General features: G+C 52.4%; 56 protein-coding genes and 3 tRNA genes (2 of these 59 only partly in view). 24 read left to right on the top strand and 35 right to left on the bottom strand.

From position 1 onward, the window contains the following. A protein-coding gene (locus tag AURUGA1_RS07040; protein WP_114129488.1) for an acyl-CoA dehydrogenase family protein crosses the window boundary here: on the bottom strand, positions 1 to 5 show its 5' portion. The gene continues 1,150 nt to the left of window position 1, outside the view; only the first 5 of its 1,155 coding nucleotides appear in the window; the start codon lies at positions 3 to 5; its stop codon lies beyond the left edge, outside the window. Between the two features lie 119 nt (positions 6 to 124). On the opposite strand from AURUGA1_RS07040, the gene AURUGA1_RS07045 reads away from it, so the two are divergent. The 4 genes from AURUGA1_RS07045 to AURUGA1_RS07060 all read left to right on the top strand — a co-directional run bounded on the left by AURUGA1_RS07045 (position 125) and on the right by AURUGA1_RS07060 (position 3,565). Next, a complete protein-coding gene (locus AURUGA1_RS07045) occupies positions 125 to 799 on the top strand; it encodes a GntR family transcriptional regulator (protein ID WP_205214642.1) in 675 nt (224 codons plus the stop codon). A gap of 107 nt (positions 800 to 906) precedes the next feature. After that, the gene (locus AURUGA1_RS07050; RefSeq protein WP_371412355.1) at positions 907 to 1,653 is read left to right on the top strand and encodes an electron transfer flavoprotein subunit beta; all 747 of its coding nucleotides are present in this window, start codon (positions 907 to 909) and stop codon (positions 1,651 to 1,653) included. A gap of 14 nt (positions 1,654 to 1,667) precedes the next feature. Then, positions 1,668 to 2,636 carry an electron transfer flavoprotein subunit alpha/FixB family protein gene (locus tag AURUGA1_RS07055; protein ID WP_114129491.1) on the top strand — a complete coding sequence of 323 codons (969 nt, stop codon included), beginning with the start codon at positions 1,668 to 1,670 and terminating at the stop codon, positions 2,634 to 2,636. After that, positions 2,633 to 3,565: a cytochrome b/b6 domain-containing protein gene (locus tag AURUGA1_RS07060; RefSeq protein ID WP_114129492.1), complete on the top strand. Its 933-nt coding sequence runs from the start codon at positions 2,633 to 2,635 to the stop codon at positions 3,563 to 3,565. The genes AURUGA1_RS07055 and AURUGA1_RS07060 overlap by 4 nt, the downstream gene beginning before the upstream one ends. Before the next feature lie 5 nt (positions 3,566 to 3,570). Here AURUGA1_RS07060 and AURUGA1_RS07065 read toward each other — a convergent pair whose 3' ends face one another. The 3 genes from AURUGA1_RS07065 to AURUGA1_RS07075 are packed head-to-tail and all read right to left on the bottom strand — an operon-like array spanning position 3,571 to position 6,106. Beyond that, positions 3,571 to 4,710 (bottom strand): CaiB/BaiF CoA-transferase family protein, encoded by a 1,140-nt coding sequence (locus tag AURUGA1_RS07065; protein ID WP_114129493.1) that lies wholly within the window; start codon positions 4,708 to 4,710, stop codon positions 3,571 to 3,573. Positions 4,711 to 4,715: 5 nt separating this feature from the next. Next, entirely contained in the window at positions 4,716 to 5,564 is an 849-nt protein-coding gene (locus tag AURUGA1_RS07070; protein ID WP_114129494.1) for a CoA ester lyase, read from the bottom strand. Further along, on the bottom strand, positions 5,564 to 6,106 hold the full coding sequence (locus AURUGA1_RS07075) for a MaoC family dehydratase (protein WP_114129495.1): 543 nt from the start codon (positions 6,104 to 6,106) through the stop codon (positions 5,564 to 5,566). The genes AURUGA1_RS07070 and AURUGA1_RS07075 overlap by 1 nt, the downstream gene beginning before the upstream one ends. A 487-nt stretch (positions 6,107 to 6,593) precedes the next feature. Between AURUGA1_RS07075 and AURUGA1_RS07080 the strand changes: the two genes are divergently transcribed. Then, positions 6,594 to 7,046 (top strand): GNAT family N-acetyltransferase, encoded by a 453-nt coding sequence (locus tag AURUGA1_RS07080; RefSeq protein ID WP_114129496.1) that lies wholly within the window; start codon positions 6,594 to 6,596, stop codon positions 7,044 to 7,046. 51 nt (positions 7,047 to 7,097) lie between these two features. On the opposite strand, the gene ddaH is transcribed toward AURUGA1_RS07080, so the two are convergent. The 7 genes from ddaH to sucC all read right to left on the bottom strand — a co-directional run bounded on the left by ddaH (position 7,098) and on the right by sucC (position 15,433). Continuing rightward, on the bottom strand, positions 7,098 to 8,297 hold the full coding sequence (gene ddaH / locus AURUGA1_RS07085; protein WP_114129497.1) for a dimethylargininase: 1,200 nt from the start codon (positions 8,295 to 8,297) through the stop codon (positions 7,098 to 7,100). Positions 8,298 to 8,311: 14 nt separating this feature from the next. Continuing rightward, complete coding sequence (gene purH / locus AURUGA1_RS07090; protein ID WP_114129498.1) at positions 8,312 to 9,910, bottom strand: bifunctional phosphoribosylaminoimidazolecarboxamide formyltransferase/IMP cyclohydrolase; 1,599 nt, start codon at positions 9,908 to 9,910, stop codon at positions 8,312 to 8,314. After that, positions 9,910 to 10,500 (bottom strand): phosphoribosylglycinamide formyltransferase, encoded by a 591-nt coding sequence (gene purN / locus AURUGA1_RS07095; protein WP_114129499.1) that lies wholly within the window; start codon positions 10,498 to 10,500, stop codon positions 9,910 to 9,912. Before purN ends, purH begins: the two co-directional genes overlap by 1 nt. A gap of 43 nt (positions 10,501 to 10,543) precedes the next feature. Next, positions 10,544 to 11,773 carry a DUF6350 family protein gene (locus AURUGA1_RS07100; protein ID WP_114129500.1) on the bottom strand — a complete coding sequence of 410 codons (1,230 nt, stop codon included), beginning with the start codon at positions 11,771 to 11,773 and terminating at the stop codon, positions 10,544 to 10,546. Positions 11,774 to 11,782: 9 nt separating this feature from the next. Continuing rightward, positions 11,783 to 13,216: a hypothetical protein gene (locus tag AURUGA1_RS07105; protein WP_114129501.1), complete on the bottom strand. Its 1,434-nt coding sequence runs from the start codon at positions 13,214 to 13,216 to the stop codon at positions 11,783 to 11,785. Positions 13,217 to 13,354: 138 nt separating this feature from the next. Further along, positions 13,355 to 14,242 (bottom strand): succinate--CoA ligase subunit alpha, encoded by an 888-nt coding sequence (sucD, locus tag AURUGA1_RS07110; RefSeq protein ID WP_096383279.1) that lies wholly within the window; start codon positions 14,240 to 14,242, stop codon positions 13,355 to 13,357. Between the two features lie 27 nt (positions 14,243 to 14,269). Beyond that, positions 14,270 to 15,433 carry an ADP-forming succinate--CoA ligase subunit beta gene (sucC, locus tag AURUGA1_RS07115; protein WP_114129502.1) on the bottom strand — a complete coding sequence of 388 codons (1,164 nt, stop codon included), beginning with the start codon at positions 15,431 to 15,433 and terminating at the stop codon, positions 14,270 to 14,272. A gap of 193 nt (positions 15,434 to 15,626) precedes the next feature. Here sucC and AURUGA1_RS07120 point away from each other — a divergent pair, with 193 nt between their 5' ends. Next, positions 15,627 to 16,349 carry a VIT1/CCC1 transporter family protein gene (locus AURUGA1_RS07120; protein ID WP_114129503.1) on the top strand — a complete coding sequence of 241 codons (723 nt, stop codon included), beginning with the start codon at positions 15,627 to 15,629 and terminating at the stop codon, positions 16,347 to 16,349. Between the two features lie 13 nt (positions 16,350 to 16,362). Here the strand turns inward: AURUGA1_RS07120 and AURUGA1_RS07125 are convergent, their stop codons facing one another. Together AURUGA1_RS07125 and AURUGA1_RS07130 are read right to left on the bottom strand one after the other, a co-directional pair. Continuing rightward, on the bottom strand, positions 16,363 to 18,690 hold the full coding sequence (locus tag AURUGA1_RS07125; protein ID WP_114129504.1) for an ATP-dependent helicase: 2,328 nt from the start codon (positions 18,688 to 18,690) through the stop codon (positions 16,363 to 16,365). Between the two features lie 12 nt (positions 18,691 to 18,702). After that, positions 18,703 to 19,701, bottom strand: coding sequence for a glycerophosphodiester phosphodiesterase family protein (locus tag AURUGA1_RS07130; protein ID WP_114129505.1), 999 nt, complete (start codon positions 19,699 to 19,701; stop codon positions 18,703 to 18,705). A 208-nt stretch (positions 19,702 to 19,909) separates the two neighbouring features. On the opposite strand from AURUGA1_RS07130, the gene AURUGA1_RS07135 reads away from it, so the two are divergent. After that, positions 19,910 to 20,704, top strand: a complete 795-nt coding sequence (locus tag AURUGA1_RS07135; RefSeq protein WP_114129506.1) for a Bax inhibitor-1/YccA family protein — start codon at positions 19,910 to 19,912, stop codon at positions 20,702 to 20,704. Between the two features lie 124 nt (positions 20,705 to 20,828). On the opposite strand, the gene AURUGA1_RS07140 is transcribed toward AURUGA1_RS07135, so the two are convergent. After that, a complete protein-coding gene (locus tag AURUGA1_RS07140) occupies positions 20,829 to 21,107 on the bottom strand; it encodes a helix-turn-helix domain-containing protein (protein ID WP_114129507.1) in 279 nt (92 codons plus the stop codon). A 2-nt stretch (positions 21,108 to 21,109) separates the two neighbouring features. After that, positions 21,110 to 22,123 (bottom strand): TerC family protein, encoded by a 1,014-nt coding sequence (locus AURUGA1_RS07145; protein WP_114129508.1) that lies wholly within the window; start codon positions 22,121 to 22,123, stop codon positions 21,110 to 21,112. A gap of 77 nt (positions 22,124 to 22,200) precedes the next feature. On the opposite strand from AURUGA1_RS07145, the gene AURUGA1_RS07150 reads away from it, so the two are divergent. Next, a complete protein-coding gene (locus AURUGA1_RS07150; RefSeq protein ID WP_114129509.1) occupies positions 22,201 to 23,163 on the top strand; it encodes a sodium-dependent bicarbonate transport family permease in 963 nt (320 codons plus the stop codon). Between the two features lie 26 nt (positions 23,164 to 23,189). Here AURUGA1_RS07150 and AURUGA1_RS07155 read toward each other — a convergent pair whose 3' ends face one another. Beyond that, positions 23,190 to 24,290 carry a calcium:proton antiporter gene (locus AURUGA1_RS07155; RefSeq protein WP_114129510.1) on the bottom strand — a complete coding sequence of 367 codons (1,101 nt, stop codon included), beginning with the start codon at positions 24,288 to 24,290 and terminating at the stop codon, positions 23,190 to 23,192. Positions 24,291 to 24,468: 178 nt separating this feature from the next. Here AURUGA1_RS07155 and AURUGA1_RS08080 point away from each other — a divergent pair, with 178 nt between their 5' ends. Next, positions 24,469 to 24,606, top strand: a complete 138-nt coding sequence (locus AURUGA1_RS08080; RefSeq protein WP_162784092.1) for a hypothetical protein — start codon at positions 24,469 to 24,471, stop codon at positions 24,604 to 24,606. Between the two features lie 36 nt (positions 24,607 to 24,642). Here AURUGA1_RS08080 and AURUGA1_RS07160 read toward each other — a convergent pair. Both AURUGA1_RS07160 and AURUGA1_RS07165 read right to left on the bottom strand, forming a co-directional pair. Further along, positions 24,643 to 24,716, bottom strand: a tRNA-Met gene (locus tag AURUGA1_RS07160). A gap of 52 nt (positions 24,717 to 24,768) precedes the next feature. After that, a tRNA-Thr gene (locus AURUGA1_RS07165) sits at positions 24,769 to 24,840 on the bottom strand. Positions 24,841 to 24,982: 142 nt separating this feature from the next. Between AURUGA1_RS07165 and AURUGA1_RS07170 the strand changes: the two genes are divergently transcribed. After that, positions 24,983 to 26,626: a glycoside hydrolase family 13 protein gene (locus tag AURUGA1_RS07170; protein ID WP_114129511.1), complete on the top strand. Its 1,644-nt coding sequence runs from the start codon at positions 24,983 to 24,985 to the stop codon at positions 26,624 to 26,626. Positions 26,627 to 26,628: 2 nt separating this feature from the next. Here the strand turns inward: AURUGA1_RS07170 and AURUGA1_RS07175 are convergent, their stop codons facing one another. The 6 genes from AURUGA1_RS07175 to AURUGA1_RS07200 form a co-directional block, all read right to left on the bottom strand. Beyond that, a complete protein-coding gene (locus AURUGA1_RS07175) occupies positions 26,629 to 28,086 on the bottom strand; it encodes a M23 family metallopeptidase (protein ID WP_114129512.1) in 1,458 nt (485 codons plus the stop codon). A gap of 119 nt (positions 28,087 to 28,205) precedes the next feature. Continuing rightward, positions 28,206 to 29,015, bottom strand: coding sequence for an inositol monophosphatase family protein (locus tag AURUGA1_RS07180; RefSeq protein WP_114129513.1), 810 nt, complete (start codon positions 29,013 to 29,015; stop codon positions 28,206 to 28,208). Positions 29,016 to 29,036: 21 nt separating this feature from the next. Further along, positions 29,037 to 29,969 carry a BadF/BadG/BcrA/BcrD ATPase family protein gene (locus AURUGA1_RS07185; protein ID WP_114129514.1) on the bottom strand — a complete coding sequence of 311 codons (933 nt, stop codon included), beginning with the start codon at positions 29,967 to 29,969 and terminating at the stop codon, positions 29,037 to 29,039. A 15-nt stretch (positions 29,970 to 29,984) separates the two neighbouring features. Next, positions 29,985 to 30,266 (bottom strand): hypothetical protein, encoded by a 282-nt coding sequence (locus tag AURUGA1_RS07190; protein ID WP_205214643.1) that lies wholly within the window; start codon positions 30,264 to 30,266, stop codon positions 29,985 to 29,987. Between the two features lie 253 nt (positions 30,267 to 30,519). After that, positions 30,520 to 32,739, bottom strand: coding sequence for an NADP-dependent isocitrate dehydrogenase (locus AURUGA1_RS07195; protein WP_114129756.1), 2,220 nt, complete (start codon positions 32,737 to 32,739; stop codon positions 30,520 to 30,522). Between the two features lie 154 nt (positions 32,740 to 32,893). Further along, positions 32,894 to 34,996, bottom strand: a complete 2,103-nt coding sequence (locus AURUGA1_RS07200; RefSeq protein ID WP_114129516.1) for an MMPL family transporter — start codon at positions 34,994 to 34,996, stop codon at positions 32,894 to 32,896. 95 nt (positions 34,997 to 35,091) lie between these two features. Between AURUGA1_RS07200 and AURUGA1_RS07205 the strand changes: the two genes are divergently transcribed. Beyond that, positions 35,092 to 35,553: a MarR family winged helix-turn-helix transcriptional regulator gene (locus tag AURUGA1_RS07205; protein ID WP_114129517.1), complete on the top strand. Its 462-nt coding sequence runs from the start codon at positions 35,092 to 35,094 to the stop codon at positions 35,551 to 35,553. A 41-nt stretch (positions 35,554 to 35,594) separates the two neighbouring features. Here the strand turns inward: AURUGA1_RS07205 and AURUGA1_RS07210 are convergent. Further along, a tRNA-Tyr gene (locus AURUGA1_RS07210) sits at positions 35,595 to 35,676 on the bottom strand. Positions 35,677 to 35,752: 76 nt separating this feature from the next. Next, the gene (locus AURUGA1_RS07215; protein WP_114129518.1) at positions 35,753 to 36,562 is read right to left on the bottom strand and encodes a lytic transglycosylase domain-containing protein; all 810 of its coding nucleotides are present in this window, start codon (positions 36,560 to 36,562) and stop codon (positions 35,753 to 35,755) included. A gap of 65 nt (positions 36,563 to 36,627) precedes the next feature. Here AURUGA1_RS07215 and AURUGA1_RS07220 point away from each other — a divergent pair, with 65 nt between their 5' ends. Then, entirely contained in the window at positions 36,628 to 37,116 is a 489-nt protein-coding gene (locus tag AURUGA1_RS07220) for a YajQ family cyclic di-GMP-binding protein (RefSeq protein ID WP_114129519.1), read from the top strand. 10 nt (positions 37,117 to 37,126) lie between these two features. Here AURUGA1_RS07220 and AURUGA1_RS07225 read toward each other — a convergent pair whose 3' ends face one another. Continuing rightward, positions 37,127 to 38,692 (bottom strand): carboxylesterase/lipase family protein, encoded by a 1,566-nt coding sequence (locus AURUGA1_RS07225; protein ID WP_114129520.1) that lies wholly within the window; start codon positions 38,690 to 38,692, stop codon positions 37,127 to 37,129. Between the two features lie 3 nt (positions 38,693 to 38,695). Beyond that, positions 38,696 to 39,724, bottom strand: a complete 1,029-nt coding sequence (locus AURUGA1_RS07230; RefSeq protein ID WP_114129521.1) for an alpha/beta hydrolase — start codon at positions 39,722 to 39,724, stop codon at positions 38,696 to 38,698. A 152-nt stretch (positions 39,725 to 39,876) separates the two neighbouring features. On the opposite strand from AURUGA1_RS07230, the gene AURUGA1_RS07235 reads away from it, so the two are divergent. After that, positions 39,877 to 41,235 (top strand): transaminase, encoded by a 1,359-nt coding sequence (locus AURUGA1_RS07235; protein WP_114129522.1) that lies wholly within the window; start codon positions 39,877 to 39,879, stop codon positions 41,233 to 41,235. A 4-nt stretch (positions 41,236 to 41,239) separates the two neighbouring features. Continuing rightward, on the top strand, positions 41,240 to 42,565 hold the full coding sequence (locus AURUGA1_RS07240; RefSeq protein WP_240187357.1) for an aspartate aminotransferase family protein: 1,326 nt from the start codon (positions 41,240 to 41,242) through the stop codon (positions 42,563 to 42,565). Between the two features lie 61 nt (positions 42,566 to 42,626). Here the strand turns inward: AURUGA1_RS07240 and pstB are convergent, their stop codons facing one another. The 4 genes from pstB to pstS form a co-directional block, all read right to left on the bottom strand. Next, positions 42,627 to 43,406, bottom strand: coding sequence for a phosphate ABC transporter ATP-binding protein PstB (gene pstB, locus AURUGA1_RS07245; protein ID WP_114129524.1), 780 nt, complete (start codon positions 43,404 to 43,406; stop codon positions 42,627 to 42,629). Positions 43,407 to 43,432: 26 nt separating this feature from the next. Then, the gene (gene pstA, locus AURUGA1_RS07250; protein WP_114129525.1) at positions 43,433 to 44,503 is read right to left on the bottom strand and encodes a phosphate ABC transporter permease PstA; all 1,071 of its coding nucleotides are present in this window, start codon (positions 44,501 to 44,503) and stop codon (positions 43,433 to 43,435) included. Beyond that, on the bottom strand, positions 44,503 to 45,447 hold the full coding sequence (gene pstC / locus AURUGA1_RS07255) for a phosphate ABC transporter permease subunit PstC (protein WP_240187358.1): 945 nt from the start codon (positions 45,445 to 45,447) through the stop codon (positions 44,503 to 44,505). The genes pstA and pstC overlap by 1 nt, the downstream gene beginning before the upstream one ends. A gap of 87 nt (positions 45,448 to 45,534) precedes the next feature. After that, positions 45,535 to 46,590 carry a phosphate ABC transporter substrate-binding protein PstS gene (gene pstS / locus AURUGA1_RS07260; protein ID WP_371412372.1) on the bottom strand — a complete coding sequence of 352 codons (1,056 nt, stop codon included), beginning with the start codon at positions 46,588 to 46,590 and terminating at the stop codon, positions 45,535 to 45,537. Between pstS and AURUGA1_RS08135 the strand changes: the two genes are divergently transcribed. Beyond that, positions 46,556 to 46,630 (top strand): hypothetical protein, encoded by a 75-nt coding sequence (locus AURUGA1_RS08135; protein ID WP_371412373.1) that lies wholly within the window; start codon positions 46,556 to 46,558, stop codon positions 46,628 to 46,630. The two genes, pstS and AURUGA1_RS08135, sit on opposite strands and share 35 nt — an antisense overlap. Before the next feature lie 172 nt (positions 46,631 to 46,802). Here AURUGA1_RS08135 and phoU read toward each other — a convergent pair whose 3' ends face one another. Then, positions 46,803 to 47,477 (bottom strand): phosphate signaling complex protein PhoU, encoded by a 675-nt coding sequence (gene phoU / locus AURUGA1_RS07265; RefSeq protein ID WP_114129526.1) that lies wholly within the window; start codon positions 47,475 to 47,477, stop codon positions 46,803 to 46,805. Between the two features lie 179 nt (positions 47,478 to 47,656). Between phoU and AURUGA1_RS07270 the strand changes: the two genes are divergently transcribed. Then, positions 47,657 to 48,778, top strand: a complete 1,122-nt coding sequence (locus tag AURUGA1_RS07270) for a cell wall metabolism sensor histidine kinase WalK (protein ID WP_114129527.1) — start codon at positions 47,657 to 47,659, stop codon at positions 48,776 to 48,778. A 13-nt stretch (positions 48,779 to 48,791) separates the two neighbouring features. After that, positions 48,792 to 49,475 (top strand): response regulator, encoded by a 684-nt coding sequence (locus AURUGA1_RS07275; protein WP_114129528.1) that lies wholly within the window; start codon positions 48,792 to 48,794, stop codon positions 49,473 to 49,475. A 10-nt stretch (positions 49,476 to 49,485) separates the two neighbouring features. On the opposite strand, the gene AURUGA1_RS07280 is transcribed toward AURUGA1_RS07275, so the two are convergent. Beyond that, positions 49,486 to 49,818 (bottom strand): metalloregulator ArsR/SmtB family transcription factor, encoded by a 333-nt coding sequence (locus AURUGA1_RS07280; protein ID WP_114129529.1) that lies wholly within the window; start codon positions 49,816 to 49,818, stop codon positions 49,486 to 49,488. A gap of 266 nt (positions 49,819 to 50,084) precedes the next feature. Between AURUGA1_RS07280 and AURUGA1_RS07285 the strand changes: the two genes are divergently transcribed. Both AURUGA1_RS07285 and AURUGA1_RS07290 read left to right on the top strand, forming a co-directional pair. Continuing rightward, a complete protein-coding gene (locus AURUGA1_RS07285) occupies positions 50,085 to 50,762 on the top strand; it encodes an MIP/aquaporin family protein (protein ID WP_114129530.1) in 678 nt (225 codons plus the stop codon). Further along, positions 50,755 to 51,165, top strand: a complete 411-nt coding sequence (locus AURUGA1_RS07290; protein ID WP_114129531.1) for an arsenate reductase ArsC — start codon at positions 50,755 to 50,757, stop codon at positions 51,163 to 51,165. The genes AURUGA1_RS07285 and AURUGA1_RS07290 overlap by 8 nt, the downstream gene beginning before the upstream one ends. Before the next feature lie 64 nt (positions 51,166 to 51,229). Here the strand turns inward: AURUGA1_RS07290 and AURUGA1_RS07295 are convergent, their stop codons facing one another. Continuing rightward, on the bottom strand, positions 51,230 to 52,585 hold the full coding sequence (locus AURUGA1_RS07295) for an FAD-dependent oxidoreductase (protein WP_114129532.1): 1,356 nt from the start codon (positions 52,583 to 52,585) through the stop codon (positions 51,230 to 51,232). 70 nt (positions 52,586 to 52,655) lie between these two features. Between AURUGA1_RS07295 and purD the strand changes: the two genes are divergently transcribed. The 5 genes from purD to AURUGA1_RS07320 all read left to right on the top strand — a co-directional run. After that, the gene (purD, locus tag AURUGA1_RS07300; RefSeq protein WP_114129533.1) at positions 52,656 to 53,924 is read left to right on the top strand and encodes a phosphoribosylamine--glycine ligase; all 1,269 of its coding nucleotides are present in this window, start codon (positions 52,656 to 52,658) and stop codon (positions 53,922 to 53,924) included. Then, positions 53,924 to 54,811 (top strand): phosphoribosylaminoimidazolesuccinocarboxamide synthase, encoded by an 888-nt coding sequence (locus tag AURUGA1_RS07305; protein WP_114129534.1) that lies wholly within the window; start codon positions 53,924 to 53,926, stop codon positions 54,809 to 54,811. The genes purD and AURUGA1_RS07305 overlap by 1 nt, the downstream gene beginning before the upstream one ends. Positions 54,812 to 54,870: 59 nt before the next feature. Then, positions 54,871 to 55,527 carry a YitT family protein gene (locus tag AURUGA1_RS07310; RefSeq protein ID WP_240187359.1) on the top strand — a complete coding sequence of 219 codons (657 nt, stop codon included), beginning with the start codon at positions 54,871 to 54,873 and terminating at the stop codon, positions 55,525 to 55,527. 50 nt (positions 55,528 to 55,577) lie between these two features. After that, complete coding sequence (locus AURUGA1_RS07315; RefSeq protein ID WP_162784093.1) at positions 55,578 to 56,036, top strand: hypothetical protein; 459 nt, start codon at positions 55,578 to 55,580, stop codon at positions 56,034 to 56,036. Between the two features lie 85 nt (positions 56,037 to 56,121). After that, positions 56,122 to 56,253 carry the start of a DUF305 domain-containing protein gene (locus AURUGA1_RS07320; RefSeq protein ID WP_162784094.1) on the top strand. 465 nt of this gene lie beyond the right edge of the window, so the window shows 132 of its 597 coding nt (coding positions 1-132); its start codon is at positions 56,122 to 56,124; its stop codon lies beyond the right edge, outside the window.

A 56,253-nucleotide genomic window follows, 5' to 3' on the forward strand; every position in this document is an offset into this window, starting at 1 on the left:
GTCATAAAAACAAAATATATCATATTGACCGTATCCAACAGAGGTATACGGAATATTATGTAAGGAGCACTTTTGCCCGATTTTTCGGGAATTCCAGATGCATCAATCTCTAGGAGCACTGCTGATGATCCCTCCCCGCCAGCACCAGGTTCGCCCACAACTCGGCGATGAGGCAGCCTCTTTCCTGCGTGACCAAATCACTTCGGGAACCCTGCCAGCTGGCGCACCAGTTCGCCCTGAAACTGTCGCGGACGAACTGGGAATTTCTACTACTCCTGCACGTGAAGCACTCCAAGCACTTCGTGCTGAAGGATTCCTTGACCTAGCACCCCGTCGTGGATTTACGGTTGCCAAGGTTGATGGTAACGATGTTCGGGACATGTTCTTGGTGCAATCCATGGTTGCAGGCGAACTCGCAGCTCGTGCTGCAGTCAATGCCACTCCTGAGACAATTGCCAGTCTGGAGCACATCCACAACGAACTCGTTGCTGCCGCTAACCGCGAGGATTTGGGAGCACTTGAAGAACTCAATCATGCGTTCCACCGTGAAATAAATCTCACCGCTGATGCCCCTCGCCTGGCGTGGGTTATCAAGCTGGTTTCCCGCTATGCACCCCGTCGTTTTTACGCTTCTATCAAGGGATGGCCAGAAACAACCGTGCATGATCACACTGGATTGCTTGAGGCCATCCGTGAGGGAAATGCCGAGCGCGCCCGCCACGAAATGGTTGAGCACGTTCGTCATGCCGGTGAGCAGCTAGCTAGCCACATCGACGCACGTATCGCTGCCCAGAACTAGCTTTCAAGACACTGGATATCCTGTCATTGCTTTGCCCTGAGTGCTTTGGTATATAATATTTTCTGTGACTCGATGAGAGGAAAACAGCTGTGAAAATCGTTGTCCTAATGAAGCAAGTGCCTGATACATGGGGTGAGCGCACACTCGATCTAGCGACCGGGTGGGTTGACCGTGGCGGCGACAACGTTATTGATGAAATCAACGAACGCGCTCTCGAGGTCGCACTGTCTTACAAAGACTCTGATAAATCAGCTGAAGTCATCGTCATGACAATGGCGCCTGGGGATGTCAGTGAGTCTCTTAAGAAAGCCCTGGCAATGGGCTGTGATTCAGCCGTACACATCACCGATGTTGCTCTCGCTGGAGCCGATGCGGCCTACACCGCAGCTGCGCTCTCCGCAGCACTGAAGGACTTGGGGCCAGATCTCGTGATCGCAGGAAACGAGTCCACCGACGGACGCGGGGGAATAGTTCCTTCAATGATTGCCGAACATCTCGAAATTGCACATCTGGGAATGTTGGGAAACATCACTATTAACGAAACAACTGTTGCCGGTGTTCGCTTACTGGAGGATTGCACCCAGGAAGTTCACGCAGCACTTCCTGCCATCATTTCGGTTAACGAAAGTAACCCTGACGCTCGCTTCCCCAGCTTCAAAGGAATCATGGGCGCAAAGAAAAAGCCAGTCACCTCAAAGTCATTGGCTGAACTTTCTCTCACCAAACCTGCAGGTTCAACAACAATTCTGAGCACTGCTGCGCGCCCTGCCCGCACTGCGGGAACCAAAATCACCGATGATGGCACAGCTGGTGAACAGCTTGCTGAATTCCTCGCCTCAAACCGTTTGATCTAAGGGAAGAACAAGTCATGTCGAACATTCTCACCCTCGTTGAACTCAACAGCTCAGGCAAGCTCAGTTCTACAACACCATCGCTCCTTGCCAGCGCAACAAAATTGGGCACTCCTGTTGCCGTTGTAGTGACAAGTCCTGGTTCTGGGCCCGAACTGGCAACAGAGCTGGGAGCGCTAGGGGCAGCCCAGGTTATTCTGGCTGAAAGTAGCGATGCTGCAAACTCACTGGTCACCCCGGCCGTTGCTGCGTTACAGGAATCAATTAGTTCTTGCTCTCCCGCCGCTGTCTTGATCCCTAACACCGTTAATGGACGTGAAATTGCAGGCCGTCTGGCCGTGCGCACAGACTCCTCTGTATTGGTGGATGCGGTTGATTTCACCCTGTCAGGTGGACATGTTGTTGCTACCCACTCCGTTTTCGGTGGCGGTTACACCGTAGAATCTCAGAACACCGGAGGTCTCGTCATCGCAACAGTTCGTCAAGGTTCTTCAGACGGACGCACACCAGTTGCCACCCCCATAGTGTCGACTATCTCGATCTCGATTGACGCGTCGAAAACCGGAGTTATTGACAGCACTCACTCGGAGACAACTAGTTCCTCACGGCCTGAACTTCGTGGAGCAGAAAAGGTTGTCTCTGGTGGTCGAGGTCTTGGCTCTGCCGAAAAGTTTGTTCTGGTTGAACAACTTGCAGATTCTTTAGGGGCTGCCGTAGGTGCCTCGCGCGCGGCAGTTGATGCCGGATTTATTACTCAATCCCACCAGGTTGGCCAAACCGGCGTCACTGTTTCGCCACAACTGTATGTTGCCCTCGGTATTTCCGGTGCGATTCAGCATCGTGCCGGAATGCAAACCGCAGACACCATCATTGCTATCAACAAAGATGCTGATGCACCTATCTTCGACGTTGCTGACTTTGGTGTCGTAGGTGATGTCTTCACCGTCGTGCCACAACTTATTTCCGCCATTGAGGCTCGTCGATGAGTAATCTTGCCGCTGCACTCAAGACTCCAGAAGTGAGAAAAAAGCTTACTTGGGGAGTTCCTCTCGCGGTAGTGGCATTGGCCGGAGTTGTGCTTCTTGCTCAGTGGTTTCGAGCCAGTGAAGCGGGAGAATCTTTTCTAGCTCAGTACCCTGGTGAAACTGTACTTCCTCAGGGTGCACCCGAAGGATTCCCTGCCTGGTTGAACTTTCAACACTTCCTGAATGCTTTCTTTATTGTTCTCATTATTCGCACTGGCTGGCTCGTGAGAACAACGCAGCGTCCAGCTGCCTATTGGACCAGAAACAACAAAGGCCTTCTTCGAACAAAAGGTGAACCCCAAAAAATCAGCCTTGATTTGTGGCTTCACTTGAGCCTTGATTTCTTGTGGGCACTCAATGGAGTGATCTTTATCATCCTGCTTTTCTTAACAGGTCAGTGGATGCGGATTGTTCCAACGACGTGGGAAGTTTTTCCCAACGCCCTATCCGCTGCCGTGCAGTATGCCTCCCTCAACTGGCCGACAGAAAATGGCTGGGTCAATTACAACAGCCTTCAGCAATTGGCCTACTTCCTCATCGTCTTTATTGCTGCTCCGCTCGCGATAGTGACCGGTATTCGCATGTCTAATGCCTGGCCTGGACCGTCTGCTCGAATCAGCAAGATATATCCACTGCCCGTTGCACGCGCAATCCACTACCCCGTCATGATTTTTTTCGTCTTGTTTGTGATTGCTCACGTGACATTGGTACTCACAACGGGTGCACTTCGAAACCTTAACCACATGTATGCTGCCAACAATGGCGATAGCTGGCTGGGATTTGGGCTTTTCGCCAGTTCACTTGTGTTGACTGTTGCGGCGTGGATTGTGGCGAAGCCAGCTTTCTTACAACCTGTCGCAACGCTTACTGGCAAAGTGACACGTCAGTAAAGGGCTTAGTTCAAACCAAACTCGCGAAGCACAGACTCTGTGTCTGCACCGAGTCCAGGAATCGCACCCATCACAGGGTCATATGATTGCGCGGTCACAGGCGGAATGAGGCTTCGAGCGGTTTCACCGCTGGGAAGCATCACGTTCCGCCAGCGATTTCGCGCGGCAAGTTGTGGGTGAGCAGAAAACTCACGCATGTCTCGCAGCTTTGCGTTCGCAATCCCTGCTTGATCAAGCCGAGCAACCGCTTGTTCACTTGTCAAGTGAGAAAAGACCGCATTGATAATCTCATGAAGAGCATCACGGTGTTGCACACGAAGTGACCCCGCATTGAATCGAGGATCTGTAGACAGCGATTCATCGTGCAGAACAACTTCGCAGAACGTGGCCCATTCACGCTCATTCTGTATTCCAAAAAATACCGTTCCATTGGCGGTATGGAACGGGCCATACGGAGCGATGGTTGCGTGTTGCGCTCCCGATCGAGGTTGTTGCTGACCACCATATTCCGCATAAAGATATGGTTGGCTCATCCATTCGCCGAGTGCTTCCAGCATAGAAATTTCTAAAACGTCACCCTTGCCTGTCTTTCCTCGGAGGAGCAAGGCACTCAGCACTCCCGAGTAGGCATACATTCCCGCAGCAATATCGGCTACTGAAATACCCACCTTGGCAGGTTCGGATTCGGTTCCAGTGACAGAGAGCAAACCCGTTTCGCACTGAACGAGAAGATCGTATGCTTTTTTGTTCTCGTATTCTCCGCCCCGGCCGTATCCGGAAATGGAAACATAAATCAGCTGAGGATTAATCTCACACGCAACATCTGGACCTAGACCGAGACGCTCAATTGCACCTGGGGCAAGGTTTTGAATGAAGACATCTGCCTTGCTAATTAAGACTTTGAGGGCAGCGTTCCCTTTGTCGCTTTTGAGATCGAGGACAACACTTTCTTTATTGCGATTAATCCAAACAAAGTAGCTTGCCTCACCATGAACCTTCGTGTCATAAGCACGAGCAAAATCTCCAGCATCTCTTTCGATTTTGATCACTCGAGCACCCAAATCGGAGAGCTGACGTGAGGCAAACGGTGCGGCAACCGCTTGCTCGAGAGAAATGACAGTGATTCCGTCAAGGGGGAGAACCATGCTGCTTATTCTCCTCTTCGTGCAAGTATTCGTTGAGCTCGATCTACTACTGGCTTATCTACCATGAGACCGTTGTGTTGTGATGCGCCACCTTCTAGGCCGATTATTTCTTCAGCCCAGGTAATTTCTTCTGAGCTTGGCTTAAAACTTGACCTCACAGCAGGAACCTGAGCGGGGTGAATGCATAATTTCCCTGCAAAACCGAATTGCCGAGCGCGCGTTGCTTCAGCCTCGACAAGCGCAAGGTCTGTGATACTCAAACTCGGTGAATCTACAGGTGCAACAAGTCCTGCCGAACGAGAAGTGACAACAATCTGAGCACGCGCATAATCTGTCACCCGCTCATGAGTTGCGTCCACGTCTAATCCAAAATCAACTGCCCCAAATCCGAGACGTGTCACACCAGGAGCTTGAGCAATATGTTCAATGTTTACTAATCCTTTGGCTGATTCAATCAAAGGAACAATTGCCAACCCCCGAGGCAGCGCGTTAATCGTTTCAGAAATTTGGCTGGCTGATTCTGCCTTTGGAACCATGACACCCAGAAGGCCATTGTTGTGTATGGCCGCAACATCACGCAATGCCGCTAAATGAACTGAACTCAGATTTCCATCGATTCGCACCAAGGCGGTCAATCTACCACCTGGAATATCTTCGTGATTTGCTGTCAATGCTGTAACGACAGCCTCCAAAGCTGTTGGTTTATTCTCTACAGCAACCGCGTCTTCAAGATCAATGATGATGACATCGGCCCCAGATTGATGGGCTTTCGTGAACCGATCAGGCCTGTCCCCTGGGACAAATAAAAACGTTGTGGCCGACGCCACAACATCATGTTGTGCACTTGTCGACATTAGTTACCGCTGACCTGGGGCAGCGACGACTCATCTGGGCGAGCTCCGGCGACACTGGGTAGATGGCCCTTTTTATAAATCATGAAAGAGCGTTTGAAGCTCACAACAATAGTTCCGTCTTGGTTGAACCCTTCAGTTGCGACAGTAACAACACCCATAGATGGTCGTGATGCTGATTCACGGAGTTCAAGAACTTTGGAACGGGAATAAATTGTGTCGCCTTCAAATACTGGTGCAGGCATTCGCACTTCGTCCCAACCAAGATTTGCAAAAACATTCATGGAAAGATCCATGGTGGATTGGCCGGTAACCAAAGCAAGAGTAAATGTGGAGTTCACCAAAGGGAGTTTGTAGCTGGTTCCAGAAGCATAGTTCCGGTCCACATGTGTCTTGGAGACGTTTTGCGTCATCAAGGTGAACATCTGGTTATCTGCTTCGGTGACGGTTTTTCCGAATGGGTGGTAGTAAATATCCCCCACGCTGAAATCTTCGTAAAGGCGTCCAGTCCAGCCTTCCACCACGCGAGAATGTGGGTCGCTCATTGTTTCAGTCCTTAGTTATGCCAGCAATTCGTCTAAAATATATTATACAGAAATAGCAGATGCGGGCGATAGCATTGTGTCGAATTAGCCCGCGACAGCAGCCGAGGGGAAGCGAAAGATTTCTCGGTTAAACACATTATGGGCTCAGCGAGCCCATAATGTTCAGCGATGCGAAACCTAGTTACAGGTGCAGCGGTCAGCCTGTGGTACGCCTTGAAGCGCTTCCTCAATGTGCTCGCCGCAACCGGTCCAGGTGGTCTTGCCGCATGAACCGCATTTGGCTGGACTACACATGTTTACCTCCGGATTAACAGTGACCTAACGGTCACACTTTGTATACCCCCTAGGGTATCTGTATATGAGCTTTTTTGCCAGCCCAAGAATACTCCTCGGTGAAGAAAACATCTTCTGAATCTTCAATGAATTTGTTACACATGTTTTACTTTCCGTCTAGGAAGAATTGGCAAAACAGGTTTACCCTAAAGCTATGGGGACATACACATTAGAAGAACTCAACGCCAGCAACATCGTTGCTGCCAACACCTTGACCCTCAAGCGAGGTCAGGAACAGTTTCTAGCTCCCCCGTCGTATTCCATCTCTGAGTCGTATGTGAATCCCACCACAGCCTGGCCACGCGTCATTAAAGACGGTGACACCGTTGTTGGTTTTGTGCGCGGAAACTTTGATCCAGAGAATGCCCAACCAGAACTACGCAGTTGTTTGTGGCGCATCCACGTTGCTGCCGACTACCAGGGCAAGGGCGTAGGAAAGTTTGCTGTCGCGGCGCTGGTTGAAGAAGCCAAAGCTCGCGGAGAAAAAAGTCTGACGGTTTTGTGGGAGCGCGGTGTCGACAGTCCTGAAGAATTCTTCCACCGTGTTGGGTTCACTGACGTGGGCACCACTCAATACGGTGAGACCATTGGTGAAATTAAGTTCTAAGCCCACACGAAAGAACCCCCGGCTTTGCCGGGGGTTCTTTGATTCTGTGTTTTAGCGCATGCGCACAGACAAGCAGGTGACACAGCCTTCGAGCTTTTCAAATTCTGAAATATCGACCGTAATCACACGGTAACCAAGTTCACGGAAGAGCTCGGCTGACTTAGGTGCCGAGGATGACATCAACACGGTGTCGGGTGCCAAGACCACAACTGCAGTGCCATGTGCTTCGGGCACGGGCAGGAAGCGGTCAAAGACACGAGGGTCATCTACGAGTGGAGGGTAACCGATGACGGTGCCATCAGGCAACGCAGTCACAGCAGTCTTGAGGTGCAGCGCCTTGGTGACAGGAACAGCGACAACGGTGTAACCCTGCTGCGCAGCAATGGCACGAAGTTGGCGAATACCTTCTCCGTTAGTACGACCACCACGACCCACATAAATAGTCTTGCCAACCTTGAGAACATCGCCCCCATCAAGAGCGCCTGGGCTTACGATGCGTTCAATTTTGACACCCAGCTCATTCAGAGTTGCTTCTGTACCAATAATTTCTGGCTTGCGGCTATCAGCACCGGGGTTGGTAAGAACGGCAATCTTGCCCAGCATCACCACTGTGTCTTCGATGAAGACGCTGTCGGCCAGATCATCGCGAGGTTCAACTTCAATGGTGAGCCAGCCTGCAGCGTTAAGCGCTGCAACATAGCCATCCCACTGGTCATTCGCCAGATCAACATCAACCTTTTTACGCTTGATGTGAGTAATGAGCCCCTCGGCAAGATTTGCGGCTGGAGCGCGAACCAATGCAACTTTCGTAGGCTGGTCGCTCTTAGTGCGAGCAAGAACCGCACGCCAAATAGCGGTACCTGCTGTTACTGAGGCGACTGTGCCTGCAATGAGAAAAATGAGGTTGTCGTTGAACAATGAACCGAAGACAACAGCAACCACTTCAGGGCTCATGCCCACACCCTGCACACCAACCTGAATGAACATGCCAGTAATTGCAGCAATGGCTGACGCAATCAAACCGGCAATCCAGGAATAGCGGCGTTTAGCTAGAAAACCCAGCACACCAGCCAGCGCGATGAGGAAGAAGAGGATGGTGCTAGCAGTGAAGAAGAAAGCACCTGCCTGCCACATGATGTTTTCATCAAGGCCCTTCCCGATGAAAAATGCCAAGACGGTGACGTCTTGAGCAATGACTGCTACTGCGAGCGCGGATAAACCGGCGGCAAGAAGGCGACGTGGAGTGAACATAGGTGTTGTGTCCTTTAGTGAAAGAAGTGGCGTTCGCCGGTGAAGTACATCGTAACCCCTGCCTTCTGGGCAGCAGCGATGACTTCTTCATCACGGACTGACCCACCTGGCTGAACTACTGCTTTGATGCCGGCAGCCAACAGAACCTGAAGGCCATCAGCAAAGGGGAAGAATGCGTCGGAGGCAGCGACTGAGCCTGCTGCACGGTCACCTGCGCGATTGACCGCGAGGTGGCATGAATCAACCCGATTGACCTGCCCCATACCCACGCCGACAGATGCACCGTTGTGTGCAAGCAGGATGGCATTGGACTTAACCGAACGACAGGCTTTCCACGCAAACTCCAGATCGACCAAGGTGTCGGGGTCTGCGGGTTCGCCAGAAACAAGTTCCCAATCAGTCAAGAGTGCACCAAGCTTGGCATCAGCGTCGAAAAGGTCGGCATCCTGCACGAGGTAGCCTCCGGATATTTGGCGGACCTCTTGTGGTTCTCGGCCAAAGTTTTCTGGCAACTGCAATAGGCGCAGGTTTTTCTTAGTCTTGAGAAGAGTGAGCGCGTCAGGTTCAAAACCGGGAGCGACAAGTACCTCCGTGAATACTTCACTGACCTGTTCAGCCATCTTGAGAGTGACCGGACGGTTTGCCGCGATAACACCGCCAAAAGCTGAGACGGGATCACACTCGTGTGCCAAGCGGTGAGCTGAAGCAATCTGATCCACTGCCTTGTCACGACCGACCGCAATGCCGCAGGGGTTGGCGTGCTTGATGATCGCCACTGCAGGGTTGATGAAGTCGTAAGCAGCTCGAACCGCAGCGTCGGCATCTACGAAGTTGTTGTAGGACATTTCTTTGCCGCCAAGCAGTGTGGACTGTGCAATACCGTGACCACCCTGCTCAAGGTAGAGAGCTGCTTCTTGATGTGAATTCTCGCCATAACGAAGAATTGATCCGCGGTGTGCCGAGACGGTGAATGTCTCGGGGAACTTCTCATCGCGAACAAACCAGGCAGATACCGCAGCGTCATATGCAGCGGTGTGTGCAAAAGCTTCAGCAGCCAGTGACCGACGCTGCTCCAGGGTGGTTCCCCCTGTTACTAACGCTTCGATAATTTCTGCGTAACGGGTAGGTGAAACCACGATTGCTACGTTGGGGTGGTTTTTCGCAGATGCGCGAACCATTGCAGGTCCGCCAATATCAATCTGCTCAATTACATCAGCGTCTTCAGCGCCAGATGCAACAGTCTCGCGGAAGGGGTAGAGGTTGACCACTACGAGATCGAAAGCGGCGATACCGAGTTCGTCGAGTTGCTCAGCATGAGACTCGAGGCGAAGATCAGCAAGAATGCCGGCGTGGACTGAAGGGTGCAATGTTTTAACGCGGCCATCGAGCGATTCTGGGAAGCCGGTTACTTCGCTCACGTCCTTGACGGCGTGACCTGCATCACGAATTGTTTGTGCTGTGGACCCGGTAGAGACAAGTTCGACACCCGCTGCACTGAGTGCACTGGCAAGTTCAAGCAGCCCCGTTTTGTCACTGACCGAGATGAGGGCGCGACGAACGGGCACAACATCGCGGTGTGTGTACAAGTTGGGATCGTGTGAAGGACCGCTCATCAGCGTGCTAACTCCTGAAGGTTGATGTTCTCAGTGGCAATGTTTTTCACGGTGCGAACAATAAGTTCTCGTTCCACCGCTTTGATACGTTCATGTAAAGACTCTTCCGTGTCATCAGCGTTGATGGCCACATGAACTTGCTCAATAACTGGACCTGTGTCGACACCCTCATCCACGATGTGCACTGAAGCACCTGTAACAGTCGCGCCATCTGCCAGAGCATCACGCACTGCATGTGCTCCGGGATACAAAGGCAGGAGCGCTGGGTGCATATTGATCAGCTGAGGCGAGAACAGCCCCACGAAATCTGCGGGGAGGATTCGCATAAATCCAGCGCACACGACCAAGTCAGGTTGATACTCAGAAATGGCTGCGGCCAAGGCTTGTCCCCACGCTTCACGATTACCGTATTCCTGAGGAGCAACAACAAATGTGGGCACACCAAATTCAACAGCATGAGCTAAACCACTAGCAGCATTATCTGCACCCACGGCCACAATCTCAGCAGGGTATGAGTCGTCGCTTGCTGCCTCAAGAAGTGCACGCAAATTAGAACCTGACCCCGAGATCAGGACGACGAGATTCAGCACAGGTTAAGCCTACCTGCTAGAAACATGGCGAAATTCGGGGCTGTTACTTTTGCTTCGTTGTCGTCACGCCCGAACGGGCATACATTCCCAGTGATGCCGCAATAAGGAATTCGAGTGCAGCAATACCGCCAGTGCGTAACGCATTCGGTCCCACTTCAGCCAATCGACCAGGTCCCGCAGCCCCACCACTGGCCCATGCCAGTAAACCGATGAGGATACCGGCAACAAGAGCGATGCCCAGCACGGTCAGTGAAATCCAGCGAAAGGAGACGTCAGGACCGAGGGTTCGAAGTAATGCTGGCCGAATAAACCACGCTGCCAAAAATGCAGCCAGCAATGGAACCAAAAGCCCGAGGAATCCAAACGCTAGATCGTTCGTGGGCATTGCTCCCAGAATAGGCAGAGCAGGAACAAGACCCAAGTCTGTGCCTACAGGGGAAACTGAAGAACCGGCGCCGAGTGCGAAACCGGTCCCGATAAACCACGACACAACCCACATCACAAAGTTGGGCATAAACATCAGCTGTGCAGCCGTCAGGATAAGGCTTCCGCCTCCACCTCCTTGCAGGCCTTCATAAATGCCCAAAATGCTGGCGAAGTTCGCGATGATCAATATAGATAATGCAATGGCTGAGGCACCGATGACGAGTGCGGCAGTAATCAGGCCTCCGCGCAATGAAGCAGAGAGCACGGCTTTTACCTGTGAAGAAAGTCCGGTTGCCCAACCCACAACTTTTTTCTGTACCCGCTCTGCGCGGCCTCCAGAGTGGCCGACTTCACCTCGAGCGCCAATGAAAACTCCCAGAGCAAAGATAGCCGTTGGGAAGGAAACTGCCATCCACATCACTGGAGTGGCATTGACGTGAACAGCAGAGAGAGCAATCAGGATCGTGAAGAAGCCGAATGTTGCCACTGCAGACAACGGTCCCACAAACCGTGCACCTGATTCAAAGGACTTTCGTCCCAGTCGAACACCAAGCAGGATGGTGAGCAAGGAAAAGCTCAGCGGCGCAATCGAGATAAGGAAGGGTTTGTCCCCACCAGGAAGATTGACTGCAGCGGCCAAGACAGGGTCTAAGGTCATTTTCAAATCAACCCCGTGACCAACCAACCAAATATCTGCCGAAGCCCGATAAAACACATCCCAGCTCACACCGGAATCAAATTGGACCGCCCACATCAAACTCAGCGGAACGAGGGAGATACCGACCCCAATAGCTAGCGCAATGAATGCCTCGAGGGCAGCAAGCAGAGCTATGAGGGTGCGGTTCACCTCTTGATGCTATGACTTTTTAGCAGCAGGCTTCTTTGCGACAGGCTTCTTTGCAGGAGCTTTCTTCGCAGCAGGCTTTGCAGCGGTAGTTTTATTTGCTGCTGTCTTTGCCGAAGTTGTCGCCTGTGCAGCTGGCTTCTTTGCTGATGCCTTGTTTGGTGCAGGCTTCGCCGCTGAAGAAGCAGGTGCTACCGGTGCTGCGGGAGCAGCCGCTGCTGCCGCAACAACAGGCTTGCCGTTGGTGCGTTGAAGGACCTCATATACAAAGAGGAGAACCAGAATGAGCAGTGTGTTCCAGATGACCATCGGAACGGTTACGGGTTGCTGAAGAGCAACAATCCACGCGATGACACCGATGATAAGTACACGGGCGAGAACACGGTACTTGTTCATCACAGGGCTCACACCAGAGAACGCCTTGTTCTGAGGGTCAATGGCCTTGCGCACAGTATCAATCTGCTTGTTGGAGAAAGCACGAAGTTTGGTAGCTGACTCTGAAGAGCCAAATGCCCATGCTGCAATTGCAGTAAATACCGCTACCACGCCCAGGGCAGCAACAACATTGACCACGTAGGCGGTCACAGCGTCGTAGATCACTGCGACTGCTCCAGAAATAGCCGGATCAATAACAGTGGAGGCCACGATTCGACCCGTGCCGAAAAGGAAGCCCATGAAGCCCATCACCAGAGCAAAGACAATGCTGGTGGCCATGATCGCACGTTGACGGTTACGCGCTGCGAAAATACCTAGTGCAAACATTGCGGCAACAATCCATGGCAACCAGGTTCCAACTCCGACACCGACCTGGTAAATCACACGAGCCAGAGCTAGCTCAGGGATTTTGCCGATGGTGATGGACTTGTCAACCTCAGGGATGGCGTTAGCAAAGCCAACACCTTGCTTCACGAGAGCAGCCTTGATATCGACAATGATGGGCTTGAGCGGAAGGGTTAGGGTTCCGTCATTGGAGAGCTGAATCATCGAGTTGGGGTCACCCGAAAGCAGGGCCACTGCTTGTTCCTGAGTGAGTGTCAGAGTCTTGGTCCAGGCCTGTTGGAAAGCATCTGATTCAACGGCCTTCGTCACAACGTCGGTAATCAGTGCATCAACACCGCTTGCAACGGGTGTGCTCAGCATCTCTAGGGCCTTCTGTGCAGGCTCTGGAAGGTTGAGCGCTTGTGCTAGTCCTGTGAAGAGTGAATCGGTCAGTTTCGGAATGTCAACGTTTTCCTTGACAACACCCGTGATTTCGTCAATGACTACCTGCTGAACCTCAGGGTTGGAAGCCAACGGGGAAAGAGTGCTCACGAATCGCTCGGTGTTGGTCACTTCACTTGTTGCCCAGTGGCTGACGATGGCAACAGGTGTCAACACCATTGCGACGATAATGAGAATGCTCGAGAGCCACGCACGTCCAGCACTCTTCTTTACAGCTTCAGCCACAGTTTTCCCCTTTGAAGAAAGTCTTTGTTGTTTCAAGTCTGCCACCGACAAATGGTTTAACCCAACCCATTTGCGTTTGACAGGGAAAAACACATGGCGCCGACCCGAAGGTCAGCGCCATGTGAATGTTGGTTTGTGTTAGAGGTTTTGCATGATTTCACGCATCAGACGTGCAGCCTCAGAAGGAGTTTTTCCTACCTTGACGCCAGCAGCCTCGAGGGCTTCCTTCTTTGCCTGAGCGGTTCCAGCAGAGCCAGAAACAATCGCTCCAGCGTGACCCATGGTCTTACCTTCGGGAGCGGTGAAGCCAGCAACATAACCAACTACAGGCTTAGTCACATTCGCTTTGATGAAGTCTGCAGCGCGCTCTTCAGCATCACCACCGATTTCACCAATCATGACGATGGCCTTTGTCTCTGGGTCTGCCTCAAATGCAGCGAGTGCATCGATGTGGGTGGTGCCGATGATGGGGTCTCCACCAATACCGATCGCGGTCGAGAAGCCGAGGTCGCGCAGTTCGAACATCATCTGGTAGGTCAGGGTTCCCGACTTGGAAACCAGACCGATAGGGCCCTTGCCAGTGATGTTCGCTGGAGTAATTCCTACGAGTGCTTCACCTGGGGTGATGATGCCGGGACAGTTTGGACCAATGATGCGGGTCTTGCCACCTTTTTCCTTGGCGTAAGCCCAGAACTCAGCAGAGTCCTGAACGGGGATGCCTTCGGTGATGACAACGAGCAGAGGAATCTCAGCGTCGATTGCTTCGATAACTGCGTCCTTGGAGAATGCAGGTGGAACGAACGCGATCGAGACGTCAGCACCAGTTGCAGCCATTGCTTCAGCAACAGTTGCGAAGACGGGAAGCTCAACGTCGCCGTGGGTGACGGTGGTGCCAGCCTTGCGTGCGTTCACACCACCAACAACTTGGGTACCAGCAGCGAGCATACGGGCGGTGTGCTTGGAGCCTTCACCACCGGTGATGCCCTGCACGATGACCTTGGAGTCTTTGTTCAGAAAGATTGACATTTCTTATCCTTGAGTTTTCGTGAGGGCTTAGCGGGCAGCGAGTTCTGCGGCCTTGTCGGCGCCGTCATCCATGCTGTCTGCGAGGGTTACGAGGGGGTGGTTAGCCTCGGCGAGAATCCGACGACCCTCATCGACGTTGTTGCCGTCAAGGCGAACAACGAGAGGCTTGTTAGCAGCGGAACCGAGGGTTGCCAGTGCCTGGACAATACCGTTGGCTACAGCATCACAGGCTGTGATACCACCGAAGACGTTGACGAATACGCTCTTGACCTGTGCATCACCGAGGATGACGTCGAGACCAGCGGCCATAACTTCTGCCGATGCTCCACCACCGATGTCGAGGAAGTTCGCGGGCTTGACGCCACCGTGGTTTTCACCAGCGTAAGCAACGACGTCCAGGGTGCTCATCACGAGACCTGCGCCGTTACCGATAATTCCGACTTCACCGTCAAGCTTCACGTAGTTGAGATCTGCAGCCTTTGCCTTAGCTTCGAGTGGATCTGCAGCTGCCTTGTCTTCAAGTGCAGCGTGGTTTTCGTGACGGAACTCGGCGTTCTCATCGAGCGAGACTTTACCGTCGAGGGCAATGATGTCGCCTTCTTCAGTAAGAACCAGAGGGTTGACCTCAACGAGGGTGGCATCTTCGCCGGTGTAGACCTCGTAAAGCTTGACGAAAACAGGAGCAACCTTGTCAACCAGCTCAGCTGGGAACTTGGCTGCAACTGCAATGCGCTTGGCTTCAGCAAGGTCGATTCCCTTGATGGGGTTTACTTCGATGCGAGCAAGAGCTTCGGGGCGCTCCACAGCGAGTTGCTCAATCTCCATGCCACCTTCGTAAGAGGTGAGGGAGAGGTAGGAGCGGTTTGCACGGTCGAGCAGCACGGAGAAGTAGAACTCTTGTGCAATGCGAGCACCAGCTGCAACCATGACGCGCTTGACGACGTGTCCCTTGATGTCGAGTCCAAGAATGGCCTTGGCTGCTTCCTCAGCTTCCTCGGGGGTCTTGGCAACCTTGACGCCACCCGCCTTACCGCGGCCACCGACCTTAACCTGAGCTTTGACGACAACTACGCCACTGAGCTTTTCAGCTGCAGCACGTGCTTCAGCAGGGGTGTCGGCGATGATGCCCGCCAGTACGGGAACGTCATAACTCTCGAACAGGTCCCTGGCTTGGTATTCGTATAAATCCACGTGATTCCCAATCCGCATTGAGCGATAAATAATCAGTAGCGATAGGACCGCCACTGGCGAAAGTTAAAAGTAACTTGATATCAAGATAAATTGACCAGTTCGACTTTACCCCTTTTTTCAGCCAAATACACCCCTGAACAAGGTTTGGCTCACCTAACTAGATAGCACAGGGACAAACTGCCAAGCTGGTGTTATGGCTGAACCAACTCTTGAACATGGATTTGAACCTCACGACGCTGCGTCCAACAGCAAACTGAACTGGCTTCGTGCCGGAGTTCTCGGCGCAAACGATGGCATTGTCTCCATTGCTGCACTAGTTGTTGGCGTTGCGGCCGCCACCAGCGATCCCGCAGTGATATTCCTTACCGGTATCGCAGCACTTGCAGCCGGAGCTATCTCGATGGCGCTAGGAGAATATGTCTCTGTTTCTAGCCAACGAGATTCTGAAAAGGCGTGGGTCAATAAAGAACGCCGTGAACTGGAAATGTTTCCCGAGGAAGAACTCGAAGAACTCGTTGCGCTCTATGAAGCCAAGGGACTCAAACCAGAAACTGCTCGTCAGGTTGCTGTTGAGATGACCGAGGTGGATGCACTCAAGACTCACCTCGATGTTGAACTAGGTATTGACCAGGACGAGCTGACCAACCCACTGCACGCAGCTATATCTTCTGCAATAGCTTTCACCGTAGGGGCGCTGCTTCCCCTTTTGGCAGTCTTACTCACGCCAGAACCGTTCAAAATTATCGCCACTGTGGCTGCATCGCTGTTAGCGCTGGCACTGACCGGGGGAATCGGTGCCTACATCGGTGGCGCGCCTGTTCCTCGTGCAATCTTGCGTGTGACCATTGGTGGAGCACTGGCTCTGGCTGTGACCTACTTCATTGGTTCACTGCTCGGCGGGGGCGCAGCCATCTAACTGTGCGATGAACCTATAACTTCTCGATTGGCGCGATCTTAATCAGAAGCTTCTTGGCTCCTGCTGTATCAAACTTCACGTGAGCAACACTCTTGGCACCCTCACCAGTGACTTGGTTCACAGTTCCTTCACCAAAGTCAGCGTGAGAAATACGGTCGCCTGCCACGAGAACAAGGTCGCCGTTATCACGAATTTTGTTGGTGACCCGATTAGCCCATTCGGTCTTTGGTTGAGGGGCAGCCTCGAGAGAATTCCAGCCACCTTCCGTGGATCCCCAACCACCAAGCTCACTCGAACCAAATCCACCGTCATAGCGCGAACCTCGAGCATTGAGTGCTCGTGATTGATAACCGTCACGGCCGTTCACTGTTCCGGGCGACTGGCGCCAGTCAATGAGCTCTGAAGGAATCTCCTGCAGATAGCGCGACGGCATCGCCACATTGGTCTGACCAAACTGTGCTCGACTCATCGCCAAAGAGAGGAAAAGTTTCTTTCGTGCGCGAGTAATTCCCACATAAAACAAACGGCGCTCTTCGGCAGGTCCTCCCGGTTCACCTGCGGACATCCGGTGAGGAAGAAGTTCTTCTTCGACACCCGTGATGAACACTGCGTTGTATTCCAGGCCTTTTGCGGTGTGCAAGGTCATGAGCGAGACGGTGCCACTGTCATCATCAAGCTCATCTGCGGCTGCCACGAGTGAAACTTCGGTCAAGAAATCAACAAGCGTGCCGCCTGGGTTGTTCTTATCAAACTCTTTGGTCACTGCCAAGAGTTCTTCGACGTTTTCAGCGCGTGCTTCGTCTTGAGGATCCCGGGTTGCTCTGAGCAGCTCCACGTATCCGGTTTCTTCCAGAATGCGTGTGAGGACTTCAGCAACGGGTGAAGATTCGGCCAACGATGTTGCTTCATCAATGAGGCCCGAAAGTTTGGCAATTGCTCCAGAGACCTTGGGGCCAAGGCCGAGCGACTCTGCAGAGCGTAATGCTTCGCGCAAAGTGATGTTGTTGGTATCAGCGTAGTTCTGTAAACCTGTTTCAGTGGCTGGACCAATTCCGCGTTTGGGAACATTGAGAATACGGCGCACAGCGAGCGAATCAGCTGGGTTCGCTACAGCAACTAAGTACGCCAGGATGTCTTTGATCTCTGCACGTTCATAGAACTTAGTGCCGCCCAAGATTCGGTAGGGAAGAGCCGAACGGATAAAGATTTCTTCCAGCGCACGTGTTTGAGAGTTCGTTCGATAGAACACAGCTATCTCGTTGTAGCCCATCCCTTGGGCGTGGAGTGCACTAATTTCATCGACAACAAACTGTGCCTCATCGTGTGCTGAGTAACCGGTGAATCCAACAATGAGATCACCATCGCCCACATCGGTCCACAGCTTTTTATCTTTGCGATCAAAGTTGTTGGAAATGACTGCATTAGCTGCCGAAAGAATTGTCTGCGTTGAACGGTAGTTTTGCTCCAGCATGACCACGTGGGCGCCGGGAAAATCACGCTCAAACTCAGCAATGTTGCGCATATCAGCGCCCCGGAAAGCGTAAATGGACTGATCGGAATCACCCACCACCGTCAGTGAAGCACCCGGAAGACCGTCAGCTGTTTCCCGAGTGAGCTCGTGAATAAGGGCATATTGTGCGTGGTTGGTGTCCTGATACTCGTCCACCAGAATGTGCCTAAATTGTTTGCGATAGTGATCTGCAACATGTGGGAATGCCCGAAATAAAAACACTGTCTGGGCAATAAGGTCATCAAAGTCAAAGGCGTTGGCTGCTTGGAGCGCGCGAGTGTATCCGCGGAAAATTTCGAGGAACTTCACCTCGGTTGGATCATTGAGATTTGCATTGCGCGAATAGCTATCAACATCAGAGAGCTCATTTTTGAGTCGAGAAATCTTTCCTGCAACACCCGAAACAGAGAGACCATACGTGTCTGCTTCATACTCTTTAATCAGGCGCTTGATGAGGGTGCGTGAGTCATGTGAATCGTAGATGGTGAACGCTTTTGTGAAGCCAAAGTTCTCTGCCTCACGTCGCAGTATCCGAACACAAGACGAGTGGAAGGTGGAAATCCACATCCCCTCGGTTGCCGCACCCAGCATGTTTTCTGCGCGCTCGCGCATTTCTGCGGCAGCTTTGTTGGTGAACGTGATCGCCAAGATATTGCTAGGCCACGCTTCCCGATTACTAATCAGGGAAGCGATGCGCCTTGTGAGAACGCTGGTTTTTCCCGATCCTGCTCCGGCAACAATAAGTAATGCGGGACCGCGGTATTCCACCGCTTCACGCTGCTGGGGATTAAGCCCATCCAGTAAAGGGTTGGGCGATGAAAGCTCACTCATTGCGCCTTAAGTCTATGGGCGCGTACGGACAGCCAAGTCAGGGAAGTCGCTGAACACCCCATCAACGCCGAGAGACCACAACAACTCAAAGAACTCTTTCCAGTTACCTGGTTCATGATCTGCGCCATCGGTGCGAAATTCTTCAGGAAGAAAGACATTCTCTATCCGCAAGGACCACACCCACACTGTTAAGCCGCGTTGGTGTGCACTTTCAACGATCCTGCGTCCTTGTTCAACATCCAAGGTGGAATCTCTTCCCATGAGCAAACTCCAGGCGAGGGCTACGCCGTCAAGTTTCTCCGCGAAGATATCTAAGCCGGCATCTGAAAGTTCATCATGGTTTGACATAGATGGGACTCCTTCGGAGAGTGCCCACTGAACTTCATCAAAAGCGGTGTAACCAAAATCCATGATGTAGACGTGTCTTGCACCTACACCCCTGTCTTTGCAGCGCATCACGACGCTCTTTTCAAAGCTTTCAATCAGGATTCGAGGATCGTCTGCCTGCCAGCCCACTATGTACAAATCTTGTGCGATGAGTTCTTCAAAGGCGAATCCCAATTGCGCAAAATAGGTGGGGTGTTTGATTTCCACAACCAGAGTCAGTTTCTTCTGAGCTTGGTCAACGATCTCCAATAAATCAATAAACCGCAACATGGGGTAGTGGCCATCTTCAGCCGTGTTTGCTTGCCGAAGTTCAGGAAGTCGTTCTTTACACCGCAGTGTAGAAAGTTCGGCCCAAGTGAAATCTTCGGTGAACCATCCCGTGAGCTCTTCCCCATCCACCACTTTTGTTGTGAGGAGGTGAGCAAATTCTGGTCTGCTTGCCACATCCGTGGTGCCAGAGATTTCATTCTCATGGCGGATGACAAGGACCCCGTCTCGGGAGATCACCAGATCTGGCTCTATTGCGTCAGCGCCTTGTTCAATTGCGGTGAGGTAGGCCTTCCGAGTGTGCTCTGGATGGTAACCACTTGCACCGCGATGAGCAATGACGAGAGGAGGAGTCATGTTCCAAGAATGGCAGAGCGATAGAGGAAAGAGGCTGATTATTCACTAGGAATACAACGGCAACTTTGCTTCAGTGCTCTCGGTTTAATCTGATCTGCCCAAAACAGGGGAAAACACAGCTAATTCTCGGAAAACTCACTACCCACACTCGGTATCGTGGAGGTAGCGCTTCACAGTGCCTAACTCCTCGAAAGGATGAACAACCGTCATGGCTGTTAACAACCCTGCTTTTGCTGGCAACAAGGCGTTCTCACCGAACGCAACCGCCGAAGAGCTCCAAGCACTCTACGACGCACCTTCTGCGAACCGTGCGCCAGAGCCTGCCCTCACCTATGAAGCAACAATTGCGAAGTCGTTTATTTCCTTTGCTGTTCTTCTTGTTGGTGCAGTTGCTGGCTGGATGATCACTTCCACCAACCCCGCATTTGGAATGACTTTGGTCATGTTTGCGGCCATTGGCGCTCTCATTCTCGCGATGGTAAACATCTTCAAAAAGGAGCCAGTTCCTGCGCTGATCCTGGGCTACGCAGCTCTCGAAGGTGTCTTTATTGGTGGCATCTCGCTGGTCTTTGACGCTCAGTGGAGTGGCATTGTTGCCCAGGCTGTCATCGCCACCATCGTCGTGGTGGGTGTGACGTTGGCACTTTTTGCCAGCGGCAAGATTCGTGCCTCGGCTCGTGCAACCAAAATCTTCTTCATTGGAATCATTTCCTATTTGGTATTCAGCTTGGTCAGCTTCTTCATGCAGCTGTTCGGTGCAACCAGCGGAACCTTTGGCCTCAACAGTGTTGAGATCTTTGGAATCCCCCTCGGTTTGATCATTGGCCCCCTCGTCATTCTGCTTGCTGCCTACTCACTCGTTCTGGACTTCGACATGATCCAGCGTGGTGTAGTGAACAAGGCTCCCGCCAAGTTCGCGTGGACAGGCGCATTCAGCATCATGGTGACCGTGGTCTGGCTGTACCTCCAGATCCTCCAGTTCCTAGCTATCGCTCGCGACTAGTCACTGCACGAACAAACACCTGTGGCCTCCCTTCGTGGGAGGCCACAGGTGTTTAATCAGCGTATGTAGATTGTCCAGGCAAATACTCCTAAGCCACTTCTGAAAAAAGAAGCTGTTGAGACTATTAGTTTGCTTCGGAGAACAAGGACAGTAGCTCTGCGATAGGGGTTTGGTTGTTGAGTGGATGACGTAACGGAATCTCACCATGAACGGTGTAGTGGTTGTTGCGACCGTTCTTTGTCTTCTCGACATACCCAGCTTCAACCAGATCGTTGAGTATTCCCGCCGTTGCCCTGGCAGTGATTCCAACCTTGGCTGCAATCTGGTCGACGGTGAGGTCTGCAGATTGTGACACTGCAACAAGCACGTGCCCGTGGTGAGTGAGGAATGTCCAGTTAGCCATGCCTACATCTTTCCAGACTTACGCCAAGTTGGAGCCAATGCCGCCATTTCCTCCTCTGTCGCTTCAGGGAGCTGCTGACGTGAGGCAGGCTCAATGTGCTCGGCTTCTTTGTTTCTGCTGACGATAAAACTCGCCACGATGGAAGCAGTCAGGATGGTCAGAATCACAGTCAGTGAGATTCCGGTGGGAACCTTGACGATATCGTGCAGAGCCATCTTGACACCGACCCAGACCAGTACAAACGCAAGCCCAATCTTGAGGTAGACGAATCGGTACATCAGGTCGGCTAGCAAGAAGTACATCGCACGCAGACCCAAGATGGCGAATGCGTTTGCGGTGAAGACGAGGAACGGTTCAGAAGTTACCGCGAAGATTGCGGGGATCGAGTCAACCGCAAAGATGATGTCGGTGAACTCCACTAAGACCAACACCATGAACAACGGAGTGGCTAAGAGGACACCGCCAATGCGGACAAATAGTTTCTGTCCGTAGTACTTCTTGGTTGAAGGCACGACTGAGGAGAACCACTTATAGAAACGACCCTCTGCTGGGTTAACGTGATCGTTCCGTTTGATGAGCATGTGGATACCGGTGTAAATCAGGAACGCTGCGAAGAGGTAGAGAACCCAGGCAAAGTTTTCAAGAATGACCGCACCGAGTGCAATGAAGATGCCGCGGAATACAAGTGCACCTAGAACACCCAGGAAGAGAACTCGGTGCTGGTACTTACGAGGAACGCTGAAGGAAGCGAAGATCAAAGCCCAAATGAATACGTTGTCGACGGCCAGAGATTTCTCTATGACGAATCCGGCAAAGTATTGCTGCCCGTATTCGGCCCCAAAGTAATTCCACACCAGGACACCAAAACCGATACCGGTCGCAACCCAGAAGGCTGACCATATCGCAGCTTCGCGAAGAGAGATCTCGTGCGCCTTCCGGTGAGCAAAGAGGTCAATAAGCAGCATCACAATAATTGCTGCGAATACTGCGAGCCACATCCAGAGTTCTACGTTCATGACATCCTTACTAAAGAAGATTGATTACTGAATATTATTTCCTGTATTATTCTTCTAGTCAACTGATTGGACGAAAAATGTTTGAATCTCTCGAGCTCGCTGTGAGCAACTTGACCTCACCCCCAGTCCTAGCCTTCGTGCTGGGACTTATTGCTGTGGGGCTACGCTCAAGGCTAGAGATTCCACCACAGATTTTTAGTGCCCTCTCGATCTACCTCCTGCTTGCGATAGGTATTAAAGGCGGCGTGGGCCTGCGCATGTCTGAGCCAGCAGACATTGCCGCACCCATCGCCCTCGCCATCATCGTGGGGCTGGCAATACCCGTCGCCGCATTCGCAGCCCTCAAAGTACTCACACCACTGAACCAAACTGAGCGGGGCGCTATTGCTGCACACTATGGATCAACTTCCCTCGTGACTTTCACAGCTGGTCTGATGTTCGTGGAGTCCCTTGGTCTTGATCCCGAGGGTTACCTTGCCACGCTGCTGGCCATCATGGAGGTACCCGGTCTCATCGTGGGTCTTGTTCTTGCTCGCAAAGCAAGCAAGCAACAAAGCTGGGGGCCCCTTATGCACGAGGTCCTCACCGGAAAATCAATCCTCCTCCTTGTTGGTGGTTTGGTAATCGGTGCCGTCAGTGGGCCGGTTGGCTACGAGCGCGTTGAGCCCTTCTTCGGCGCCCTCTTCGTCGGAGTGCTCACCCTGTTCCTACTCCAGCTGGGTATCCAAGCAGGATCTCACCTTAAAGAACTCCCCCAGGCAGGTTGGGGATTGCTCGTCTTTGCCATCGCATTCCCGCTCGTGATTGGTATTGCGGGAGTCGGACTAGCAACCCTCATCGGACTGAGCGCCGGTGGGGCTGCAGTGTTCGGTGTGCTCTGTGCAAGTGCCTCCTATATCGCAGCACCGGCAGCAGTGAAACTTTCCCTGCCGGAAGCAAACCCCGGCTTCTACCTCACCGCCAGCTTGGGAATCACCTTCCCCTTCAACCTGCTCATTGGTATCCCGGTCTTTGTTTGGTTCGCACAGCTCATCGCCTAGTTCACACAGCTAAACCACTCAGCGGGCTAAGGGTTGATGATGAAGAAGATGAAGCCAGCAAAAATACTGAGGTGGATAGCTCCCTGCAATATCGTTGCCCTTCCGGGAACTACGGTGAGAATACTCACGGCAACAGTTAAGACAAAGAGAACAAGCTCAGTTGCGCTCAAGCCCAGAACAATGGGGAAGCCAAAGAATATTGACATCACCGCAATAACCGGGATGGTTAGCCCAATGCTCGCCATTGCAGAGCCGTACGCCAAGTTCAAGCTGGTTTGAGTCCGACCAAAATAGGCAGCCCGAACCGCGGCAATTGATTCAGGCAACAACACAAGCCCGGCAATGCTCACAGCAATCAGTGTCGAGGGAAGTCCCGCACCATATACTGCCGTCTCCAGAAGAGGGCTCGTGATTTTGGCCAAGCCAACAACACTGACCAGCGCTACGACCAAAAGCGCAAAACTGATCCATGCCAGACGTGAACTTGGGGGATCTTTGTGCTCAGCAACCAAAGTCGTGCTGTTTTCGGAAACAGGCGGAGGTAAAAAGAAGTCCCGGTGCCGAACCGTTTGAATGAAAACAAAGACGAGATAAATCACCAAGGCAGTTACTGCTGCAAAAACAAGCTGTGCTGATGAGAATGTTGCACCCGGGGTTGACGTGGTGAAGGAAGGCAAAATCAAACTCATCGTTGTCAACGCTGTAATCGCTGCTAGTGCACCACCAATGCCCTCTGCGTTGAAAGTCGCTGTTCGTTTACGTTGAGCTTTCACAATCAACGAGATTCCGACAATTCCATTGCAAATAATCATGATTGCGGAAAAGACTGTGTCTCTAGCTAGTGTTGCCGATTCCTGTGGTGAGGCAATCATCAACGTCACAAGCATGCCCACTTCGATCACGGTGACAGCCGCCGCAAGGATGAGAGAACCATAGGGCTCTCCCACCTTGTGGGCTATCACCTCAGCATGGTGAACAGCTGCCAACACAGAAATGGCCAACAAGATCCCGAGCAGAACCATGACAAAAAGGGAGGGAGTTGAATTCCAAAAAACCAACAAACTGGCCAATGCCACAATTGGCAAAGCATTGACACTCACACTAGAAACTTGAGACAGAAGTTTCATGACAGCTCACCTCCACGGCCACCAACAAGGTCTGGACTAGCTCTTATTCCAAACTAGTTTGTGTTCTTGAAAAAGACCCGAGAAAGACTGAACCAGCTTGCTTTCAGCTCTATCGGAGGGAGCAAGGAGAGAAATATGATTGTGCAACACGATCCGAATGCTCTCCGAAAGGAGCACCATGGTCAAGAACAATCGAACAAACGAAGAAGACCTTCGCGAAGCCGCCAAAGAAAATGCTCGCATTGCCAAACAAGAAATGGCTGAACAGCAGGTTCGCGAAGCTGAAGAAGAACAGCGCGAAGGCCAGAAGTACTGAAACAAAAAATCCCCACAGTGTGGGGATTTTCTTCTGTAGCTGGAGCGGGGCTCGATCCCGCGACCTCACGATTATGAGTCGTGCGCTCTAACCACCTGAGCTACCCAGCCACGAACACTCATCTTGTGGAACAGGAAACCTGCAGCAGTCGAAGAATGATCGGGCCCCGAGCGAGGATTGAACTCGCGACCCCTTCCTTACCATGGAAGTGCTCTACCACTGAGCTATCGGGGCGTATCCAGACCTTCAGGATTGCTCCCGAAAATTGGCACCGTTAGAGATTATCACCTCTGAGCATTTGCGAAAAACTCAGAAGCTCAAGGCATTACTCGCGAGGCAACTTCGCCGCTGGGCTCATATACCTAAACTTGCATTCATGGTTGAAAATCAGTGGTGGCGTTCCTCCGTTGTTTATCAGATTTACCCACGGTCCTTTGCCGATTCCAATGGCGATGGCATTGGTGATCTGCCCGGAATAACCGCGCGCCTCCCCAAGCTCAAAGAGCTGGGTGTTGATGCTATTTGGCTGTCACCATTTATGACGAGCCCGCAAAAAGATGCCGGTTACGACGTTGCCAACTATTGCGATGTTGACCCCCTGTTTGGCACACTCGCAGATTTCGATGCACTCGAGGCCCGAGCACACAGCCTCGGTCTCAAAGTGATTGTGGATCTTGTTCCCAACCACTGCTCTTCGGAACACCCCTGGTTTATTGAGGCACTTGCGGCTGGTGCAGGAAGCACAGAGCGGGCACGGTTTATGTTCAGGGAAGGAAAAGGAGAAAACGGGGAACTTCCCCCCAATAACTGGGAATCCGTTTTTGGCGGTCCTGCGTGGACTCGAACCACCAATCCTGATGGAACTCCTGGACAGTGGTACCTCCACCTCTTTGATTCCAGCCAACCCGACTTTGACTGGACTAACCCCTGGGTGCGCGAACGCTTCATTGAAATTCTGAAATTCTGGCTGGACCGTGGAGTAGACGGCTTCCGTGTTGATGTGGCGCACGGTCTTTCTAAAGCACCTGGGCTTCCTGATTTCCGTCGTGACGAGGAGTACTGGAACACTCCTCCCCAGGAACGTATCGACAACCCCTACTTTGGCCATGATGGCGTGCACGAAATCTACCGCGAGTGGAACAAGGTACTTGCGGAATATCCCGGCGAACGCATTTTGTGTGCCGAAGCTTTTGTTGAACCTTTGACCAAGATGGCCCTCTGGGTTCGTCCTGATGAAATGCAGCAAGCTTTCAATTTCCCCTTCCTCGTTACACGCTGGAATGGCGAGCAGATGCGGCAAGTAATCAAGGATTCGATTTCTGCTTTCGCCGCAGTGGGCGCTCCAAGCACGTGGGTGTTGTCTAACCATGACCAAGTTCGTCACGCCACACGATTGGCGTTGAATCCTGCTACCAGCACGGCTGACCGCATAACGGGTATTGGCCCCTTGACTGAGCCCAAGCCGGATCCGGCTTTAGGTCTTGCCCGGGCTCGCGCAGCATCAGTGATGATGCTTGCCTTGCCCGGAGTTGCCTATTTGTACCAGGGTGAAGAGCTGGGTCTTCCTGAAGCTGTCGATATTCCTGATGACAAACGGCAAGACCCCACCTTCTTCAGAACAGCTGGTGAATCGTATGGCCGTGATGGGTGTCGCGTTCCTCTTCCCTGGGAGGCAGAGGAAATAAACCTAGGTTTTGGTCCTGCTGGAGAACCATGGCTACCTCAGCCTGAGGTATACCGCGAGTATTCTCGCGACCTGGAAGAAGCTGACCCCCACTCAACTCTTGCTCTCTACAAATCCGCATTGACGAGCCGTAAACAGCATGATCTTGGCGAGGGAGAGCTGGAGTGGATTGAGGGAACTCCTGAAAACATTCTTGGCTTCCGTAACAAAGATGTCACAGTATTTACCAACTACAGCGAAGAGGATTTTGCTCTGCCTGCAGGAAAAATCATTCTCGATAGCGCAGACAGTAGCGACGGTATTCTGAGACCTGCTACTGCAGTGTGGATGGTGTAGATCTAACCTGCGTAGTTGCTCATGAACGGTCCTGGATCAATCTGGACATCATTCACGTGTACTTCAAAGTGAAGGTGCGAGCCCGTTGAATTTCCGGTGCTTCCTACCGCACCAATGACCTGACCAGCACCTACACCTTGGCCAACACCCACATCCAGACGGCTGAGGTGGCCATAGAGGGTATCGAACTGAACACCATTCACGTTGTGCGCAATAATGACACACACGCCCAAACTGTTGTTGGGTGAGGGCTGAGCAGCCTTAACAATTCCGTCGGCAACGGAATAGATGGGAGTTCCCGTATCACCCTCAAAGTCAATACCGGCGTGCAGAGATCCCCAACGGTAACCGTAACCAGAGGAGACTTTTCTATTTGCAAGTGGCCAGGTGATTGCTCCACCTGATGCAGGAGGAGTTACCGCGGTTTCTTCCCCACACAATCCTGAGTTGCCATAGAAATTCATCGGCGCTGCCTTTGCGGCCAATGTAACATCGACACCATCACGCGAGGCAGTAGCAGTCGAGGAATCTGAATCGACGTTAACTGACTGGCTAGCCAGTGACACCTGCTCATCCAAGAATGCCTGCATCTTGATTTTTGCTACATCAGATTGAGTGAGCAAAGCATTTGCCGGAATAGAGATGGAGAGTGCAAACGCAAAGCAGGCAACCAATGCAAGCACTGAAAAAACCCGCTGAGAAATCTGGCGTCGTCGGTCTGCTGCACTGCGATCACGTTGGCTGCGGTTGCTGAGGAATGCTGGGCGACGTGGGATTGCACGCTTCACCAATTTGTGTGGCCGAACACTTGCATCGTCAGAATCATTCTGAGCAGCTGCAGTCTGAGCAATAGTCATGGGGACAGCTGGTGCGGCAAGTGAAACAGGTTCAGAAGTTATTGGTGTTTCGACATCTTCAGGCACTGTTTCTTCAGTAACTTCGACGGAAACAACTGGCTCCGCGACCGGCACCACAAAGTTGCCGACAGGTTCAATCTCAGAGACCGTCTCTTCAACTGCCGTTTCAGTTGATTCACCAGAGTGTGGCTCAGACTCAGAAACTGTGCCAAGGACAGGTTCGGCTGCTGTGACGATTACAGGGGTGACGTCTTCGTTGTGTACAACAGCTTCGAGCGCAGAAGGAACTTCTTCTTGTTGCGGGACCGAAACAGGCTCAGAAAGACCCTGCTCGCGGAGTCGAAGTTCACGACGAGTCAGCGGTTGCCCATTCGTGTTTGTGACGAAAGGTTGTGCTTCGGGCAGAGCGGGGCTTGCGATGGGGGATTGAGATATCTCAGTAACTACAGAGTCTTGCGCTGGTGCAGACTGCTCGTTAGAGACAACTGGGCTGACGCCGTGCTTGCGCTCCCACTCACGCAGTTCTCGTCTGGTGAGTCCTGCAGGTGGGGTCAGCGCAGAGCCAGTTGCCGCGGCAACGTTCTCTTCGAATTCTCCGGCCATGCACTCTCATCCAATTTGTGGGCGCGAAAAAGCACCCTAGAAATGTAACGGAATGATTAAGGTTACCCGGCAACCCTGAGAAACTCCACCGAAAATTGGTCTAATTCTGGGTGAAAATGCTACTTGATCAGGAGTTTTTCAATTTCTGGAAACAGGTATTTGTTCGACGCTAGAAGCATAGATTCCCCCTCGGCAGCACCATAGAGCCCGCCGACTACAGCTCCTGCCTCACGTGCAATAAGGCTACCCGCCCCATGATCCCAGGGCTTTGTCCCACTTTCGAAGTACCCATCCAAACGTCCAGCTGCCACTGCACACAGATCGAGCGAAGCTGCACCTGCGCGACGAATATCTCTGACAGCAGGAAGTATGTGCGTCAATCGCTGTGCTTGAATAGCGCGCACTTCGGAGCTATACCCAAATCCAGTGGCCACAAGCGCATGGGCGAGATCAGTTTCCTCATTAACGTGGAGTTGCTGCTGCTTACCTCCTGTCAGAAGGAAGGCTCCCCCTCCTTTTGACGCAAAGTAAAGCTCATCAGCGGCAGGGTTGTTCACAACACCGACCGCTTGCTTCCAGCTAGCGGGGTCTGGATTTCCCTCCACCACAGCGATGCTCACCGCATACTGTGGAATTCCATAGAGATAGTTAACAGTGCCATCGATGGGGTCAACAATCCACGTCAGCCCTGAGGTTCCTGTGCTGTCACCTCCTTCTTCTCCATAGAAACCATCCTCGGGGCGAAGCTGTGCAAGACGTGCTTTGACGAACTCTTCGCACTCCCTATCTGCCAGCGTCACAACGTCAATAGAGGTTGACTTGGTTGCTGCAACGGTCACACCTTCCCTGCGCCGACGGGCGACCAATTCACCTGCTTCGGTAGCTACGGTGCGAGCAATATCGAGAAGTTCGGTGGGAGAAACAGCCATGCTCCAAGGGTACAAGTTGTTTCAGTGCCGAGAAGCCGAGTGAATGCTTGCGCGCAAAGGAGAAGTTTCTGGAAGCGCAGACAACAGTGCGACGCCGTCAATCGGCTCTGCCAAAGCAGTGACAAATTGTGCGTGAGGTATTGCCTTCACAACGGCTGACACAAAAGCATCCTTGAGCATCTCGGCTTTCATGACATTTCCAACCCAACTAAATCGAGGTGAATCTGAATCGAGAAGACCCACTCGCTCGGCAGCAGTCACAGCGGACAAAGCCAACTCCTGGCCAGCCCCGTTGACGATTCTGCGTGCTTCGTCATCGGCTTCTGCGAGCTCGATGACACGTTGAGCGAATGACGCGATCCAAGCGACGCGATCATTGCTGGTTTGCAACTCGATGTAAGCCTCTTCGGGATGCGAGAAGTTCTCGGTAAGTAAAGAGAGCAAACTACTAGAAGCAATTCGACCGTCGTAAACTCGCATGCCAGCTTCTAGTCCTGCTCGACCAATCCAATAAGCAGAACCGGCATCACCAATGAGATTTCCCCAACCGTCTATACGGACCATCTCTGTGTCGCCAACGCCGAGGGTGACCACCCCAGTTCCTACAGCAGTAACAACGCCATTCTGTGTTCCTAATGCACCTAGATACCCCGTGATTGAGTCGTGTGCGAGGGACACGTTTCGAACAATGGCAGGTAATAAGTTGAGTAAATCTGCTGGCTTGCTCTGCGCTGCGGTTAACCCAGTCATCCCAATCGAGAGCGAAACGGGTTTGTTCACTCCCTCTACAGCGGTGGTGATGTACTCGGCTAGTTGAGGAAATAGTGCCCGGTCGGTCTTGACCCCAGGAAATTGCTTCAAGGAACGGATATCCCCATCGATGAGGAGAGTGCGAACACCAGTCTGTCCGGCATCAAGCGCAAGAGTGATGTGCGTTGAGGGTATTGAATTCACGACGAACCAATCAGATTAGAACCTGCGACGAATAATGCAGACCAGATAGTTCAGGCCAAAAAGAAAACCTACCGCTGCATAGAGATAAGTAAACCAACTCATTTGAGCTGGAATAAGGATTGTCAGCACACCCAACCCTGTTGCCGTTATGGCCATGACTGTAGCAGCTGCAATCAATCTTGCTTCAGACGAAGAATGTGAGTTTAGCCACATATTTCCTGCCAATGCGACGAGTGTGATTCCAATCATTCGCATCGACCAGACCAACTCTGTTGAGGCACCATCTAGGTGCAACATAAATAGAAAGAAGCTTGGCGCCACTAGTAAGAGGAGCGCACTTAGCCCAAAGACGACCGAGCCTAGTTTGAGCGTCGTACTAATCCCGAACATAGGTACAGGCTACTGGTTGAAGAATGCCCAAAGAGCAATTAGTGCGACCGAAAATTAGACCTCCCCCGTCCGCACTTGCTTGTTGCTAACCGTTACAAGTTGAAGTAAGAAAACGGTTCAGCCTCTGATTTCTCAGAGGCTGAACAAAATGAATAAGGATCTAGTTGATCGAATCGATGACGTTGTTCAATGTTTCAGACGGACGCATCACCTGGTCAACCAGCTCAGTCTTGGGGCGGTAGTAGCCACCAATATTGACGGGCTTACCCTGAACAGCAATGAGTTCGCCAACAATCTGCTCTTCGTGTGCAGCGAGTGCTTCAGCTACGGGAGCGAAGGTGGCAGCCAAAGCTGCATCCTGTGACTGCTTGGCCAATTCCTGAGCCCAGTAGAGTCCGAGGTAGTAATGGCTTCCACGGTTATCGATGGTGCCCACCTTGCGTCCAGGTGAACGGTCTTCTTCAAGGAAGGTTCCGGTTGCGCGGTCGAGCGTGTCAGCAAGTACCTTGGCCTGAGTATTTCCGGTGGTGTCAGCTAAGTGCTCAAGTGATGCCGCGAGCGCAAAGAATTCACCCAGGGAGTCCCAACGAAGGAAGTCTTCTTCGAGCAGCTGCTGAACGTGCTTGGGGGCAGAACCACCAGCACCTGTTTCGAACAGTCCACCACCGGCAAGCAGAGGAACAATCGACAACATCTTGGCGCTTGTTCCCACTTCAAGAATGGGGAAGAGATCGGTGAGGTAGTCGCGCAGAACGTTACCGGTTACCGAGATGGTGTCTTCGCCCTTGCGAATGCGAGCAAGTGAATACTTGGTCGCATCCGCTGGAGCCATAATCTCGATGGTCAAACCAGTGGTGTCGTGATCGGCGAGGTAGGTCGTGACCTTCTTGATGATCTGAGCGTCATGTGCACGTTTCTCATCCAGCCAGAACACGGCGGGTACACCTGTTGCACGAGCTCGGCTGACAGCTAGCTTGACCCAGTCACGAACGGGAATGTCTTTGGTCTGGGTTGCGCGCCAAATGTCTCCCTTGGCAACGTCGTGAGAGATGAGTACCTCTCCTGCGGAGTTGATGATCTCGACACGTCCTGGTGCAGCAATCTCGAAAGTCTTGTCGTGGCTTCCATACTCTTCAGCTGCCTGAGCCATCAATCCCACGTTGGGAACGGTACCGATAGTGGCAGGGTCGAGTGGGCCGTTGGCAATGACGTCTTCAATCGTCGCCTGGTACACCCCAGCGTAGGAGGAGTCAGGAATGACGGCAATGGTGTCGTCTTCTCCACCATCAACACCCCACAACTTTCCACCATTACGCACCAATGCCGGCATAGATGCGTCCACGATGACATCGGAAGGAACATGAAGGTTAGTGATTCCCTTATCGCTGTTGGTATAGCTCAGGCGTGGACCTGCAGCAATGGCTGCCGCGAACTCTGCAGCAATTGCGTCGCCGCCTGCAACATCATTGAGTCCAGCCAGGATTGCGCCAAGACCGTCATTAGCAGTCAAACCTGCAGCCTCAAGCTGTGCTCCATGCTTGTCAAAAACACCAGAGAAGAATGCTTTCACGACGTGGCAAAACAAGATGGGGTCGGACACCTTCATCATGGTTGCCTTGAGGTGCACGGAATACAGAACGTTGTCTTTCTTGGCTTGTTCAAGAGTTTCAGCCAGAAATTCATCAAGTGCTGCCACGGACATAAATGTGGCGTCAACGATTTCACCCTCAAGAACTTTAAGACCCGACTTCAAGACTGTCTCGGTGCCGTCAGTTGCGATGTGACGAATGGTAAGTGTGTCCGCTGCTGGCAGCACGACTGACTTTTCGTTCGAGAAGAAGTCATCGTGACCCATGGTTGCCACACGTGTTTTTGATCCTGCCGCGAAAGGCTTGTTCACATGAGGGTGCTTGCGGGCGTATGCCTTCACTGACATGGGCGCACGGCGGTCGCTGTTACCTTCACGAAGGACAGGGTTTACAGCACTTCCTTTGATGCGGTCGTAGCGTGCACGTGCATCTTTTTCCGCGTCCGTGCTGGGCTCGTCTGGATAGTCAGGAACATCACATCCTGCTGCCTGAAGCTCAGCGATAGCTGCCTTAAGTTGAGGAATGGAAGCAGAGATGTTGGGAAGCTTGATGATGTTGGCTTCTGGAGTCTTTGCCAATTCACCTAGTTCTTTCAGTGCGTCTGCAACTTGTTGATCTGCGCTGAGTCGCTCAGGGAATGCAGAGAGAATGCGTCCGGCAAGTGAGATATCGCGGGTCTCGATGGATACTCCCGCAGCTTTGGCATATGCCTGAACGATGGGAAGGAACGATGCAGTCGCCAGCGCGGGTGCTTCGTCAGTGTAGGTGTAGACAATGGTCGATTCGTTCACGTACATGCCATTCTTCGTTGGTGTTGGGGCTCAACAATCTCTATTCCAAGTCTACCTAAAAGTATCTTGATATCGAGCTATTTTTCTGTGGGCCCCTTTCAAGGCAAAGAGGAAAGCGCCAGGACAAAAGTCCTGGCGCTTTCTGTTGGTTGAGTTAGCCAAATTTGGGAGCCGTGAGTTTCTTACGTGGCCACCAGAACTTGTCCCCTGTCATAAACGCCAGTGCTGGAACAATCACTGTTCGAACAAGGAGGGTGTCCAACAGAACACCAATACCGACGATGATGCCGATCTGGTAGAGAGCAATCAGAGGCAAGACACCCAGAACGGCGAAAACCGCTGCGAGCAAAATACCCGCGCTGGTAATCACACCACCGGTTGTTGCTAGGGCACGAATCATGCCCTCCTTTGTACCAAAGTGCACCGCTTCTTCTTGGGCTCTAGCAACAAGGAAGATGTTGTAATCAACACCCAAAGCAACCAAGAACAAGAAGGAGAAGAGGAACACGCTCAGATCAAGAGCGGGGATTCCCAACACGTTGGTGAACAACAGCCATGCTGCTCCCTGCGCTGCGAAGAAGGATGCCACAACTGTCAGCAGCAACAGGATTGGCGCTACTAAAGCCCTCAATAAGAAGACTAGAACGCCGAATACCAGCAGCAGGATGAGTGGAATCACAATCATCTGGTCGTGGGAATAAGCAGTGCGAACATCGAGTTGTTCAGCATCGAGTCCACCCACGAGTGCATCCGCGCCATCAACGGTTGCCAACTCAGTGCGCAGGTCCTTGATGGACTGATAGGCCTCTTCAGAGCCTGGTTCGCCATCCAAAATGACATCGATGCGGGCTACGGAATCGTTCTGTGAGACTTCAGTTGCCGAAGCAACTCCGCTCACAGTTTCTGCGGCTGCAATTGCTTGGTCAGCGCTGTCTTTGTTCACAATGACGATCGTGGGGGTTGTTGCCCCGGCAGGGAATGCTTCGGCAAGAACTTCCTGACCATAAACCGCCTCAGGCTTAACTCGGAACTGCTCGGTGCTGGAAAGACCGACCTTAATTCCGGTTGCCCCCAGTGCGAGGGCAAAAAGGATTCCAAATCCAACGATGGAGATGATCACTGGACGCTTAGCAACACCACGTCCGAGCTTGCCCCACACTCCGTTAAGTGATTTGTTTTCTGCGCCAAGTTTAGGAATGAACGGCCAGAAGAGTCCGCGACCGAACACAACCAGCGATGCTGGGAGGAACACTAGTGCGGCGATCATCGCAATCACGATACCTGTGGCACAGACAAGACCGAGTGCACGGTTTCCGCCAAGCTCTGCGAGGGTGAGGGTCAGTAGAGCCAAGGTCACGGTTGAACCCGAGGCGATAATTGCGGGGCCTGCACCGCGCAACGCAGCAGCCATCGCAACGTGGCGATCTTCGTTGCGGAGAAGTTCTTCACGGTATCTGGCAATCAGAAGCAACGCATAGTTCGTTCCCGCACCAAACACAAGCACCGACAAGATACCTGTGACGGAACCATCAGGAACAATTCCAAAAGCGGTTGCAACATTGCGACCAACCTGGCCGGCAACACCGTCAGCAGTTCCCACAACCAAAAGCGGGACAATCCACAGAACTGGTGAGCGATACGTCACAATCAGCAGGACCGCGACAACAATCACGGTGAAGAGCAACAAGGTGAAGTCTGCGCCAGCGAATACACCGACGAGGTCTGCCTGGAATCCTTCAGGACCAGTGACATAGGTGGTGATTCCGCTGGGTAATCCCTCCTGGGCTGTGGCGCGAATTTCTTTGATGCGCTCCGCAACAACCTCAGTCTCATCGCTCTTTTCCAAAGGGATGGTTACAACTGCGGTCGTGTTGTCCTCGGAAACAACGGCTGGAGGAACGAAAGGCTCGCCGTTAACTTCTGCGTTAGTAAATTCTGTGAAGTTTTCGTTCACACCACCGGTGGGTAGTTGAACGATGGGGTTGAAGCTCCCCTGCAACCACTCAAGTTGAGAATCGCTAAATGTGCCGTCTGATTTGTAGACAACAACAGCAGCTGTCGAATCAGCCCCAGGCAAATCTTTCAGGGCTTCGTTGACCAAAGCTGTTTCACTATCGGAGGGAAGACCATTGGTGGGGTTTGTTTCAGTCGTCGCCGCACGGAATGGACCTAGCGCTAATGCAGCCAGGATGAATCCAACAACGATGGTGGCCCAGGCAGTTTTCCTACCCGTGATGAATGAGATGAGACGATTCATGAATTTCCTTGAGTTGTGTCAACTTTCGAATTACTTGACATAAATTATCAACTTAATTCGACAGTCGAACTATTCGATAGCTAAAATATATAACAATGAGTGAACAAAGCCAAACAGAACCAGCCATGTACGGCCACCGCGCCACAAGGCTGCTTCGCTCTGTCATTCAAGAGAGCGAAGAATACTCAAAAACAGTTGGCCAACATCTGATGGTCAATCAGACCGATCTCCAAGCTATGACACATCTGATTGAACATGGGCCGATGTCTGCAGGAGATCTTGCTAAGTCTGTCGGGCTGAGCCCCGCTGCGGGGACCACCATGATTGACAGACTTGTGGATGTTGGTCACGTTTCCCGTCAATCACATCCGACAGACCGAAGAGCTGTTGTGGTCGTTCCCAACCCGCAATCGGTTGCAACCGCCTGGCAAAGAATCATGCCTTTGATTAGCGCCAGCGAATCTATCCTTGACGACATGAACGAAGAGGAGCGAGCTGCAGTGGAAAAGTATCTTGCCCTGATGCTGACGGCGTATAAAGCAGAAGCTGAAAAGTAGGTAAAGAAAAAGCCTCCCGATGAGGGAGGCTTTTTTGATTGTGGCAAGTGAGGGATTCGAACCCCCGAAGGCTGAGCCGTCTGATTTACAGTCAGATCCCTTTGGCCGCTAGGGTAACTTGCCGTTGCGAACTTCTTGATTACTCAAGAGCGCTTCTCAACAATACCGGGGTGATGCGATTGATGAAAATCGGAAAGAACTACTTTGATTTTTCTGCGTACTCTTTGGCTTTGTTAGAAACGTCTTTAGCGTAATTATTTGAGGCGTTGTAACCTCGAAGTGCCTTGCGCCAGCCTTCTGGTGTGGAGAGATCTCCCCCACTAAAACACAGGTATCTTCCCGCGGCGAACGCAGAGTCATCAATGTTTTGGCCGTCTTCAATTCCGTCACCATTTCCATCACTGTGCCAGGCAGCCCAGGTTGGTGGAATGAATTGCATGGGGCCGACAGCGCGGTCAAATTCTGCGGTGCCATCAAAATTGCCGTCGTCAAAATCGGGAAGGGCTTTGGTGTTGTTTTTGCCATCAAGTGGAATGCCATAAATGGGCTCACTCATGTTTCCGTCACTCTTGACCTTGCCGCCAAAAATCGTCCCATGGCGCGATTCCACCCAACCAATTCCAGCAAGAGTATTCCAGGAAAGCTTGCACTCCGGCTTGTAGGCATTCAGTTGCAAAGCAACACCCGCATACGCAGTGAGCACCCGCTTGGGAATTCCAGTTTTTTCTGACGTGGTTTTCACCCAGGCAGGATCTGCCAACCCCGCAACAGGGGAGTTAGCCAAGTCATAGTTTGTGACCCCCTCCTTCACAGGAGGGAGCGCTGCAGCCCCCGGAAGGAGTGAAACAGCAAACTCGTCAACTGTAGGAGTGGGAGTGGGAGTTGCTGTTGGTGTGTTCTCAGCAACGGACGATTGGCCTCCTACACACGAAGTGAACCACCAGATTCCCAGCACAAACACCGCAAACACCGTAAGTGTGCGGTTACGTCTAACGCGTCGAGAAGCCATGTCCTTCCATTCTGAGGGGCACAGCTGACAATCTGCCGAAGGCTGGGCTTAGATAACATGGACTCATGGCAGATTCATCTTTTGACGTAGTAAGCAAGGTCGACAAAATGGAGACCGATAACGCACTCAACCAGGCAGTTAAAGAGGTTGAACAGCGCTATGACTTCAAGAACGTAGGCGCTTCCATTGAATGGAGCGGCGAAAAGATTCTCATGAAGGCAAACTCAGAAGAACGAGTCAAAGCCATCCTTGACGTTTTTGAGCAAAAGCTCATCAAGCGTGGAATCTCGCTACGTAGTCTTGACGCAGGTGACCCCTTCCCCTCGGGTAAGGAATTCCGCATCGAAGCCAAAATGAAAGAGGGCATCGATCAGGAAAACGCAAAGAAAGTCACCAAGCTCATTCGTGACGAGGGCCCCAAGTCTGTCAAAGCACAGATTCAGGGCGATGAAGTGCGTGTTTCTTCAAAGAGCCGCGATGACCTGCAGGCAACCATGGCGCTGCTGAAGAACGCAGACCTTCCTGTTGCTCTGCAGTTTGTGAACTTCCGCTAAATCTCAAGGCTTATTTGAAGCCGAGTATTTGCTCACCCCACGCCTTGCGAATATCCCCATCGGGATCGTTTTCGATGGAATCGGTTCCGTTGATAATGAGTGTGGCGCGTGTGGTTTCGTCATAGCGCGGCCAGGTGAGGTCTTGCCCAGTTTCAGAATCCACAGTTTGGGGATTTGAAGTTCTGGCAAAACTGGTCCACCGTGCCTGAATTCGCTGGGAAATAACCCACGCTTCTTTCAGCCCACCCAACCTAAACTGCAGTGCCTTCTTATTCATCTTCTGTGGCAGGGTTCCAAAGACATAGGGCAGCTCAGTAGCGTGACTTGCCCCAATACCCAGCAGTTTCATTAGTGGTGGCGCTTGATCAAAGCGATACATCCACGTCGGCGCCACCTGTGAGTGGGCTTCAGCGACCCAGACCGAAGGCATGCGGAATCCCGCATCGCGGGAGATTTCCATCGCGCCTTTTTGTTTAGGGAAATCAGGATAAGCATCCAGTATCCGTTCTTCATCAAAGTTCTTGTCTGGATGGTCCTTGGACATCAGGTCGAACATTTCTTGGATGCTGGATTCACTTATGGGCATCAGGGGTGATTTCATCATTTTGAACAAAGCTGCTTCGTCTTTATTCGTTCCGATAACCAAAGGAATCTTATGTTGCTGTCCGTTACGGAATGTTTGCACTGGGTAGTAAGGCACAAAAGTTCCGTCCACAATGGGTGCAAAAGCAACTGTTCCCGGCCAGGTCAACGATACGTGGTCAAGTAATGTGGTTGTGAAGGATGCCAACGTCTTGGCATCGGTTTCACGCAAGTAGTGTGGGGCGTCTTCTGTGCTCACACCCATCAACTCGAGATAAGCATGTGCAACAAGCGCAGCTCGTTCTGGTTTATAGACACTGGTTGCTGGTGAGCTTTCCGCTATCGCTTTGTGGAAGAGCCCTTTCGCCTCGGGCATCGTCATCAACGTGGTGACACAACCACCACCAGCCGATTCGCCAAAGAGGGTGACGTCATCAGGGTCTCCACCAAAAGCAGCGATGTTGTTTTTCACCCACTGCAACGCAAGAACAAGGTCAGTCAACCCCATATTGCTTTCAAAGCTGGGGTCGATGGAACTGAAATCTAACCATCCGAGAGCACCAAGTCGATAGTTCACGGTGACGATGATGACGTCACCGTTTTCTGCCAAAGAGTGACCGTTATAGACGGCTTGTGAGGAGAAACCGATGAAATATGCGCCGCCGTGAATCCAGACCATGACGGACTTTGGTTTATCTCCAGGCTTGGTGATGGGTGCCCAAATATTGAGGTTGAGGCAGTCCTCATCAATCTCAACACCGGCAGGAATCGGGATGAGCTTCGTGGGCTCTTGGGGCGCAATATTCCCAAACTCAAGGGCGTCCCTCGTTCCCTGCCAGGGCTCAACTGGCACAGACCTGCGATAGCGCAGGTCTCCTATGGGTGCTTTGCCATAGGGGACACCCAACCAGCGATGAGTGTTTCCATCTTGCGTGCCGCGCACCACTCCTGCAGTGGTCTGAACTAAGAGTGAGGGATCTGAAAATGCGTCCATGTTCTAAAGGTAGGCCTTCAACCAGCGAGTAAGTTCATCAAATGCTTTCTGCCTAACCGGACGTGCAGACAAAATGACATCGTGCATCGCATTCTCAATGCGGGAAAGGGTGATCAGTTTGCCCAGCTGGTGAACGCGGGCAGCAACAATATTTACATCGATAGCCACGTCCGCTTTCTTCATTTCCGGGCTCCACCTGGGTACGAGCAAACTCCGGGTTGAAAGCCAGGTGAAAACCGGGACATCAATATTCAGTCCTGCTGCAACTTTGGCGTGACCTGTCAGGATGGCGTTCAACCATGCAGGACGAACGGGGAAGCCATGCTCTGGTCTCCACTCAGGATTGAATTCCCATTCACCATCTTTGTGGATATCAATGGTGCGAGAGTAAAAACCGAAATCAATGCTGGGCATAGGGGCTTTGGGGTTTAATTTGGTTCCCGCTCTGAGCACTGGTGTGACAAGTGCACGTGCAGCTGCAGTGAGCTGGTATTCCAGCCAGGGGCTGTTCAACACCACGGCATCGGCTCGACCTGGGTTCCGATCTGCCCACAAACTGACCACAAGCCCTCCGGTGGAGTGCCCCATCAACACAAGTTTCCTACCTGAAGCTGCGCGCGAATCAGAGTGTGACTTTTCGGTGCCGTGCCCCATGACTTCGAGCGCATATTCGATTTCTTCGTCATAGTCCGAGAGGTCTTGGATAAATCCTTCGGATTGGCCAGGCCGAAGGCTGCGCCCATATTTGCGTAAATCAAGCGCATAAAACTGTGCACCCTGCGAGCGCCAGTACTCAGCCAAATTCTTTTGGAAAAAATAGTCAGACCAACCATGGATGTAGAGCACATCAGTGTTGGTAGCAACCTGGTCTGATTTCCCCGTCATTCTGGAGAAGAAGGTAGAGGCCTTAGGTGGCAACGCCTTGACCAAAGTGGCAACTACCTCTCCCTCAGCATCTGGTTTGAGTTTGAGGGTTGCTTGGAGATACCCAATGCCTAATACGTCGGGTTCCCAGGTGACTGACTTATCCACATTTCCATTGTGTACCCGAAATATGTTGTGTGACTGTGAATTCACGGATTAGCATCATATAGTGAGGAAATCCTCAGTAAATCAGGCTACGAACTATCAATTTCGCCAGTAAATTCTCAAATTTGCTACTTATTTCGTATCCGCAAAGGAAAATGATGATCGACAGAAACCGTTTAGCTGAACTCTTTGACCGCGAGCGCGCCACCTTCACGGCATCGCACCCCAAGTCACAGGCTGCCTACGAAAACGCAACCCACCTCTTTGGGCGCGTTCCCATGACCTGGATGAACAAGAAGGCTGGTGGATTCCCCATTTACCTTGACCGCGCCAAAGGAAACCGGGTGTGGGATATTGACGGTCACGAATACATTGACTTTGCTCTCGGAGACACCGGTTCGATGGCTGGCCACTCCAACCCTGACGTTGTTGCCGCCATCAAGAAGCGTGTTGACGAACAGGGTGGCCTCACCACCATGCTTCCCACCGAAGACGCAGAGTGGGTAGGTGCAGAACTTTCACGCCGCTTTGGAATGGATAAATGGAGCTTTTCTCTCACGGCAACTGATGCCAACCGCTGGGCTATTCGATTAGTGCGTGCACTGACCGGACGCAGCAAGATTCTGTTCCACTCCTACTGCTACCACGGATCGGTTGATGAATCCTTAATTGTGGTGGGACCTGACGGTCATGGAATGAGCCGCCCAGGTAACGTGGGTGAACCCGTCGATGTCACCATGACGAGCCGTGTTGCCGAGTTCAACGACCTTGAGATGCTCGAGCGAGAACTTGCCAACGGTGACGTTGCTGCAGTTCTGATTGAACCAGCGCTCACTAACATCGGCATTGTGCTGCCAGATCCTGGCTACCACGAAGGTGTTCGTGCGCTCACGCGCAAATACGGAACCCTCCTGATCATTGATGAGACCCACACTTTCTCTGCAGGCCCTGGGGGTATGACACAGCGTGACAACCTAGAGCCCGACATTGTGATTATTGGTAAGTCCATTGCTGGCGGTATTCCCACTGGCGCCTATGGCCTCAGTGCAGACTTTGCTGAGAAGGCACTCGCGCGCACCGACCTGGACTTAGTCGACATGGGTGGTGTTGGTGGAACCCTTGCCGGTAACCCGCTCTCAGTTGCTGCCATGCGCGCAACTCTCGAAAACGTGCTCACTGAGGAAGCTTTCGAGACGATGATTGCCACCGCCACGGTGTTCAACGATGGCGTGCAAGCACTCTTTGACAAGTACGACCTGCCATGGTCGATCAACCAGTTGGGAGCTCGAGCTGAGTACCGCTTTGCTAAGCCCTACCCCAAGAACGGTACAGAGGCGAACGCTGCCGCAGACGGTGAGCTCGAGGACTTCCTGCACCTCTACCTGGCAAACCGCGGCATCTTGCTCACTCCCTTCCACAACATGGCTTTGATGTGTCCAACCACCTCGGTGGAGGATGTTCAGAAGCACCACGAAGTTTTCGAAGAAGCAATCAAAGAATTGTTGGGACAATAGGCTCATGACTGAATCACCGTTGATGCACCCTGCCGATAACGCCACCGTACGCGAGGCAGACACCAGTAACGTCTTCCACTCGTGGTCTGCGCAGGGAACACTAGCTCCCTTCGTGATTGCCGGGGGGAAGGGTGCACGGGTCTGGGATTACGAGGGCAACACTTACCTCGATTTCTCGTCCATGTTGGTCAATGTGAACATTGGCCACCAGCATCCTAAGGTGATTGCCGCCATCAAAGCTCAAGCTGATGTGCTCACTACGGTGGCGCCAGCACACGCGAACAATGTTCGTGCGCTGGCAGCACAGAAGATCCTTTCACACGCCCCCGAGGGTTTCGAGAAAGTCTTCTTCACCAACGGTGGGGCCGACGCGAATGAGAACGCGATCCGCATGGCACGTTTGCACACAGGGCGTGACAAGGTCATTTCGTTCTATCGCTCCTACCACGGCAACACGGGTGCAGCGATTGTGTCCACTGGTGACTGGCGACGAATTCCTAATGAATACTCACGTGGCCACAAGCACGTCTTTGGCCCCTACCTCTACCGTTCTGAATACTGGGCAACCACTCCTGAGCAAGAGTCAGAGCGTGCTCTGCACTTTCTCGAGCGCACCATTCAAGCAGAAGGTCCTGCAAGCATTGCCGCCTTCCTGATTGAATCCGTTCCTGGCACAGCTGGAATCCTCACTCCCCCACCTGGGTTCTTGAAGGGAGTTCGCGCCCTGGCCGATAAATACGGCATCGTATTGATCTTGGATGAGGTTATGGCGGGCTTTGGTCGCACCGGTGAATGGTTTGCCTTCAATGCCTTCGATGTGGTCCCTGACCTCATTACCTTTGCCAAGGGTGTGAACTCTGGTTACATTCCCGTAGGTGGCGTCATCATCAGTTCAGAGATTGCTCATGCATTCGATGAGCGCGTATTCCCTGGCGGTCTTACTTACTCTGGACACCCTCTGGCCTGCGCAACTATCGTTGCCACTATCGAGGCGATGGAAGAAGAGAGGGTCGTCGAGAACTCCAAGCACATTGGGGAAACCGTTCTTGGCCCCGGTCTGAACGCACTCAAGGACAAGCACCAGATCATCGGTGATGTTCGTGGTTCTGGAGTGTTCTGGGCTGTTGAATTCGTGACAAACCGCGACACGAAAGAGCCCGTCGACGCTGCCTGGATGGGCAAGCTCAAGGCAGCTCTCATGGCTCACAAGCTTCTGCCTTTCATGGCTGATAACCGTCTCCACGTTGTTCCACCCTGTGTTGTTACAGAGGACGAGGCACGTGAAGGCCTGGCCATTATTGATGCAGTCTTGACAGAGCTTGCTGCCTGAATACCAGAAATAGATGGAACCCCTCTCAAACGAGAGGGGTTCCATCTCTATGGCGTGATGATTATCCGAAACGACCTGAGATGTAGTCCTCAGTTGCCTGAACGTGAGGGTTCTCAAAGATTGTGGTGGTGTCATCAAACTCGATGAGCTTCCCTGGTTCACCAGTTCCGGCAATGTTGAAGAAAGCGGTCTTGTCTGACACACGTGATGCCTGCTGCATGTTGTGGGTCACGATGACGATTGTGTACTTCGCCTTGAGCTCTTCGATGAGGTCCTCAATAGCCAGTGTTGAGATGGGGTCCAGTGCCGAACAGGGCTCATCCATCAGAATCACCTCAGGTGACACGGCAATCGCGCGTGCAATACACAAACGCTGTTGCTGACCACCTGAAAGACCAGAACCAGGAAGGTCTAGACGATCCTTGACTTCCTTCCAGAGGTTGGCTCCCTTGAGGGATTTCTCAACGAGGTGGTCGGCATCTGATTTTGACATTTTCTTGTTGTTGAGCTTCACGCCGGCAAGAACGTTGTCCTTGATGGACATGGTGGGGAAAGGGTTTGGGCGCTGGAACACCATGCCGACCTGGCGGCGAACCATGACGGGGTCCACATCAGCGTCATAGAGGTTCTTGCCATCGATGAGGACTTCACCTTCAACACTTGCACCAGGAATAACCTCGTGCATGCGGTTGAGTGTGCGCAGGAAGGTTGACTTGCCACAACCCGAGGGGCCAATGAAGGCGGTAACGGTGCGAGGCTCGATGGTGAGCGAGACGTCTTCTACGGCCTTGAACTTGCCGTAGTAAACGTTGAGGTCTTTGACTTCGATGCGCTTAGACACAGGTTTTCCTTCTGGTGTGGTGAAACTTAGCGGAGGCCTTTAGGAGCCAGGAGTTTAGAGACAAGTCGGGCAATAAGGTTCAACGCCATGACGATCAAGATCAGCACCAAGGCGCCTGTCCATGCGCGGTCGATATATGCCTGAGCATCAGAGCCTTGGCTGGCATATTGGGTGTACACAAATACAGGCAGTGTTGCCATGCGATCTGAGAACAGGTTGTAGTTCATGCTCGTGCTCATACCCACGATGATCAGAAGCGGTGCTGTTTCACCAATGATGCGGGAGATAGACAGCATCACACCGGTGATGATTCCCGCAATGGAGGTGGGAATGACGATTTTGACAATTGTCAGCCACTTGGGAACACCCAGTGCATAGGAGGCTTCACGCAGCTCGTTCGGAACGAGCTTGAGCATTTCTTCTGTAGAGCGAACCACAACTGGAATCATCAAGATTGAGAGGGCAACCGCGCCACCAATACCGAAACGAATTCCGGGACCAAAGAAGATTGCAAACAGTGCGAAGGCGAACAAACCAGCAACAATCGAAGGAATTCCTGTCATCACATCGACAAAGAAGGTGATGGCTTTAGCCAGGCGGCCCTTTCCGTATTCGACTAAATAAATGGCGGTCATAATTCCGATGGGAACCGAAATTATTGTCGCTGCCAGGGTGATTTCTAACGTTCCAATAATGGCGTGAAGGCCACCACCGCCAGCACCCACGACGTTGCGCATGGAGGAGTTGAAGAAGGTGGCATCGAAGCGAGGAAGACCGTTGACCACTGCGGTGTAGACCAAAGAAATCAAAGGCAGCAAAGCCACAATGAATGCCGTGGTGACCAAACCAGTAGCAAGACGGTCAGATGCTTTGCGACGCCCTTCAACGATGCGAGAAAGAATGTAGGAAAGGAGAACAAAGAGCACTGCTGATACGAACACAGCAGCGACAATGTTGAATCCTTCGGAGATGCCGGCCGCCATGAGCACACCAAAAACGCCAAAGGCAACAAGTGCACTCACACCAGCGGTTGCCCACAAAGTGAGCTGAGAGAGGCGGCGTGCGCTCGTCGGAGCGGGAACAACGAGGGCGGACATTAGTTAGCTCCCGAGAATGCCTTGCGGCGGTTGATCACCATACGAGCCAATGAGTTCACCAGCAAGGTGATGAGGAACAAAATCAAACCTGTCGCGATAAGCACGTTGACCCCGAGATCGTGTGCTTCAGGGAAGTTCAACGCAATGTTTGCTGCGATGGTCGTGGGGTTTTGTGATTGTAGAAGTGCGAAAGAAATAATCACCGAGGGTGAGAGCACCATTGCGACAGCCATGGTTTCTCCGAGTGCACGACCCAGGCCAAGCATGGTGGCGGAGATGATTCCAGGGCGTGCAAAGGGAAGAACAGCTGTCTGAATCATTTCCCAGCGAGTAGCACCCAACGCGAGAGCTGCCTCTTCATGCAGAACGGGAGTTTGTAAAAAGATTTCACGAGTAATCGCTGTAATGATGGGCAAAATCATGACCGCCAAGACGATTGCGACAGTCAAGATAGTTCGACCAGTTCCTGATACTGGGCCAGCAAAGATAGGAATCCAGCCGAGGTTATCGACCATCCACGAGAAGAAGGGTTGAACAGCTGGAGCCAGAACAGTGATTCCCCATAAGCCAAACACAACCGAAGGAACAGCTGCGAGCAGGTCAATGATGTAACCAAGACCTTGAGCGAGCTTGCGGGGCGCAAAGTGAGAGATGAACAGGGCAATGCCGATGGCGAATGGAACAGAGATCAGCAGTGCTAGAGCTGCAGCCCACACAGTTCCGAAGACTAAAGGGATGACATACGCCCAGAAGCCTTCGCCTTCTCCTACTTTGGAAGGGTCTGCGACGAAAGCGGGGATGCTTTGAGCAATGAGGAAGATAGCAACTGCAGCGAGGACCGCGAGGATAAGAGAACCTGCAACGAGGCTAGAAGTGGAGAAAACTTTGTCTCCACGGCGACTGGGTGCTTTGACCTGAGTCGGTTCTTGAACGTCGATAGCCACGAGTCCTTCTTACTGCAAAATTAGGGATTTGGGTAATGCCCGGCTCAGAGAATCTTGAGATTCCCCAAGCCGGGCATCAGAAGGTAATTACTTGATTGCGGAAACGATAGCAAGCGCCTTCTTGGAAGTTGCTGCATCGAGTGGAGCGGAACCAGCTGCTGCTGCTGCATCAGCCTGACCCTGCTCGCTGAGGATGTATTCGAAGTAAGGCTTCACCAGGTCAGCGACACCAGCTTCTGCGTACTCGTTGCAACCGATCAGGTAAGAAACAAGAACGATGGGGTAGTGAGTGGGGTCAGTGGTGGTGCGGTCAATCTTGATAGCCATGTCAGATGCGTCACGGCCTTCAACAATCGAACCATCAGCTACTACCGCAGCTGCAGCCTCAGGGGTGTACTTGATGAACTTGTCGCCCACCTTGATGTTTGCAACGGAAAGGCTTCCGGCCTTGGACGCGTCAGCGTAGCCAATGGTTCCGGTACCGTTCTTGACTGCGTCAACAACACCCGAGGTACCCTGTGCGCCTTCACCGGTCTGGAAGGGGAATGGGTCAGCTGGCTTTTCAATAGCCCAGTCAGCCTTGGCAGTCTGGAAGAGGTAGTCAGAGAAGTTCTTGGTTGTACCAGAGTCATCTGAACGGTGAACAGCGGTGATGGCCAAGTCAGGAAGCTTCGCCTTGGGGTTCAAAGCTGCAATTGCTGGGTCGTTCCAGTTGGTGATTGCGCCGGAGAAGATCTTTGCAATTGTGGAAGCATCCAGGTTGAGGTCAGTAACGCCATCAACGTTGTAGATGATTGCGATTGGAGAGATGTACGCAGGCACTTCGAAAGGAAGTGTGTCGGGAGCACAAGCTGCGAATGGCATTGCAAGCTCTTCATCCTTGAGGTAGGAGTCAGAACCAGCGAAGTTGGATCCACCAGCGATGAAGGTCTCGCGACCAGCACCAGAGCCGGAGGGGTCGTAGGTCACGGTTACGCCTGGGTTAGCAGTCTGGAATGCTGCAATCCAAGCTTCCTGAGCTGAGCCCTGGCTGGATGCGCCTGCACCTACGAGGGTACCCTCGAGGGTGCTTTCAACGGGAGCTGCCTCTTCGTTAGCTGCACAAGCGCTGAAAACAAGTGCAGTTGATGCTGCGATAGCAATGGCTGCCATGGGGCGGCCGAAACGTGTGATGTTCACGTGAAATCCTTTCAGGATTTTTCTTGGTGTATGGACTCGTTTTGAATCCTGAGTTCACGATAAGTGGCCTGGGTGACGCGTTGGCACACGCAAGGTAAACAGAAGGTGAACGCTGAAAAATCTTCGGGAAAAGAAGAAAGACCCGCGTAATCTCGCGGGCCTTTCTTCACAGGTATTTATGCTTTTGACTCAGTGATTTCATCAATGTCGGGAGCCCATTCTCCGGTGGAGAGGTAAGCAACCTTGCGAGCAATCGAAATGGCGTGATCTGAGAAACGCTCGTAGTAACGGCTAGCCAAAGTAGCATCTACGGTGTCCATGGATGTTCCCGCCCAAGTGTCAGAAAGAACCTTGTCAAAGACAGAGAGGTGCAGGCTGTCAATCTTGTCATCAAGATCGCGAATCTTTTCCAACTGCTTGAGCTCTTGTGATCTGAGCATCTTGATGAGCTTTTCTGCTATCTCGATGTCAATCTCGCCCATTTCCTTGAAGGTTGAGCGCAGGCCCTTAGCGATGACCTTGTCGGGGAAACGGTAACGGGTGAGCTGTGAGAGGTGCTCAGCCATGTCGCCCATGCGCTCGAGGTTAGCGCTGATACGCAGAGCACTCACAACTACCCGAAGATCGCGAGCAACTGGCTGCTGGCGAGCAAGTATCTGGATTGCGAGTTCGTCGAGGGTAAGTGCCAATTCGTCAATGTGGGCATCTTCTTCGATGACCTGCTCTGCTAGGGCAATGTCACTGTTCTGAAAAGCAGTGGTTCCCTTGCGCATTGCCTCAGCAACGAGCTCGGCAATCTCTACAAGACGTTGCTGAACTTCGTGAAGTTCTTGCTGAAACACGTCGCGCATGTGAATTCCTTATAAATAGTCTTAATCAACCGCTCTCTCAGTAAGCCCTGTGAGAGTGAAGTTGAGTTGTCACACAGGTTAACGAAAAGAGCGGGTCAGGTTAACAGTTGACTTTCCAAGCCTACTCCTGCGTATTTTCTTTTTGAGGGAGGACGAAGGTGGGTTAGCGTTAGAGCATCATGTCTGCTCCATTAATCTTGCTCGCCATTGGTGTGGGAGCTGTTGCTGGTGCGGCGATCGTTCTTCTGATTATCTGGGTTGTTCGTCAACGCCAGATGGACAATGCGCGAACATCAGGTGACTTACCCCGCGGTGTAGCTCAAGTGGTCAGTGGGCTTGACGGAGCAGTCTTTATCGTTGACAAGTCACTAAATGTATTAGTGGCCTCTGAAGGTGCCAATATTCTCTCCGTGGTCGGTCAAGGTCGAATCCTCATTCCGGAAATTGTCCTCATTGCAGAAGCAGCACTCAAAGGTACTGATGTCCGAGAAGATGACATGGAAATTGCTCGCGGACCTTTGGGCGATGCGACGCTAACTGTCTCGGTTCATGCCTCACCTTTTAGAAACCGTTTTGTTCTGATCAGTGTGGTGGACCGCGGTGAATTCAAGCGCCTCGATGACATCCGCAGAGAATTTGTGGCCAATGTCAGCCACGAGCTCAAAACTCCGATTGCGTCTGTTGGACTGCTTGCTGAGGCACTTCAGGAAGCCGCGGATGAACCAGAGACAGTTCGCCACTTTGCCGACCGACTGAGCGCGGAAGCAAAACGGCTTGGTGATATCACGCGAGAAATCATTGAGCTTTCTCGTCTACAAGCAGAGGGTGCCTTAGCGGATTTTGAACATGTCACCATCAGCGACATCGTAGAAAAAGCTATTGACCAAAACCGGGTTGTAGCCAAGGCTCGCAAAATCAAACTCGTCAGCGGTGGTGAGCTCGACTGCGCGATATACGGCGACCCTGCACGACTCGTTGTCGCACTGAGTAATTTGATTGCGAATGCTGTGCATTACTCCCCTGATAAATCTCAGGTTGGCATTGGCGTTGCACGCCGAAATACCTTTGTTGAAATTGCTGTGACCGATCAGGGAATAGGGATGAACAAAGACGAGGTTGAACGAGTCTTTGAGCGTTTCTACCGAACAGACCAAGCCCGTTCTCGTTCAACCGGTGGAACGGGCCTGGGCCTGAGCATCGTGAAGCACATTGTTTCTAACCACGGTGGTGACATCCGAGTCTGGTCGTCACCAGGTAAGGGTTCCACTTTCACAATTCGCATCCCCGAAGCAACCCAATAAATAAGGAAAAAACGTGAGCCGCATACTCCTGGTGGAAGACGAAAGCGCACTGAGCGAACCTTTAGCCTTTCTCCTCACTCGAGAAGGTTTTGAGGTAGAGATTGCTGAGGACGGCCAACAAGCACTGGATGTGTTTGCCAATGGCACCTTCGACATCATCTTGTTAGACCTCATGATTCCGAAGGTTCCTGGTACAGAGGTGTGCCGACAGATTCGCACCACCTCCAACATTCCCATCATCATGCTCACCGCCAAAGACACCGAGGTGGACAAGGTCGTGGGATTGGAACTGGGAGCAGATGACTACGTGACCAAGCCCTACTCAACGCGTGAACTTCTCGCTCGCATCAAAGCTGTGCTTCGACGTAATGTTCGTGAAGACGACAGCAACGATGACGGAGTCATCGACATTGCTGGAATCCGACTTGATGCTGACCGCCACACCCTTCATGTTCAAGGTGAGCTTGTTGCAACACCTCTGAAAGAATTTGAGCTCTTGGAATACCTCATGAGCAACGTTGGTCGTGTACTCACCCGTGGACAACTCATCGATCGGGTGTGGGGAACCGACTACTACGGTGACACCAAAACCCTCGATGTTCACATCAAGCGGCTTCGCTCCAAAATCGAGGCAGACCCTGCAGAGCCTGTGCACTTAGTAACGGTGCGTGGGTTGGGTTATCGCTTCGACGCGTAAGATACCTCAACTAACTACAGCAGTTGTCGGAACCCATCACGGGATCAAGGTTTAACGCTAACAAGATGTTGCTTGCTGCCGGGGTGAGTGAAAAATACGCCCATTTACCCTTTTGGCTACGTTTAAGAAGGCCTGCATCAACCAAGAGTTTCATGTGATGGCTCACTGTGCTCTGGGCAAGTTTCGTATCTGGTGTGAGGTCGCAGATGCACGCTCCGTCAACACAGGTGGTTCCTGCAATCTTGAGCAGCAGGTTCAAACGCGTTTCATCACCAAGCGCTTTGAGCTGCTGGGCAAGCTCAGCTGTGGCGTTAGAAGCCATGACGGTTTGGGAGAGTGCCATGACTCAAGTATATATTGACATTTATCGATATGAGGATGTACAGTATTTACGTATCGATAAACTTCGATTCATAGTCGATTCATCCTTATATGAGAGAAAGGAATAACCATGATCAAGCTCAACGTAATCTCGGGCGGCGATGGCGGTTGCTGCGGCGACACCGGCTGCTGCTAGGTCTCTCTCTGTGAGCCCCACCAGTTTCGAAGTGAGCAGTTGGGGCTTCGCTCATCTCCGGCACACCTATACAACAGCATCAGAATTGACACATGCACACTCTCAGACTCGCCCTCGCGGAGTTCTTCGGAACTCTCGTTCTCGTAGCCACCGTTGTGGGCTCCGGAATCATGGGCACCCAGATGTCTGACGATGCTGGGGTGGCACTGTTGATCAACACGTTGTCGACAATCTTTGTGCTGGCATTACTCATTCTAATTTTGGGACCCCTCAGCGGTGCTCACTTCAACCCTGCGGTTACCCTCGTGTTGTGGGCAAAGAAGCTCCAACCTGGAGTGCACGTTCTTCCCTATGTGATCGCACAGATTTCAGGTGCCATCGCCGGAGCAATTTTGGCAAACATCATGTTTGACCAGGCGCCTATCCAAATAGCATCAACACAGCGGGTCTCACCCGGATTATTTATTGGTGAAATAGTTGCAACAGCCGGCCTTTTGGTTGTGATTCTGGTCTTCATTGCTCGTGACCAAGCCCGCTTTATTCCTTTCGCGGTTGCCGCATGGATTGGCTCCGCCTACTTCTTCACCTCCTCGACATCTTTTGCAAACCCTGCCGTGACCATTGGTCGTGTCTTTAGCGACAGCTTCGCTGGGATTGCCCCGCCCTCAGTGGGGCCCTTTGTTCTTGCACAGCTCATCGGTGCCACACTCGGAGCGGTATTCGCTTGGGCAATCATTGACTCCACACACAAGAAAGAAAACCATGTCTGACAACAAAGCAACTGTTCTCTTCGTCTGCGTCCACAACGCAGGACGCTCACAAATGGCAGCCGGTTATCTTCAACATCTTGCCGGTGACCGGGTTGAAGTTCTTTCTGCGGGCACAGAACCACGTGATCAAGTGAACCCTTCAGCCATCGCCGTGATGGCAGAAGAAGGAATCGACCTCACCACCTCAACACCCAAGGTTCTCACCGACGAGGCTGTCATGGCATCTGACTACGTCATCACCATGGGCTGCGGAGACAAGTGCCCGTTCTTCCCCGGCAAGCAATACCTTGACTGGCCACTAGCAGATCCAGCAGGCAAGGGAGTGGAAGATGTCCGCCCCATTCGTGACGAAATTCGCAGCAAGATCGAAGCACTCATCGCAGAGATTGACGCAAAGTTCTAACTTCACTTCATCAATGACTATGGCCACCCATTGGGTGGCCATAGTCATTAGGCATTATGAGCACTTACTCTGCGCGCGAGGCTTTCAGCATGGTCTCTCTATCGACAACCTTGATGCGCGCACGTCCTTCAGGCTCACCAAGCTTCTGCTCGTATTCATCTAAAGCAGTCCAGCCCTGAGCTGTGGTGAATTCAATGCCGCGACTTTCCATCAGATCAACGATGGCACCCTCTTCAGGCTCTTCCGGAGTCCACCATGAAACTTGATCTTCAAGCACATGAGCGATGGTTTCCATCGCGTCGCTCTTGGTGTGACCGATGAGTCCTACGGGTCCACGCTTAATCCATCCGGTGGCATAAACGCCAGGGATGTGCTTTCCAGACTCATCAATGACCTGGCCTTCGTGGTTAGGGATAACACCCTTGTCAACATCAAAGGGAACGTCTTTTAGCGGTGAGCTGTAGTAACCAATAGCGCGATACACAGCCTGCACCTCTACTTCACGGATCTCGCCAGCGCCCACAACTCCCCCGGAGCCGTCGGGGGCTGTGCGTTCATAACGGAAGCCCGTCACGTTGCCTTCTTCATCCCCGAGCACCTCGAGAGGGTTGGCATAGAAGTGCAAGTGCAGCCGTCGTGAGGCCTTGCCGGTCTCGCGGGTACGCCATTCGTTCATGACCTTGTTGAGAACAAAGACTTGCTTGTTGGAATCAATCAGTGCCTGGCTTGCAGGATCAATCTCAAAGTCTTCGTCATAAACGATCATGTCAACATCACGCAGCTCACCCAGTTCACGCAGCTCCAGCGGAGAGAACTTTGCTTGCGCGGGACCACGACGTCCAAAGACGTGAACATCAGTTACTGGAGAGGCCTTGAGACCCTGATAGACGTTGTCAGGAATCTCGGTAACGAGAAGGTCTTCAGCGTGCTTGGCCAGCATTCGAGCGGCATCAAGTGCCACGTTTCCGTTACCGATCACTGCAACAGATTGTGCAGTCAGTGGCCAGGTGCGGGGAACATCAGGATGACCGTCATACCAACTGACAAAGTCAGCTGCCCCGTAACTGCCATTGAGGTCGATGCCTGGAATGTTCAATGGAACATCCTTCATGGCACCTGTAGCAAAGATGACGGCGTTGTAGTGCTTCTTGAGGTCGTCCATCGTGATGTCAACGCCGTATTCCACATTGCCAAACAAGCGGATGTCTCCGCGGTCCAGTACCTCGCGCAGAGCTGTGATGATTCCCTTAATGCGTGGGTGGTCGGGTGCAACACCATAACGAACCAAACCATAAGGTGCGGGAAGGTGTTCAAAAAGGTCAATAGAAAGATCGAAATCGCGTTCGGCTTTCATCGCAATATCAGCTGCGTAGATTCCTGCGGGGCCGGCGCCAACAATGGCCAGTCGAAGCTTGGTCACGGGGTAAATAATCCTCATACGTGGAAGGCAAGTGAATTCCCAGTTTAGTCGGGGGCAATAGGCTTAACTCGTGAAAATCCTGGTTCTTGGCTCCGGTGCCCGCGAGCACGCTATTGTTACCGCCCTGCTAGCTGAAAATGCCGACCACGAGATTACTGTTGCTCCCGGCAACGCCGGTATCGCTTTCGATGTTCCTTGCGTCACGACAAACATCCTCGATCCAGAAGCCGTGGCCTTCCTGGCCGAGGGTCTCGATGTTGATCTTGTCGTGGTGGGTCCTGAAGCACCCCTTGTGGCTGGTGTCGCCGATCCCTTGCGCGAAATGGGTATCCCCGTCTTTGGTCCCAACCAGGCTGCCGCTGCTCTAGAGGGTTCAAAAACCTTTGCCAAGCGCATCATGGATGAGGCTGGCGTTCCCACCGGACGTGCAATCAAGGTTTCAACACTGCTTGATGCCGAGACAGCATTGGATGACTACGGCGCTCCCTACGTCATCAAAGCTGATGGCCTCGCTGCCGGTAAGGGTGTCCTCGTTACTCACGATCGCGATGCAGCTGTGGCGCATGCCTCCCACTACCTCACCCAAGGTTCAGTCCTCATTGAAGAATTCTTGGACGGCCAAGAAGTGTCACTGTTCATGTTTGCCGACGGCCACGACGTGCTGCCACTTTCTCCAGCGCAAGATTTCAAGCGTCTGAAGGACAACGATGAAGGTCCCAACACTGGTGGCATGGGTGCCTACTCGCCACTTCCGTGGCTGACAGAACAGTTTGGCAGTGAAGACGCGTTTGTCACCGAAGTGATTGAAACGATTGCTCTGCCCACCATCCGTCAGCTCGAGGCCGAAGGAACGCCCTTCCAAGGCTTGCTTTATTGCGGGCTTATTCTCACCTCCAAGGGAATTCGCGTTATCGAATTCAATGCGCGATTTGGAGACCCCGAAACTCAGGTTGTTCTGCCCCGGCTCAAGACTCCTTTGTCTGAACTCATGATGGCTTCGGCAACTGGAGCTCTCGCCGGACGAGACCGCCCCGAGTTCTCAGATGAAGCCGTCGTCACGGTTGTTCTCGCCAGCGAGAACTATCCCGAGACTCCTGTTACTGGCAGAGTGTTGACCGGTATTCCCTTGGCAAACGCCGTTGAGGGTGTGCACGTTACCCATGCGGCAACCACCGAACAAGACGGCGAGCTCATTGCGACCGGTGGTCGGGTTTTGAGCGTTGTTGGTCGTGGAAAAGACTTTGCCGAGGCACGCTCGCGTGCTTACGAAGGCCTCGCCAAGATTCAGCTTGAGGGCGGTCAATACCGCACAGACATTGCCAAAAAGGTTGTGAAGTAATGTCCGGTTTCACCGGAGGCGACAAGCTCGACCTTGCCGGGTGGGAGCACACCTACTCCGGCAAAGTTCGTGACCTCTACGTTCCCGCAGGGGAAACTTTAGAGTCAACGCCTCGCGTGCTGGTTGTTGCGAGCGATCGAGTCAGCGCCTTCGACCATGTGCTCCAGCCAGGTATCCCCGGCAAGGGAGAACTGCTCACCAAGCTCAGCCTGTGGTGGTTTGATCAGCTTGGTGTTCCCAACCACCTGCGCGCAGGCGAGATCCCTGCAGAGGTTCAGGGAAAGGCGATGCTCGTTGCCAACCTGGACATGTTCCCGGTTGAGTGTGTTGTTCGCGGCTACCTCTCCGGTAGTGGTTACCTCGAATACATCGAGACCCAGAGCGTGTGTGGCATTGCTCTTCCTGCAGGACTCAAGGATGGCGACAAGCTACCTGAGCCGATTTACACCCCTGCGTGGAAAGCACCCTTTGGCGAACACGATGAGAACATCACCTTTGAGAGAACTGTGGAACTCATCGGACTCGAGGACGCAACTACGTTGCGCGACCTTTCACTTCAAATCTTCACCCAGGCCAGCGAGCTTGCGGCCGCCAAAGGAATCATCCTTGCTGACACGAAGTTCGAATTTGGTCGCGACAGAGAAACTGGTGTGATCACCCTCGCTGATGAGGTTCTCACCTCCGACTCTTCTCGTTATTGGGATGCAGCAGCTTATGAAGCAGGAACTACCCCTGCGGAAAAAATGACCAGCTTTGATAAACAAATTGTGCGTAATTGGCTTTCAGCGAATTGGGACAAGAAGGGCACACCTCCGGTTCTTCCCGAGGAGATTGTTCAAAAAACTGCAGACCGTTATCGCGAGCTCATCAACCGGATGCTGGGATAGCCGTAATAATTCTGTGGCGAGGTTTTCCTAACTCTGTGCTGTGCGCCTAGCCTGAAGTCATGCGCAGATTTATCAATTCCATTTTCGAGGTTCCCCGGAGTGGTGCCCCGATGTGGAAAAGATTGGTTCTGGTGGAATCCGGACTCATCATCTGCGGTTTTGCTTTCGCCATCATGTTGCAAGCCGCTATTGGACTTGATCCGTGGGACGCCTTCCACCTCGGACTGTCACTAGTAACGGGTGTCTCCATTGGGCTCGTCGTTGTGGTCGTGGGTTTTGCAGTTCTTTTTCTCTGGATATTCCTCAAGCAAAAACTTGGTATTGGAACCATCCTCAACGCCATCACCATTGGTCTCTCGATCGACTACTTCATTACCTTGATTCCCCAGGCTCCCGACTTCAGGTGGGGTTTGGGGTACTTCATCGTGGCCATCGTTATTAACGGCTTAGGTATTTCGATGTATATCGGCGCTGGCTTGGGTCCAGGGCCTCGAGATGGTTTGATGACGGGACTGGTCAGAATTACCGGGCGGCCCGTCTGGCTAGTAAGAACAGTCATCGAAGTTCTTGTTCTTGGACTGGGCTGGCTTATGGGTGGCGCAGTCGGCTTGGGAACGGTTCTCTATGCTTTTGCAATTGGTCCCGTCGTTCACGTGATGCTGCCCTGGTTCAACCTAGACAAGGTGAAAGAACCAGAAGAACTTGAAGGCCACTAAGCGGAAGCGATTCCTAGCTCATTCTTAGGTACGCGTGTCACACTATGGCTATGAAACGTCACCCACACGTACCCGCAATATTCGCGATGGTCGCGGTGGCGTTCCTTTTTGCACTTGCACCGGTCTTCCATGCAGTTTGTGTTTCAGTTGTGGGTTCTAGCTCTGACTCTCACACGAGCCATGTCATGGCGGATGGCACTGTGATGAATATGGCTGTCCAAGTCTCCCCAGACGTGATGAATATGGGTGCGTCACCACCGTTTGACGTTGAGCCCATTTCGCCTCACTCTGCTAATGAAACATCACATGTGATGGGGACCATCATGATTACCGCTGGACTCACCCTGTTGACATTCTTTGGGTTGCGCTTGTGTAAGCAGGTGCTTGCTCGTGGATTTGTCGCTGCAATCACGAAGCCTACGCTTGTGAAGCTCTCTGAAGTAGGCATCGCCCGAGCAAGGCCGCCAAGCCAAGTTAACCTCACCACTTTGTGTATTTCCCGAACATAAGCCTTACGTCACAGTGCGCACGCAACGTCCGTTGCTGATGCGCTCAGAAGTTCACACTCTTATTTATGACGTAAAGGAATACCCAATGTTTAACAAGAAACACAAAATTGCTGGATTCACTGCCGTTGCACTTGCTGGAGCAGTTTCCCTTGCCGGCTGCACCATCAACATTGGTGGCACAGGCTCCAATGGAATGATGGACGGCGGCATGATGGCG

It is taken from the genome of Aurantimicrobium sp. MWH-Uga1, assembly GCF_003325955.1.
Taxonomy (GTDB): Bacteria; Actinomycetota; Actinomycetes; order Actinomycetales; family Microbacteriaceae; genus Aurantimicrobium.

Coding starts and splice junctions, on each gene's coding strand:
- AURUGA1_RS07045 (WP_205214642.1), top strand. CDS start 125: ATGATCCCTCCCCGCCAGCACCAGGTTCGCCCACAACTCGGCGATGAG.
- AURUGA1_RS07050 (WP_371412355.1), top strand. CDS start 907: ATGAAGCAAGTGCCTGATACATGGGGTGAGCGCACACTCGATCTAGCG.
- AURUGA1_RS07055 (WP_114129491.1), top strand. CDS start 1,668: ATGTCGAACATTCTCACCCTCGTTGAACTCAACAGCTCAGGCAAGCTC.
- AURUGA1_RS07060 (WP_114129492.1), top strand. CDS start 2,633: ATGAGTAATCTTGCCGCTGCACTCAAGACTCCAGAAGTGAGAAAAAAG.
- AURUGA1_RS07065 (WP_114129493.1), bottom strand. CDS start 4,710: ATGGTTCTCCCCCTTGACGGAATCACTGTCATTTCTCTCGAGCAAGCG.
- AURUGA1_RS07070 (WP_114129494.1), bottom strand. CDS start 5,564: ATGTCGACAAGTGCACAACATGATGTTGTGGCGTCGGCCACAACGTTT.
- AURUGA1_RS07075 (WP_114129495.1), bottom strand. CDS start 6,106: ATGAGCGACCCACATTCTCGCGTGGTGGAAGGCTGGACTGGACGCCTT.
- AURUGA1_RS07080 (WP_114129496.1), top strand. CDS start 6,594: ATGGGGACATACACATTAGAAGAACTCAACGCCAGCAACATCGTTGCT.
- ddaH (WP_114129497.1), bottom strand. CDS start 8,297: ATGTTCACTCCACGTCGCCTTCTTGCCGCCGGTTTATCCGCGCTCGCA.
- purH (WP_114129498.1), bottom strand. CDS start 9,910: ATGAGCGGTCCTTCACACGATCCCAACTTGTACACACACCGCGATGTT.
- sucD (WP_096383279.1), bottom strand. CDS start 14,242: ATGTCAATCTTTCTGAACAAAGACTCCAAGGTCATCGTGCAGGGCATC.
- AURUGA1_RS07120 (WP_114129503.1), top strand. CDS start 15,627: ATGGCTGAACCAACTCTTGAACATGGATTTGAACCTCACGACGCTGCG.
- AURUGA1_RS07125 (WP_114129504.1), bottom strand. CDS start 18,690: ATGAGTGAGCTTTCATCGCCCAACCCTTTACTGGATGGGCTTAATCCC.
- AURUGA1_RS07130 (WP_114129505.1), bottom strand. CDS start 19,701: ATGACTCCTCCTCTCGTCATTGCTCATCGCGGTGCAAGTGGTTACCAT.
- AURUGA1_RS07135 (WP_114129506.1), top strand. CDS start 19,910: ATGGCTGTTAACAACCCTGCTTTTGCTGGCAACAAGGCGTTCTCACCG.
- AURUGA1_RS07140 (WP_114129507.1), bottom strand. CDS start 21,107: ATGGCTAACTGGACATTCCTCACTCACCACGGGCACGTGCTTGTTGCA.
- AURUGA1_RS07145 (WP_114129508.1), bottom strand. CDS start 22,123: ATGAACGTAGAACTCTGGATGTGGCTCGCAGTATTCGCAGCAATTATT.
- AURUGA1_RS07150 (WP_114129509.1), top strand. CDS start 22,201: ATGTTTGAATCTCTCGAGCTCGCTGTGAGCAACTTGACCTCACCCCCA.
- AURUGA1_RS07155 (WP_114129510.1), bottom strand. CDS start 24,290: ATGAAACTTCTGTCTCAAGTTTCTAGTGTGAGTGTCAATGCTTTGCCA.
- AURUGA1_RS08080 (WP_162784092.1), top strand. CDS start 24,469: ATGGTCAAGAACAATCGAACAAACGAAGAAGACCTTCGCGAAGCCGCC.
- AURUGA1_RS07170 (WP_114129511.1), top strand. CDS start 24,983: ATGGTTGAAAATCAGTGGTGGCGTTCCTCCGTTGTTTATCAGATTTAC.
- AURUGA1_RS07175 (WP_114129512.1), bottom strand. CDS start 28,086: ATGGCCGGAGAATTCGAAGAGAACGTTGCCGCGGCAACTGGCTCTGCG.
- AURUGA1_RS07180 (WP_114129513.1), bottom strand. CDS start 29,015: ATGGCTGTTTCTCCCACCGAACTTCTCGATATTGCTCGCACCGTAGCT.
- AURUGA1_RS07190 (WP_205214643.1), bottom strand. CDS start 30,266: ATGTTGCACCTAGATGGTGCCTCAACAGAGTTGGTCTGGTCGATGCGA.
- AURUGA1_RS07200 (WP_114129516.1), bottom strand. CDS start 34,996: ATGAATCGTCTCATCTCATTCATCACGGGTAGGAAAACTGCCTGGGCC.
- AURUGA1_RS07205 (WP_114129517.1), top strand. CDS start 35,092: ATGAGTGAACAAAGCCAAACAGAACCAGCCATGTACGGCCACCGCGCC.
- AURUGA1_RS07215 (WP_114129518.1), bottom strand. CDS start 36,562: ATGGCTTCTCGACGCGTTAGACGTAACCGCACACTTACGGTGTTTGCG.
- AURUGA1_RS07220 (WP_114129519.1), top strand. CDS start 36,628: ATGGCAGATTCATCTTTTGACGTAGTAAGCAAGGTCGACAAAATGGAG.
- AURUGA1_RS07225 (WP_114129520.1), bottom strand. CDS start 38,692: ATGGACGCATTTTCAGATCCCTCACTCTTAGTTCAGACCACTGCAGGA.
- AURUGA1_RS07235 (WP_114129522.1), top strand. CDS start 39,877: ATGATGATCGACAGAAACCGTTTAGCTGAACTCTTTGACCGCGAGCGC.
- AURUGA1_RS07240 (WP_240187357.1), top strand. CDS start 41,240: ATGACTGAATCACCGTTGATGCACCCTGCCGATAACGCCACCGTACGC.
- pstA (WP_114129525.1), bottom strand. CDS start 44,503: ATGTCCGCCCTCGTTGTTCCCGCTCCGACGAGCGCACGCCGCCTCTCT.
- phoU (WP_114129526.1), bottom strand. CDS start 47,477: ATGCGCGACGTGTTTCAGCAAGAACTTCACGAAGTTCAGCAACGTCTT.
- AURUGA1_RS07270 (WP_114129527.1), top strand. CDS start 47,657: ATGTCTGCTCCATTAATCTTGCTCGCCATTGGTGTGGGAGCTGTTGCT.
- AURUGA1_RS07280 (WP_114129529.1), bottom strand. CDS start 49,818: ATGGCACTCTCCCAAACCGTCATGGCTTCTAACGCCACAGCTGAGCTT.
- AURUGA1_RS07285 (WP_114129530.1), top strand. CDS start 50,085: ATGCACACTCTCAGACTCGCCCTCGCGGAGTTCTTCGGAACTCTCGTT.
- AURUGA1_RS07290 (WP_114129531.1), top strand. CDS start 50,755: ATGTCTGACAACAAAGCAACTGTTCTCTTCGTCTGCGTCCACAACGCA.
- AURUGA1_RS07305 (WP_114129534.1), top strand. CDS start 53,924: ATGTCCGGTTTCACCGGAGGCGACAAGCTCGACCTTGCCGGGTGGGAG.
- AURUGA1_RS07310 (WP_240187359.1), top strand. CDS start 54,871: ATGCGCAGATTTATCAATTCCATTTTCGAGGTTCCCCGGAGTGGTGCC.
- AURUGA1_RS07315 (WP_162784093.1), top strand. CDS start 55,578: ATGAAACGTCACCCACACGTACCCGCAATATTCGCGATGGTCGCGGTG.